Origin of the sequence: Saccharopolyspora halophila, assembly GCF_039531955.1 — a bacterium.
Classification (GTDB): Bacteria; Actinomycetota; Actinomycetes; order Mycobacteriales; family Pseudonocardiaceae; genus Saccharopolyspora; species Saccharopolyspora halophila.
Genome location: NZ_BAAARA010000025.1, coordinates 1 through 57,671, shown reverse-complemented (window position 1 = coordinate 57,671; position 57,671 = coordinate 1). Strand labels below are relative to the sequence as shown.

51 protein-coding genes (1 of these 51 running past the window's edge) are annotated in these 57,671 nt (G+C 70.0%); 32 read left to right on the top strand and 19 right to left on the bottom strand.

Annotated features, from left to right (window positions below; translation table 11 throughout):
• Positions 1-1,088, bottom strand: the 5' portion of a protein-coding gene (locus ABD289_RS24960) for an MFS transporter (RefSeq protein WP_344138015.1). The gene continues 313 nt to the left of window position 1, outside the view; 1,088 of the gene's 1,401 nt are visible here — the first part of the coding sequence; the start codon lies at positions 1,086-1,088; its stop codon lies off the left edge, out of view.
• A gap of 761 nt (positions 1,089-1,849) precedes the next feature.
• Here ABD289_RS24960 and ABD289_RS24955 point away from each other — a divergent pair.
• Both ABD289_RS24955 and ABD289_RS24950 read left to right on the top strand, forming a co-directional pair.
• Entirely contained in the window at positions 1,850-2,746 is an 897-nt protein-coding gene (locus tag ABD289_RS24955; RefSeq protein WP_344138012.1) for an alpha/beta hydrolase, read from the top strand.
• 95 nt (positions 2,747-2,841) lie between these two features.
• Complete coding sequence (locus ABD289_RS24950) at positions 2,842-3,171, top strand: ArsR/SmtB family transcription factor (protein WP_344138009.1); 330 nt, start codon at positions 2,842-2,844, stop codon at positions 3,169-3,171.
• Positions 3,172-3,272: 101 nt separating this feature from the next.
• On the opposite strand, the gene ABD289_RS24945 is transcribed toward ABD289_RS24950, so the two are convergent.
• The 3 genes from ABD289_RS24945 to ABD289_RS24935 all read right to left on the bottom strand — a co-directional run bounded on the left by ABD289_RS24945 (position 3,273) and on the right by ABD289_RS24935 (position 6,119).
• Positions 3,273-4,148 (bottom strand): NAD(P)H-binding protein, encoded by an 876-nt coding sequence (locus ABD289_RS24945; protein WP_344138006.1) that lies wholly within the window; start codon positions 4,146-4,148, stop codon positions 3,273-3,275.
• Positions 4,149-4,463: 315 nt separating this feature from the next.
• Positions 4,464-4,721, bottom strand: a complete 258-nt coding sequence (locus tag ABD289_RS24940) for a hypothetical protein (protein ID WP_344138003.1) — start codon at positions 4,719-4,721, stop codon at positions 4,464-4,466.
• 108 nt (positions 4,722-4,829) lie between these two features.
• Positions 4,830-6,119, bottom strand: a complete 1,290-nt coding sequence (locus tag ABD289_RS24935) for an MFS transporter (RefSeq protein WP_344138000.1) — start codon at positions 6,117-6,119, stop codon at positions 4,830-4,832.
• Between the two features lie 131 nt (positions 6,120-6,250).
• Here ABD289_RS24935 and ABD289_RS24930 point away from each other — a divergent pair, with 131 nt between their 5' ends.
• On the top strand, positions 6,251-6,994 hold the full coding sequence (locus tag ABD289_RS24930; protein WP_344137997.1) for a Crp/Fnr family transcriptional regulator: 744 nt from the start codon (positions 6,251-6,253) through the stop codon (positions 6,992-6,994).
• 4 nt (positions 6,995-6,998) lie between these two features.
• Here the strand turns inward: ABD289_RS24930 and ABD289_RS24925 are convergent, their stop codons facing one another.
• The 5 genes from ABD289_RS24925 to ABD289_RS24905 all read right to left on the bottom strand — a co-directional run bounded on the left by ABD289_RS24925 (position 6,999) and on the right by ABD289_RS24905 (position 9,287).
• Complete coding sequence (locus tag ABD289_RS24925; RefSeq protein ID WP_344137994.1) at positions 6,999-7,247, bottom strand: alkylmercury lyase; 249 nt, start codon at positions 7,245-7,247, stop codon at positions 6,999-7,001.
• Positions 7,247-7,687 (bottom strand): hypothetical protein, encoded by a 441-nt coding sequence (locus ABD289_RS24920; protein ID WP_344137991.1) that lies wholly within the window; start codon positions 7,685-7,687, stop codon positions 7,247-7,249. The genes ABD289_RS24925 and ABD289_RS24920 overlap by 1 nt, the downstream gene beginning before the upstream one ends.
• Before the next feature lie 38 nt (positions 7,688-7,725).
• Complete coding sequence (locus ABD289_RS24915) at positions 7,726-8,085, bottom strand: hypothetical protein (protein ID WP_344137988.1); 360 nt, start codon at positions 8,083-8,085, stop codon at positions 7,726-7,728.
• Positions 8,082-8,429 (bottom strand): DUF427 domain-containing protein, encoded by a 348-nt coding sequence (locus tag ABD289_RS24910; protein WP_344137985.1) that lies wholly within the window; start codon positions 8,427-8,429, stop codon positions 8,082-8,084. Before ABD289_RS24910 ends, ABD289_RS24915 begins: the two co-directional genes overlap by 4 nt.
• A 162-nt stretch (positions 8,430-8,591) precedes the next feature.
• Positions 8,592-9,287, bottom strand: a complete 696-nt coding sequence (locus ABD289_RS24905) for a GntR family transcriptional regulator (RefSeq protein ID WP_344138093.1) — start codon at positions 9,285-9,287, stop codon at positions 8,592-8,594.
• Between the two features lie 145 nt (positions 9,288-9,432).
• On the opposite strand from ABD289_RS24905, the gene ABD289_RS24900 reads away from it, so the two are divergent.
• From ABD289_RS24900 to ABD289_RS24880, 5 genes are read left to right on the top strand one after another with little or no spacing between them, the layout of a single operon-like run.
• Complete coding sequence (locus ABD289_RS24900; protein WP_344137982.1) at positions 9,433-10,653, top strand: NRAMP family divalent metal transporter; 1,221 nt, start codon at positions 9,433-9,435, stop codon at positions 10,651-10,653.
• 5 nt (positions 10,654-10,658) lie between these two features.
• Entirely contained in the window at positions 10,659-11,420 is a 762-nt protein-coding gene (locus ABD289_RS24895) for a LamB/YcsF family protein (RefSeq protein ID WP_344137979.1), read from the top strand.
• Positions 11,420-12,022: a 5-oxoprolinase subunit B family protein gene (locus ABD289_RS24890; protein WP_344137976.1), complete on the top strand. Its 603-nt coding sequence runs from the start codon at positions 11,420-11,422 to the stop codon at positions 12,020-12,022. The genes ABD289_RS24895 and ABD289_RS24890 overlap by 1 nt, the downstream gene beginning before the upstream one ends.
• Complete coding sequence (locus ABD289_RS24885; protein WP_344137973.1) at positions 12,019-12,873, top strand: 5-oxoprolinase subunit C family protein; 855 nt, start codon at positions 12,019-12,021, stop codon at positions 12,871-12,873. Before ABD289_RS24890 ends, ABD289_RS24885 begins: the two co-directional genes overlap by 4 nt.
• 9 nt (positions 12,874-12,882) lie before the next feature.
• Complete coding sequence (locus ABD289_RS24880; protein WP_344137970.1) at positions 12,883-13,650, top strand: putative hydro-lyase; 768 nt, start codon at positions 12,883-12,885, stop codon at positions 13,648-13,650.
• Positions 13,651-13,763: 113 nt separating this feature from the next.
• On the opposite strand, the gene ABD289_RS24875 is transcribed toward ABD289_RS24880, so the two are convergent.
• Complete coding sequence (locus ABD289_RS24875; RefSeq protein WP_344137967.1) at positions 13,764-14,081, bottom strand: branched-chain amino acid transporter permease; 318 nt, start codon at positions 14,079-14,081, stop codon at positions 13,764-13,766.
• A complete protein-coding gene (locus ABD289_RS24870; protein WP_344137964.1) occupies positions 14,074-14,805 on the bottom strand; it encodes an AzlC family ABC transporter permease in 732 nt (243 codons plus the stop codon). The genes ABD289_RS24875 and ABD289_RS24870 overlap by 8 nt, the downstream gene beginning before the upstream one ends.
• 54 nt (positions 14,806-14,859) lie before the next feature.
• Here ABD289_RS24870 and ABD289_RS24865 point away from each other — a divergent pair, with 54 nt between their 5' ends.
• From ABD289_RS24865 to ABD289_RS24765, 21 genes are all read left to right on the top strand, one after another.
• Positions 14,860-15,327: an Lrp/AsnC family transcriptional regulator gene (locus tag ABD289_RS24865; RefSeq protein WP_344137961.1), complete on the top strand. Its 468-nt coding sequence runs from the start codon at positions 14,860-14,862 to the stop codon at positions 15,325-15,327.
• Between the two features lie 126 nt (positions 15,328-15,453).
• Complete coding sequence (locus tag ABD289_RS24860) at positions 15,454-16,608, top strand: DUF1015 family protein (protein WP_344137958.1); 1,155 nt, start codon at positions 15,454-15,456, stop codon at positions 16,606-16,608.
• Between the two features lie 445 nt (positions 16,609-17,053).
• Entirely contained in the window at positions 17,054-18,901 is a 1,848-nt protein-coding gene (locus tag ABD289_RS24855) for a phage tail sheath C-terminal domain-containing protein (RefSeq protein WP_344137955.1), read from the top strand.
• 2 nt (positions 18,902-18,903) lie between these two features.
• Positions 18,904-19,428 (top strand): phage tail protein, encoded by a 525-nt coding sequence (locus ABD289_RS24850; protein WP_344137952.1) that lies wholly within the window; start codon positions 18,904-18,906, stop codon positions 19,426-19,428.
• 24 nt (positions 19,429-19,452) lie between these two features.
• Positions 19,453-20,181 carry a T4 family baseplate hub assembly chaperone gene (locus ABD289_RS24845; protein ID WP_344137949.1) on the top strand — a complete coding sequence of 243 codons (729 nt, stop codon included), beginning with the start codon at positions 19,453-19,455 and terminating at the stop codon, positions 20,179-20,181.
• Positions 20,174-20,827: a hypothetical protein gene (locus ABD289_RS24840; protein ID WP_344137946.1), complete on the top strand. Its 654-nt coding sequence runs from the start codon at positions 20,174-20,176 to the stop codon at positions 20,825-20,827. Before ABD289_RS24845 ends, ABD289_RS24840 begins: the two co-directional genes overlap by 8 nt.
• The gene (locus ABD289_RS24835) at positions 20,824-21,525 is read left to right on the top strand and encodes a Pvc16 family protein (protein ID WP_344137943.1); all 702 of its coding nucleotides are present in this window, start codon (positions 20,824-20,826) and stop codon (positions 21,523-21,525) included. The genes ABD289_RS24840 and ABD289_RS24835 overlap by 4 nt, the downstream gene beginning before the upstream one ends.
• Positions 21,522-23,411, top strand: coding sequence for an ATP-binding protein (locus ABD289_RS24830; protein WP_344137940.1), 1,890 nt, complete (start codon positions 21,522-21,524; stop codon positions 23,409-23,411). The genes ABD289_RS24835 and ABD289_RS24830 overlap by 4 nt, the downstream gene beginning before the upstream one ends.
• Positions 23,402-23,677 carry a hypothetical protein gene (locus ABD289_RS24825; RefSeq protein WP_344137937.1) on the top strand — a complete coding sequence of 92 codons (276 nt, stop codon included), beginning with the start codon at positions 23,402-23,404 and terminating at the stop codon, positions 23,675-23,677. The genes ABD289_RS24830 and ABD289_RS24825 overlap by 10 nt, the downstream gene beginning before the upstream one ends.
• A complete protein-coding gene (locus tag ABD289_RS24820; protein ID WP_344137934.1) occupies positions 23,674-30,513 on the top strand; it encodes an eCIS core domain-containing protein in 6,840 nt (2,279 codons plus the stop codon). Before ABD289_RS24825 ends, ABD289_RS24820 begins: the two co-directional genes overlap by 4 nt.
• Before the next feature lie 20 nt (positions 30,514-30,533).
• A complete protein-coding gene (locus ABD289_RS24815; protein ID WP_344137931.1) occupies positions 30,534-31,214 on the top strand; it encodes a hypothetical protein in 681 nt (226 codons plus the stop codon).
• Positions 31,211-31,894, top strand: a complete 684-nt coding sequence (locus tag ABD289_RS24810) for a hypothetical protein (RefSeq protein ID WP_344137928.1) — start codon at positions 31,211-31,213, stop codon at positions 31,892-31,894. Before ABD289_RS24815 ends, ABD289_RS24810 begins: the two co-directional genes overlap by 4 nt.
• A gap of 4 nt (positions 31,895-31,898) precedes the next feature.
• Positions 31,899-32,237 carry a LysM peptidoglycan-binding domain-containing protein gene (locus ABD289_RS24805; protein ID WP_344137925.1) on the top strand — a complete coding sequence of 113 codons (339 nt, stop codon included), beginning with the start codon at positions 31,899-31,901 and terminating at the stop codon, positions 32,235-32,237.
• On the top strand, positions 32,230-33,369 hold the full coding sequence (locus ABD289_RS24800) for a hypothetical protein (RefSeq protein ID WP_344137922.1): 1,140 nt from the start codon (positions 32,230-32,232) through the stop codon (positions 33,367-33,369). The genes ABD289_RS24805 and ABD289_RS24800 overlap by 8 nt, the downstream gene beginning before the upstream one ends.
• A gap of 11 nt (positions 33,370-33,380) precedes the next feature.
• Positions 33,381-33,899: a phage baseplate assembly protein V gene (locus ABD289_RS24795; protein ID WP_344137919.1), complete on the top strand. Its 519-nt coding sequence runs from the start codon at positions 33,381-33,383 to the stop codon at positions 33,897-33,899.
• Between the two features lie 9 nt (positions 33,900-33,908).
• The gene (locus tag ABD289_RS24790) at positions 33,909-34,244 is read left to right on the top strand and encodes a hypothetical protein (RefSeq protein ID WP_344137916.1); all 336 of its coding nucleotides are present in this window, start codon (positions 33,909-33,911) and stop codon (positions 34,242-34,244) included.
• Complete coding sequence (locus tag ABD289_RS24785; RefSeq protein WP_344137913.1) at positions 34,241-34,606, top strand: GPW/gp25 family protein; 366 nt, start codon at positions 34,241-34,243, stop codon at positions 34,604-34,606. The genes ABD289_RS24790 and ABD289_RS24785 overlap by 4 nt, the downstream gene beginning before the upstream one ends.
• Entirely contained in the window at positions 34,603-37,674 is a 3,072-nt protein-coding gene (locus ABD289_RS24780) for a putative baseplate assembly protein (RefSeq protein WP_344137910.1), read from the top strand. The genes ABD289_RS24785 and ABD289_RS24780 overlap by 4 nt, the downstream gene beginning before the upstream one ends.
• Complete coding sequence (locus ABD289_RS24775) at positions 37,671-41,255, top strand: putative baseplate assembly protein (RefSeq protein WP_344137907.1); 3,585 nt, start codon at positions 37,671-37,673, stop codon at positions 41,253-41,255. The genes ABD289_RS24780 and ABD289_RS24775 overlap by 4 nt, the downstream gene beginning before the upstream one ends.
• Complete coding sequence (locus ABD289_RS24770; protein ID WP_344137904.1) at positions 41,255-43,357, top strand: hypothetical protein; 2,103 nt, start codon at positions 41,255-41,257, stop codon at positions 43,355-43,357. The genes ABD289_RS24775 and ABD289_RS24770 overlap by 1 nt, the downstream gene beginning before the upstream one ends.
• 11 nt (positions 43,358-43,368) lie before the next feature.
• On the top strand, positions 43,369-44,754 hold the full coding sequence (locus ABD289_RS24765) for a DUF6519 domain-containing protein (protein WP_344137901.1): 1,386 nt from the start codon (positions 43,369-43,371) through the stop codon (positions 44,752-44,754).
• A 164-nt stretch (positions 44,755-44,918) separates the two neighbouring features.
• On the opposite strand, the gene ABD289_RS24760 is transcribed toward ABD289_RS24765, so the two are convergent.
• Entirely contained in the window at positions 44,919-45,758 is an 840-nt protein-coding gene (locus ABD289_RS24760) for a helix-turn-helix transcriptional regulator (RefSeq protein ID WP_344137898.1), read from the bottom strand.
• A gap of 78 nt (positions 45,759-45,836) precedes the next feature.
• Between ABD289_RS24760 and ABD289_RS24755 the strand changes: the two genes are divergently transcribed.
• The 3 genes from ABD289_RS24755 to ABD289_RS24745 all read left to right on the top strand — a co-directional run bounded on the left by ABD289_RS24755 (position 45,837) and on the right by ABD289_RS24745 (position 50,495).
• Positions 45,837-47,543 carry an AMP-binding protein gene (locus tag ABD289_RS24755; RefSeq protein WP_344137895.1) on the top strand — a complete coding sequence of 569 codons (1,707 nt, stop codon included), beginning with the start codon at positions 45,837-45,839 and terminating at the stop codon, positions 47,541-47,543.
• Positions 47,544-47,663: 120 nt separating this feature from the next.
• Entirely contained in the window at positions 47,664-50,003 is a 2,340-nt protein-coding gene (locus ABD289_RS24750; RefSeq protein ID WP_344137892.1) for a molybdopterin cofactor-binding domain-containing protein, read from the top strand.
• A gap of 15 nt (positions 50,004-50,018) precedes the next feature.
• Positions 50,019-50,495, top strand: a complete 477-nt coding sequence (locus tag ABD289_RS24745) for a (2Fe-2S)-binding protein (protein WP_344137889.1) — start codon at positions 50,019-50,021, stop codon at positions 50,493-50,495.
• A 100-nt stretch (positions 50,496-50,595) separates the two neighbouring features.
• On the opposite strand, the gene ABD289_RS24740 is transcribed toward ABD289_RS24745, so the two are convergent.
• The 7 genes from ABD289_RS24740 to ABD289_RS24710 form a co-directional block, all read right to left on the bottom strand.
• Positions 50,596-50,877 carry a DUF3040 domain-containing protein gene (locus ABD289_RS24740; RefSeq protein ID WP_344137886.1) on the bottom strand — a complete coding sequence of 94 codons (282 nt, stop codon included), beginning with the start codon at positions 50,875-50,877 and terminating at the stop codon, positions 50,596-50,598.
• 435 nt (positions 50,878-51,312) lie between these two features.
• Complete coding sequence (locus ABD289_RS24735) at positions 51,313-52,920, bottom strand: solute symporter family protein (RefSeq protein ID WP_344137883.1); 1,608 nt, start codon at positions 52,918-52,920, stop codon at positions 51,313-51,315.
• Between the two features lie 31 nt (positions 52,921-52,951).
• Complete coding sequence (locus ABD289_RS24730) at positions 52,952-53,293, bottom strand: DUF485 domain-containing protein (protein ID WP_344137880.1); 342 nt, start codon at positions 53,291-53,293, stop codon at positions 52,952-52,954.
• 190 nt (positions 53,294-53,483) lie between these two features.
• Entirely contained in the window at positions 53,484-55,157 is a 1,674-nt protein-coding gene (locus tag ABD289_RS24725) for a sodium/solute symporter (RefSeq protein WP_344137877.1), read from the bottom strand.
• 3 nt (positions 55,158-55,160) lie between these two features.
• A complete protein-coding gene (locus ABD289_RS24720; RefSeq protein ID WP_344137874.1) occupies positions 55,161-55,511 on the bottom strand; it encodes a hypothetical protein in 351 nt (116 codons plus the stop codon).
• Positions 55,508-56,287, bottom strand: coding sequence for a LytR/AlgR family response regulator transcription factor (locus ABD289_RS24715; RefSeq protein WP_344138090.1), 780 nt, complete (start codon positions 56,285-56,287; stop codon positions 55,508-55,510). Before ABD289_RS24715 ends, ABD289_RS24720 begins: the two co-directional genes overlap by 4 nt.
• Positions 56,287-57,369 (bottom strand): sensor histidine kinase, encoded by a 1,083-nt coding sequence (locus ABD289_RS24710; RefSeq protein ID WP_344137871.1) that lies wholly within the window; start codon positions 57,367-57,369, stop codon positions 56,287-56,289. Before ABD289_RS24710 ends, ABD289_RS24715 begins: the two co-directional genes overlap by 1 nt.
• Positions 57,370-57,671 lie beyond the last annotated feature (302 nt).

Sequence of the window (57,671 nt, the reverse complement as noted above, 5' to 3'; positions counted from 1 at the left end):
AGCCCCATGATCATCAGACCGGCGAACACCGTGGGCAGGGTGTCGTGCTGGATCAGCATGACCGAGGGCACCGAGAGCACCACGAGGGCACCGCAGCCCGCCATGACCACCGGCCTGCGGCCCACCCGGTCGCTGAGCCTGCCGATGAAGGTGATCACCACCAGCATCACCGCCATGACCACGATCTGCAGCACCGACGACTCCGTGTCGCTGATGCCCGGCGGCAGTTCGTCGGACAGGTAGGTGGGCATGTAGGCGGTGAGCATGTAGTTGGTGACGTTGAAGACGAGCACCAGCGCACCGCACACGAGCATCGCGGGCCAGTGCTCGACGAAGATGTCGCGCAGCTCGGTCTTCGTCGAGTTCTCGGCCTCCTTGGCCTCGTGTTCCTCCACCAGCTTCGCGAACGCGGGCGTCTCCTCCAGCTTCAGCCGCAGGTACATGCCCACGATGCCCAGCGGTCCCGCGATCAGGAACGGGATGCGCCAGCCCCAGGCCAGCAGATCCTGCTCGGTCAGCAGCGCCGAGAGCACGGCGACGATCAGCGCACCGAGGATGTAGCCGACCAGCGTGCCGAATTCCAGCCAGCTTCCCAGAAATCCGCGCTTGCGGTCCGGGGCGTACTCGGCGATGAAGGTCATCGCTCCGCCGTACTCGCCACCGGTCGAGAAGCCCTGCAGCAGGCGGGCCAGCAGCAACAGGACCGGAGCGGCCAGGCCGATGGTGGCGTGGCTGGGGATCAGACCGATGCAGAAGGTGCCGGCGGCCATCAGGATCATCGTCGTGGCCAGCACCCTGGTGCGGCCGATGCGGTCACCGAGCGGGCCGAAGAACAACCCGCCGAGCGGACGCACCAGGAACGCGGCCGCGAAGGTGCCGAACGTGGCCAGCAGCTGCGCGGTCGGGCTGGAGGCCGGGTAGAAGACCTTGCCGATCGTGGTCGCCATGTAGGCGAACACGCCGAAGTCGAACCACTCGGTCACGTTGCCCACGGCCGCCGCCGCGACGGCCCGGCGAACCAGGCTCGGCTCGACGACCGCAGCACCGCCGACGGATTGAATCCCGACGTTCGCCCTCTCCGCGGTCATACCGACCACCCACCGAGGCTCCGTGCTTCTTCCCGGGACGTGAACATGCCCGAGAACATTAGTGGATCGCCCCCGAATCAGCTAAACAAGAATCGGATCCGAGCGATTTCCGCCACAGCTGACACGGACAAACTCGAACATAGCGACCAGCAGCGAACAAATTGCTCCACAACTGCTAACGATGGCCATTTGAGCAGCGCACAAGTCAGATAATCACCACTTGCGGATTCCTCGATCGCCGCCCCAAGATCCGGTAAAGAATCTACAAGCGCGGTTTGTCCCCTATTTCCCGACCGGCGCCGAATCCAGCTCGCGAAAGCAGCGCCGCCCCGAATGTCGCGCTGCGCGGAATTCTTCCGATCCAATTTCGCTCGAACGACCCCGCCCAGGCGTTCGGCGCGGGTAGCGGAACGCCGCCCGGACCCGGGATCCGCGACTTGAGCAGCCACCTGCGCGGCGCTGCGGCTGTCCTCGCCCGACGACGTCCGAGAACCCGCCGCGGCGCCGGCTGAGGCCCCACACCGCTGGCGCCGCATGCTCCAACGACCCCGAGTCGCGCTCGCCGGCGTTCGGGCCGGTGATCGCGTCGAGCAGCAGGCCGCGCGATCGAACGCGCGGCGATGACGTAGTCTCTGGCGCTGGTGATTTGCCCGGTCTTCCGGACGACCCAGCATGCTGAGCTGCGTCTCGACGAGACAACGGCGCTGGTCGAGCTGTGGACCGGTTCCCGAGCGAACCAGCCAGAAGGAACTGATTGCCCGATGAGCCCCGATCCCGTCTCGCGGCGCAACCTCCTCGCGTTCGCGGCCGCGACGGTCGCCGCAGCACCGCTGCTGAACGCGTGCGGCACTCAGCCGAGTCCGCCCCGGCCGCCGGTTGCCAAGCCCACACCGGCGCGAGCGCCGCAGCCGGGGCCGACGATCCAGCGCGAGGTGGTGCGTTCGAGGCACCGCGGGACCGACGTGGAGCTGGCGCTGACCTATCCGTCCGGCGTGCGCTCCCTCGAGGGCCTGCCGCTGGTGCTGTACCTGCACGGACGGGACGGCCTGCAACCCAACGCGATGCCCGCGGACACGATGACCGCCTTGGAGGCCGAGCACCGGGCGGGCACCACCCCGGCGTTCGGCCTGGTCTCGGTCGACGGCGGGTACAACTCCTACTGGTTCGACGGGTCCGCCAACGGTGACGTGCTGAGCATGCTGCTCGAGGAACTGCCGAGCTGGCTGCGCGAGCGCGGTTACGGCGCCGGAGACGGTCAGCCCTTCGCGGTCGGCGGGATCTCCTCGGGCGGGTTCGGCGCGCTGCACTACGCGATCGCACGCTCCCGGCTGGGGAGCCCCGTCGAGGGCGTCGGAGTCCTCGCCCCCGCCCTGACGACGAACTGGGCGCACGCCGAGGAACGCGGAGCGTTCGCCGACCAGCAGCAGTGGCACCGCGTCGACCCGCTCGAGCACATCGATGACCTGGGCGGGGTCCCGCTCGGCGTCTGGGTCGGCGATGTCGACCCGTTCTTCGAAGGCGCCGAGCAGCTGGCGCACGACCACCCCAACACCCGGGTGTTCTCGGTGCTGCCCGGTGGCCACGAGGGCAAGGTCTTCGACGCGGTGGGCACGGACATGGTGCGCTACTTCGCCAATCTCGCCCCAGAGCGCATCTGACCCACCAGCGGGCGCGCCGCCCCCGCGACCCGCGCGGCCGGTAGAGTGCGGCCGAGTTCGCGGACCGCGACAGCGCACTCGCCTCAGGGGGTCGGATGACACGCTCGACCGATCGCATTCCGCCCGCACCCGAGACGGCGGAGATCGCGCTGCAGACCGTGCTGGAGGCGCTCGCCGACCCGGTCCGGCGCAGCATCGTCGCGCAGCTCGACGCCGCGTCCGCGGACATCAGCTGCGGCTCGTTCGAGCTCCCCGTCGCCCGGTCGACGGCCACGCACCACTTCAACGTGCTGCGCGACGCCGGGATCATCCAGCAGTACTACGTGCGCACCTCCCGGATGAACCGGTTGCGCCGCACCGATCTCGACGAGACCTTCCCCGGTCTGCTCGACGCCTGCCTGCGCGCCGTCAACAGCGGTCACTGACCTCGCGGCCGGGTGTCCGCGGCGGCGAACTTCGGCAGCGCGGGCGGGTTTTCCGGGAACGCTTCGGCCGGACCCGGAAAACCCGCACCACACCGACGGGTTCACCAGGCGGTCTTGGGACTCGGCCACCAGCCCGCCTCGGAGATCGGCTTCGCCGGGCGCCCGGTGATGCGCTTGACCACGTCGGTGGTGAAGTCCAGACGCCCGCTGGCGACCGTCTGGTACCAGGACAGCCAGCTGTCGATCTGCTCGCCGCTGATGCCGTGCTTCCAGCGCCACGCGAACGCCTCGTCCAGCGTCTGCGGGACGTAGTGGTAGTTCCGGCCGGTCGCGGCGGCGACCTGCTTGGTGGCGGCGTCGATGGTCAACGACTCCGGGCCGGTGATCTGCAGGATCTCCCCGTCGTGCTCGGTGTTGTCCTCGTCAGCGGCGACCGTGGCGATCACCGCTGCGATGTCGTCGTGCGTGACCCAGGCGACCTTGCCGTCCCCGCCAGGGCCGCGCACGGCCAGTTCGGAGTCGGCGAGCGCCGCGATGGTCGAACCGTAGAGACCCGCGCGGAAGATCGTGTGCCGAAGTCCGGAGCCGGCCAGGTACCGCTCGGTCATCCAGTGATCGCGGGCGTTGCGGTAGGGCGCGTCCGGCCCGGTCGAGCCGACCAGCGACACGTAGAGCACTCGCCGCACTCCGGCCTCGATGCCCGCCCGCACCGCGCTGGCGTGCTCCTCGAGCCGCCGCCCGGTGGGGTGCGAGGAGATCAGCACGAGCGTCGAGGCATCCCGGAGAGCCTCGCGCATCGCTTCCGAGTCGTCGTAGGCCGCCGGACCGCGCACCTGCGCACCGGGCAGCTCGGTGATGCGCGCGGGGTCGCGCCCGACGAGCAGCTGCGGAACACCCCGGTCGGACAGCTGCGCGGCGATCCGGCTCCCCAGCGCACCGGTGACCCCGGTGACGGCCACGGTGGACTTTTCCGGCATTTTCGCACCTTTCGTTGCATGCGACTCGGCGACGGTCGTCTATGCCGACGGTAGTCGAAATACGCGACCCGGCAAACGCGCGTCCCACCCCGCCGAAGCGCACCGCAACAGCAGGTCAGCTACCGGAAGGAGGTGGCGATCCGGGCGATTCCGGCGCGCGCGGGGAACCATGCGCCTTTTCACGCGCGCGAGCGGAACAGCCGCGAAACCGCGATCACCGGGTGCGCTCGCAGGTTCGCCGAACGGTCTCCACCGGGCCCACTTGGCACATCGACGGCGCGGGCAGCAGGAGGAACAGCGCGGCCCTGAGCAGGATCAGCCCGCACCCACGCGCCCGCGCTCGCGGACCTCGAACCGGCCGCCGGGCTCGCCCGGATGGTGGCGGAATTCGTGGTTCCGCCGTCGTTGCGCGCTCTGCGACTCGGTGGACCACGGCGCCCGGTACGGGCACTCGCCGCACCGGTAGCGGTATCGGCCGGCCACGAGCTCCTCCTCGCGGCTGGACGAGGTGGGATCCAGCGCGGCGCCTCGGACATCGCGCGCCGAGCCGGCGCGGTCCACAGGTTCCGGCACGCCCTCCTGCAGGAGCACCTCAGCGATCCCGCCCCGGCGCAGCACACCCCATCGGCGTCGCCGGGCGTGCTCGCCGCGGAGAGGACCGGCCAGGGCTGGTCCGGCGCGTCAGTCCACGATCTCACGTCCGGGTGGCACCGGCGGCGGGTGGCGCACGATCAACCCGGCCAGCACCACCAGGGCGGGGAGCAGGCACAGCGCCAGCAGTGCCGGGCGGTAGCCGTCCGCCATCGAGCGGCCCACCGCCAGGGCCAGCGGGCCGAGGGAGGACGCGCCGACGGTCATGGAGTGCACGGTCCCGCGGATCGAGCCGAGGTGCTTGAGCCCGAAGCAGCGCGGGAAGGCGACGGCCTCGAGGGTCCGCACGCCGTTCATGCAGGTGCCGAGCGCGAGCCTGTAAGCGACCGCGGTCCAGCCGGGCTGCACCCAGCCCGCACCGGCGGTGGCGGCGGCCAGCACGAGCATGGTTCCGATGATCAGGGAACGATCGCCGATGTGGTCGGCCGCCCAGCCGAGCGCGAAGCTCGCGACCAGCCCGGCGAGGGTCTGCGGAACGAACGTCGCAGCGGCCTCGGCGGGACTCAGCCCGCGCTCCCCGAGCAGCGAGACCAGGTGAAACGTCAGCGCGGTACCGACCAGGCTGCACGCCCCCACGCCTCCGGCCACGGTCCAGAACATGCCGGTGCGCAGTGCCTCCCGCAACGTCCAGTCCACTTCGGGCAGTCCGGCCGCGTGCTTCGGAGCGACCTCGTCGGCGGGCTCGCGCGGCGGCGCGGGCGGTGTTCTCGGCAGCAGGAACAGCGCGGCGGGAACCACCAGGCACAGCACCACGACGCCCTCGATGACCCAGACGTCGCGCCAACCGAGATCGGCGATGAGCCGTTCCAGCAGCACCGGCGCCAACGAGATGCCGGCCGTGCCGATCGCCGAGCTCAATCCGATGGCGAACCCGCGGCGCCGGTGCACGTAGATCGCCACCGTCGTGGTCGCCACCAGGTTGAGCGCGCCCTGCCCGCCCACGCGCAGCCCGATGAACGCGGCCGTCAGGCCGAAGAGCTCGGTCACCGTGGCGGAAACGACGAGCACCGCGGCGAAGCACGCGCCGACGGCGATCATCACCCGGCGCGGGCCGTACCGGTCGATCAACCGCCCCAGGAAGGGCATCAGCACCGCGCCCGCGAGCGATCCGCACATGTAGGCCGTGGAGACGACCGTCCGGGAGATCCCCAGATCGCGGATCAGCGGGTCGATGAACACCGACATCGCCGCCGTCTGCCCCGGCGCGGTCAGCGCCAAGGCGATCGATGCGGCGATCACCACGCGCGGCAGGTGCGCCCGCGACGGCGCCACCGGAGATGCGCTCGAGAGCGCGGCCGCTCGGTCCGAGGCGCTGTGCAAGCAAACTCCGTTCAGCTCGTTAACACGTCGAACGAACCTTAAGTTCCCGGCGCGATGTTGTCGAACGAATCGTCGACGGCACCGTTCCGTCTGCCCCGCGTCACGTCGCCGATTCCGGCAAAATGGGTGTCATGACGCTCTCCCGGACCTCCGCGGCCGCTCTGGACCAGGCGGTGTCGTTGCTCGGTCCGGGCGAAGCCGCCGAGATGGCCATCCGGCAAGCGGCCTGGGTCGCGCGCTGCGTCGGGCGCGGGAGCTCGGCTCCGCTCGACAGCGATGACCTGACCGCGCTGGCGCACTTCTTGCGCACCCGCGAGTTCAAGCGCGGTGACCTGCTGTTCGCGGGAGGCTCGGTCCCGCACGGGGTGTGGATCGTGCAGCGCGGACGCGTCGAGCTGTCGGCGGGCAGCGGCAGGAAGCGCTCGGTGGTGCACGTGTTGCAGCCCGGTGACGTCGACGGCGATATCCAGCACCTCCTGGAATTGCCGTTGCCCTACACCGCGCACGCCCTCGACGACGCCACCGCGCTGTTCCTCTCCGCCGCGGACTTCGAGAAGCTGCTCGCGCAACGGCAGGCGATCACGCGCCGGTGGTTGTCCAGCGTGGCCGAACGCCTGGTGGCCAGCCAGCACCGGGTGCTCGGCCTGTTGGGACGCACGCTCACCGAGCAGGTCGCACAGCTGCTGCTCGACGAGGCCGTCGACGGCCAGGTGCTACTACCGCAGCGCACACTCGCCGCGATGGTGGGAGTGCAACGGCCGTCGCTGAACAAGACGCTCAAGGAGTTCGAGCGGAAGAACTTGATCTCGGTCCGCTATGCCGCGATCATCATCCACTCCAGCGACGGCCTGGCCGAGCTGCTGGATCCGCGGTGACAGCTCAACCTCGCAGAGCACGCACGATCTGCGCACGAGTCGGCAGGTCGAGCCTGCAACAGGCGCCACCGGCGGTGACCTCGCCGGTGACCGCATCGACCCCGTCCACGAGCACCGTCGGCGACGGGTGGTCCCCGACGGATTCCTCGACTACCACCGGGACGGAAGCCTCCCGGATGGCTTCGCGCAGCGTGGCGCGCACCCGATCCGCCAGTGGGCAGCCGGGTACGCGCAACAGCCGCACTCGACTCATCACGCGTGCGAGCTCCGCCGGATCACGTAGAACGCAGCGGCGGTGACGATGCCGTAGATGAGGTGTCCCAGCAGGCTCTGGATCGAGGCCGCCCCGAATTGCAGGATCGGCATGCCCAGCCCGAGAGGCATCAGCAGCAGCCCTCCGAGCACCCACCAGACGGCACCGTAGGCCAGACCGGCCCCGGCCAGCGGCCAGAACCCGTGGAACGGGGCAACGAGCCCGAAGCCCGCGCCGAGGATCGCCGAGATGGCCAGGTGCACGACGATGCCGATGCCCGCGCCGGAACCGCCGACCAGCATGGCCACCATCGGCAGCATGCCGGTCACCGCCATCAGCACGCCGAAGACGACCCCGCCCGCGAGACCGGCGGCCGCACCGTGCAGCGCGCGGGTGATCGTTGACTGCAACGGGTGTGCAGAGTGAGCAGCAGTGGACATGAGCTTCTCCCTTCCTGTCCCCCGCGGAACCGGCCGGCTCAGGCGAGGGTTCCCAACCGAGTGGTCGCCGCGTAGAGCGCGACGTAGGTCGCCACCGCGACGCCCAGCACGCCGGCGAGCCGCCACTTCCAGCGACGAACCCCGGCGATGCTGCACTCGTCGCGACGCCGCAACGTCAGCCACACCAGCAACGCGAGTGCGGCGAGGCCACCGAGGCGGAACCACCCGGCGTAGCCGTCGTAGAGGTCGGTGGCCCAGACATACGCGGTTCCCGCGCTGATGACTCCCAGCAGGGCGAGCACCGCAGGTCCTGCGCAGCACAGGATGCCGACCAGGCCTCCGGTCAACCCGATCCGCCACACCGGCAATCGGGTCGTGCTCTCGGTCTCGGTGTTCACCGCGCACCACCCACCAGGCTCCGCAAGCGTCCGAACAGGCCGCCACCAGGTCCTCCCGGCTCGCCTTCGAACTCCGCGGCGGGTTCGAAGGGGATGTGGCCGCGGATCCTGCGCGCGAACGGACTGGGGTGCGGGCAGCACCAGGCCGCGTCGAGCAACTCAGCGTCATCGATGACCAGTTGGTAGTAGCGCGCGATGCCCTTCCGCGGACGCAGCGTCCCGGTGACGCTGCGCACGGAGTGGTACTGGTGCACCGAATCCGGCCGGCAGCGATCGTTCTCCTCGACCCGCACCGTTCTCGGTGCCCCGGCGAGCACCGTTCCGTGCTGGACCGCGCGCAACATGACTTCGTGACCTCCTCGGAGCGTGTTCGACTCCCCCAGCTCACTCCCCTGCGGGCCCTCCTGGCGCGCTGATTGTCAGCACGGTGACAACCTCGGGTGGCCCTCTCAGCCGGTCCAGACCCGCGGTGAAGCCCGCTGGAAGGGCGAGTCCTGCGGCCCGGATCACCCCGCGTGGTCGCGGTAGGCCGCGACGAGCTGGGTTTCCGCTCGGTCGAAGTACTCGTCCAGCCGGGAGGCGGCTGCCTCCGGCCGGCCGGCCCTCAGCAGGTCGGCGATCTGGCGGTTGAGGTCGAGGTAGGGCTCGTGGAACTCCCTTGGACGGGACATCACGTGGAACGCAAGGCGCAGTTCGGCGAGCAGCTGGCGCATCGTGTCGTTGACCCGAGGGCTCTCGGCCAGTGCCGCCAGGGCTTCGTGGAAGCGCATGTTGGCGGTTCCCACGTCCCACCACCGCTGCTCGCTCGCCGCGCGCTCGCCGTCGGCGACCGCATCGCCGCTAGCGGCGACCAGCGCCGGATCCGCACCCGCCGCGCGGCGGACCGCGCCGGTCTCCAGCAACCTGCGGATGCGGTAGAGATCGACGACGTCGTCAGCGCGGAGCACGCGGACGAACACGCCGCGGTGGAACTCGTGCACCAGCAACCGCTCGTGCACCAGCAGCCGGAACGCCTCCCGCAGCGTGTTGCGCGAGACCGCCAGCGCGCGGCCCGCGGTCTCCTCGGACAGGCGGGTCCCGGGAGCGAGGGCGCCGTCGATGATCCGCTGCCGGAGCACGTCGGCGACCCGTTCCGCGGTGCTGGTGCGGTCCAGCAGGGCGCGATCCTCCGAGAGCAGGTCCAGCGGGTCCGCGGCGGCCAATCGATCCCCCAACGACGTAGTAGCGGTCGGTGGAGTTTACCGAGAAAGTTCCACCGAGGGTATTGCTGGATTGTTGAACAATTCTCTATGTTGTTCCGAACCGCTGCCAGCGGGCGCGCAAACATCGTTCTTGATCGGAGTAGCGATGGCTGACGAGATCGCCACCGGCCCGAAGGCCCCGACACCGAGACGGGGAACGCTGCTCGGCGCCGTGTTCCTGATGGCCACCAGCGCCGTCGGCCCCGGTTTCATCACCCAGACCACCGAGTTCACCATCCAGCTGGGTGCGGCGTTCGCCTTCGCGATCCTGGTCTCGGTACTGGTGGACATCGCCGTGCAGCTCAACGTCTGGCGGATCATCGGCGTCTCGGGAATGCGCGCGCAGGACCTGGGCAACAAGGTGCTGCCCGGACTCGGCTACGTGATGGCCGCGCTGGTGGTCTTCGGCGGCCTGGTGTTCAACATCGGCAACATCGCGGGCACCTCGCTGGGCCTGGACGCGCTGTTCGGCCTCAACACCACGATCGGCGGCGTGCTCTCGGCGATCATCGCCATCGGCATCTTCCTCAGCCGCCGCGCCGGTGTCGCGATGGACCGGATCGTGGTGGTGCTCGGCGTCGCCATGATCCTGCTGACCACCTTCGTCGCGATCGCCTCCGCACCTCCGGTCGGCCGCGCCATGACCGAGACCGTCCTGCCCAGCCAGGTGGACTTCCTGTCCATCACCACGCTCATCGGTGGCACCGTGGGCGGCTACATCACCTACGCGGGCGCGCACCGCCTGGTCGACGTCGGCGTGACCGGCCCCGATCAGGTAGCCGCGGTCAGCCGCAGCTCCATCGTCTCGCTGCTGGTCACCGGCGTGATGCGCATCGTGCTGTTCCTGGCCATCCTGGGAGTCGTGGCCGGAGGCGTCGCGCTGACCTCGGCGAACCCGACCGCCGAAGCCTTCGAGCACGCGACCGGTCAGCTCGGGATGCGGTTGTTCGGCATGATCCTCTGGGCCGCGGGCATCACCTCGGTCGTGGGCGCGGCCTACACGTCCGTGTCGTTCCTGGTCACCTTCTCCGCGAAGCTGGAGCGAGGCCGCAACTGGCTGGTGGTCGGCTTCGTCGCGGTCTCCGCGGTCGTGTTCGCGCTGCTGAACAAGGCGCCGACGACCCTGCTGGTGCTGGCCGGGGCGCTCAACGGGCTGATCCTGCCGGTCGGCTTCGGCGTGCTGCTGTTCGTCGCTGCCAAGCGCGGCGACCTGCTCGGCGGCTACCGCTATCCGCGGTGGCTGCTGGTGGTCGGTGTGCTCGCGTGGTTGCTGACGTTGTACCTGGGCTACAACTCGCTCAGCGGCATCGCTGAGCTGTGGGGGTGACACGGATGGATCTGAACTCGGATCTGGCCGAGAGCTTCGGGCGCTGGGAACTCGGCGACGACGAGGCGCTGCTGTCCATCGTGACCAGCGCCAACGTGGCCTGCGGCTTCCACGCGGGCGATTCCTCGGTCATCCGGCGGGCGGTCGAGCGCGCCGCCGAGCGCGGCGTGGCCGTCGGCGCGCAGGTGTCCTACCGCGACCTCGCGGGCTTCGGCAGGCGGTTCGTCGACGTGCCGCCCGGCGAACTGACCGACGACGTGATCTACCAGATCGGCGCGCTGGCCGGGTTCGCGAAGGTCGCGGGCACCGAGGTGCGCTACGTCAAGCCGCACGGCGCGCTGTACAACGCGATCGTGACGCACGCCGAGCAGGCCGCCGCGCTGGTGAACGCGGTCCGGGCCTACGACCCGGGGCTGGCCGTGCTGGGACTGCCGGGATCGCAGTGGCTCGAGCAGGCCGAACGGGCCGGGCTGACGGTGCACCGGGAGGCGTTCGCCGACCGGGCCTACACCCCGCAGGGCACCCTGGTCTCCCGCCGCGAGCCGGGTGCGGTGCTGCACGACCCGGCGGAGATCGCCGAGCGCTGCCTGCGGCTGGCGGCCGGGGAACCGATCCGCGCGGTGGACGGCAGCGAGATCCGGGTGGAGGCGGAATCCATCTGCGTGCACGGCGACAGCCCGGCCGCGGTGGCCATCGCCGAGGCGGTGCGGGATCGCCTGGTCGCCGACGGGGTCCGGCTGGCGCCGTTCGCCCCGGGAGCGCGCTGATGCGCTTCCTGCCCTGCGCGGATTCGGGTTTGCTCGTCGAACTCGACGACCTCGCCGCGGTGCTGGCGCTGCACGCCGCGCTGTCCGAGGCCCCTCCCGAGGGCGTTGTCGACCTCGTCCCCGCCGCGCGGACCCTGCTGCTGCAGCTCGATCCGCGGGCCGACGCGCGGGCGGTCGAGGCCGCCGTGCGCGAGACGCGCCCCGCGACGAACGTCCACTCCGATGACGAGCTGCTGCGAGTGCCGGTCGTCTACGACGGAGCGGATCTTCCCGAGGTCTCCCGGCTGACCGGGCTCACCGAGCGCGAGGTGATCGACCGGCACACGAGCGCGGTGTGGACGGTCGCCTTCGGCGGTTTCGCACCGGGTTTCGGCTACCTCACCGGCGGTGACCTGGAAGTGCCGCGCCGCTCCGAGTCGCGCACCAAGGTGCCCGCGGGCGCGGTCGGGCTGGCCGGGGAGTTCAGCGGCATCTACCCGCGGGAGTCCCCGGGCGGCTGGCAGCTCATCGGGCGCACCGACCTGGAGATCTGGCGGGTCGACCGCGATCCCCCGGCGCTGCTGCGGCCGGGCGTGCGAGTGCGGTTCGTGGAGGTGTCATGACTCTGGAAGTCCTGTCCAGCGGACCGATGTCGACGGTGCAGGATCTCGGACGGCCGGGGCTGTCCGGGATCGGCGTCGGTGCCTCCGGCGCCGCCGATCCCGAAGCGTTCCGGCTGGCCAACCGCCTGGTGGGCAACGACGAGGGCGCGGCGGCCGTCGAGGTCACCCTCGGCGGGCTCGCGGTGCGCGCCAATCGCGCGCTGACCGTCGCGCTCACCGGCGCGCCTTGCCCGATCACCATCGATGGCCGCACCGCCGCGGCCTACTCCGTGCTGCGCGTGCCCGCCGGGTCCGACCTGCGGCTGGGCGTCCCGCAACGGGGATTGCGCAGCTACCTCGGCGTGCGGGGCGGGATCGCGGTCGAGCCGGTGCTGGGTTCGCGCAGCACCGACGTGCTCTCCGGGCTCGGGCCGGATGCGCTGGAAACCGGCCGCGAGCTCCCGGTGGGCCCCGCCCCGGAGGCCTTCCCGTGCGTGGACCAGGCACCGGTGGCGCCTTACCCCGCCGGTGAACTCGTCCTGCGCGTCCGGCCGGGACCGCGCGACGACTGGTTCACCCACGAGGCGCTGCGAACGCTGCTCGATTCGAGCTACGAGGTCACCGCGGAGAGCAACCGCATCGGCATGCGGCTCGACGGGCCTGCCCTGGAACGCGCCCGCACCGACGAGCTGCCGAGCGAGGGCATGGTCACCGGTGCGCTGCAGGTGCCCCCGGCCGCCCGGCCGACCCTCTTCCTGGCCGACCACCCGGTCACGGGCGGCTACCCGGTGATCGCGGTCGTGCACCGCTCGGACATCCCCGGGGCCGCCCAGGCCAGGCCCGGCCAACGGATCCGGTTCAGCACGAGGTGAGGAGCCATGATGCAGGAACCGCAACAGGCGCGCGAGGCGTTCCGCGGCGGGCTACGAGTCCCGACCTCGGGATGCTGCCCGGGCTGGACCCAGGCGAACCTGATCTCGCTACCGCGCGAGTTCGCCTACGACTTCCTGCTCTTCGCGCAGCGGAACCCGAAGTCGTGCCCGGTGCTGGACGTGACCGAACCGGGTGAGACCAGCGCGTCGATCTTCGCGGGCGATCTGCGCACCGACCTGCCCGCTTACACCGTCTACGACCACGGCGAGCCCATCGGGCAGCGCACCGATGTCACCGACCTGTGGCGCGACGACCTGGTGAGCTTCCTGATCGGGTGCAGCTTCACCTTCGAGGCCGCGCTGCTGGATGCCGCGGTTCCGGTGCGCCACCTGGAGACCGGCAGCAACGTCCCGATGTTCCGCACCGACCGCGAGTGCCGCCCGGCGGGCGGGCTCGCCGGACCGATGGTGGTCTCCATGCGCCCGATCCCGGCGGAGCGGGTCGCCGACGCCGTGCGCGTGACTTCCCGCTACCCCGCCGTGCACGGAGCTCCGGTGCACATCGGCGCCCCCGAATCGCTGGGGATCACCGACCTGCGGTCCCCCGACTTCGGCGATCCGGTACGCGTCGAACACGGCGAGGTGCCGATCTTCTGGGCCTGCGGTGTGACGCCGCAGGCCGCGGTGATGCGCTCCCGCCCGCCGTTCGCCATCGCCCACTCCCCCGGCCACATGGCCATCACCGACGCCCGCGACAGCGACTTCCTGGTGCCATGACTCGCGGGATGTTGCGGTAGCCGCTGTCTCAGGTGTGGGACTCAGCCTGCGCCGCCGCGGTGCCGCCACGCGAACTGCGGGCTGAGACATCTCCCGAAACAAGCCCGATACGCCTAGAACACCGCCATCGACAGCAGGACGTGGATCGCGGTGCCGCCGAAGATGCTCAGCAACGCGTTCCGCCGCCACAGGTGCAGCCCGACGGTGGCCACCAGCGCGAATCCCATCGCTGGAATCCCGGCGCGGGTGAGGTCGTGCAGGGTGTAGATGACGAGGATGACCATCACCCCCACCGGCATCCGGTCACTCAGGTAGTGCACGGCGGCGCTGCTGCGCAGGGGAGCGAGCGCCGCGAACGGCAGCGCCCGCAACCCCCAGGTGATTCCGGCGGCGAGCAGCACCACGGCGATCAAGTAGGGGGCCTCAGGCACGACCGGTCCTCCGGGCGAAGAAGTGGTGGGCCAGCAGGCATGCGCTGAACAGGCCCAGCGCGACCAGCAGCATCTGTCCCGGCATCAGCACCATGCCCACCAGGGCGCACACCACGGCCAGCACCGGGATCGGGATGTCCCGGCGCACCCGGTAGGCGTCGATGGCCAGCACCACGAACAGCGCGGTCAGCGCGAAGTCCAGGCCCTCCAGGCGCATCGGCAGCAACGCGCCGAACAGCGCACCGGCGGTGGCGGCGGTCACCCAGTAGACGTGCAACAGGCACTGCAGGAACAGGATTCGCGTGCCGGTCCAGTTCGCGCCCGTCTCGCTGGTGCTCAGCGCGTAGGCCTCGTCGGTCATGGCGAAGGTGCTGTAGGCCTTGGCCGCGCGGCCGCGCACGCGGTGCAGCGGGAAGGACAGGGCGTAGAACACGTGCCGGAAGTTGACCAGCAACGTCGTCACCGCGACCTGCGCCAGCGGCGTCATCGCCACGGTCAGGCCGACGAGCAGGAACTCGAGCGACCCGGCGTAGATGAGCGCGCTGAACGCGCTCGCCCACCACCAGTCCAACCCGCTGTGCACGACCAGCAGCCCGAAGGCGATGCCCAACGGGAACATCGCCAAGCCCACCGAGCTCGAATCCTTCAACGCGCCGAGGAATTCCGCGCGCCTGCCCAGTTCGGGCAGCGCCACGGGGGCCGGGAGTTCAGACGAAGCAGTCACGTACGCAATCATAGTTTTCGAGCAGGGTAATATGGTTGCGTTCAACTGCTGATTATGCGGCTATGGAGCAATGGAATGGCGATCGATGCGTTGGATCAGGAAATATTGTTTCAACTGCGCCAGGACGGGCGCTTGAGCAATGTAGAGCTCGCCGCGCGAGTCGGGCTCACCCCTGCCCCGTGCCTGCGGCGGGTGAAGCGGCTCGAAGCCGACGGGGTCATCGCCGGCTACCGGGCGCGCATCGACCCGGCGGCCGCGGGCCGCGCCTTCGAGGTGATGGTCTCGGCCGAGGTCAGCATCAACGACCGCGAGACCGTGGAGGAGTTCGAGGCCGCGCTGACGTCCTACGACGAGGTCCTGGAGTGCCACCGGTTGTTCGGCCGTCCGGATTACCTCATACGAGTCGCAGTGCAGGACCAGACCGCCTTCGAGAACTTCCTCACGGGCAAGCTGATGTCGCTCAACGCCGTGGCCAGGGTGGATTCACACCTGATCATGAAGAAGCTCAAGACGGACGACTAACACCGACGGGTAGCCCGCCCTGCCTGCAGTTACGTTGCGTCGCGCGTAAGAATGGCGGTCAAGCCGCGATCAATCAGGAGGAGGCGAAACGCGATCCCGCCGCAGACGACCGCCACCCGACACGGCGTGCACGTCGCCCCCTTCGCCGGGTGGCGGATCACCACCGGCCGGCTCAACTCGCTGGCCACCCGCTACACGACCCCGTGGGACCCGACCGGAGCCGCACCACCCGCCGAGACGGCCCTGACCCTGCACGCCTGGCAGCAGAACAGCACGATCGTCCAGGACGGCCAACCCGCGCTCTACGGCTACGAGCAGAGCGGCCCGCGCGGAACCGTGCGCGGCATGTTCTGCGCGGTGCACCTGGACAGCAAGCTGCTGCCGCACCAGGACCTCATCCCGGACCGCATCACCGAGATCTGCGATCTGGTGCACGAAACGGGCTTCAACCTCGACCCGCTGATGCTGAGCTATTCCGGGATCGGGCGCGCGACCGCGTGGCTCAACCACTACCGGCGCAGCGCGCCGGCCACCGAGGTGCTCGGCGACGACGGCCAGTTGCACCGCCTGTGGCCGATCACCGATCCCGCGGCGGTCAACGAGATCGGGGCCGAACTGGCCGGTCGTTCGGCGTTGATCGCAGACGGGCATCACCGGCACGTCGCCGCCAGGCAACTGCGCCGCGACTACTACGCGACCGGCAGCGGGCCCGGCGACTGGGACTACGTCCCCGCCCTGGTGGTCGACATCCGCGACACACCGCTCCGGCTCGGTCCGGTGCACCGGGTGCTGCCCTACACCGACCCGGACCTCGCGCTCAGCGCGGCCGCGCAGCGCTTCCACGTCCAGCCGATCGCGGGCGAGCTCCGGCAATGGGTGCAGCAGCTGCGCGAACACACCAGCGCCGGACCGGCTTTCGTCGCCGTGACCCAGCGCGGTGCCTACCTGCTCAGCAACCCCGATCGGGGATTCATCAACGCCTGCCTGACCAAGTGCCCGATGCCGCTGCGCGGGCTGTCCCTGTCGGTGCTGCGCCACGTCCTCGTCGACACCGTGTGGCGCGTCCCGGACCTCCCCGAGTACGTCTCCCCCGAAAGCAGCGCCGCCGTGGCGCTGTCCCGGGTTCGGCGCAACGGCGGGATCGCGGTTCTCGTCCCACCACCGCACAACCAGGACCTGCGCGCCGCGACCGCCGCAGGGCTGCGCCTACCTGCGAAGTCCACCTCGTTCCTGCCCAAACCCCATCCGGGGCTGCTCTTCCGATCCATCGGCGGTTTCTGAACCGACTGCGCGGCGCGGACTCGAAAGCCAGACGAGCCCCCGCACGATCGATCCCATCCCGATTGCGCACCCGTTGTATCAGCGCGCGTCGCGACCGTCGACCGCGCATCCGAATGCGCGCGGAATTGCATCGCGTCGTTGCGGGTCGCAGTTTCACGAAATTGCCAGTCTCCTAGGCCATTCGTGGGATTTGCTTGACGGGCGCGTCCGGGCTCACAACACTGAGCGGCGCGTGCCGGGCTCAGTGCGGACGCTGCCGGGAAGGGGACCCGGGCCGGCCCGACACGCGAAAAGGCAGACCACTAGCGGATCTGCACGAGCTGGGGGAATGGAAACAACCTGGTAGGCCGCGCGCTCGGGTCACAGATTCCTGCCCGGGACGGGAACTTCCGCCCTTCCCCCTCGATGCCGCATGCGTTTTGGCGTCCTAAGGGATTGGAGGGGCATGCCGACGATCACGAGCTATCCGGGTGTCTACGTCGAGGAAATCCCCAGCAGCGCGCGCACCATCAACACCGTCACCACTTCGGTGACCGCGTTCGTTGGGCACACCAAACGAGGACCGCTCAACACACCCGTACGCATCACCAGTTTCGCCGACTTCGAGCGGAAATTCGGCGGACTGGCCACCCGCAGCGCGGTGGGATACGCCGTGCACCAGTTCTTCGCGAACGGAGGCCGGGTCGCGGTCATCGTCAGAGCCGCCAAGAAGGGCTCCGGCGAATCGGCCCGCGTCGTGCTCGACGCCGACGACGATCGCGAGGACTGCCCCGTTCTGGCCGTGCACGCCAAGGAACCCGGCGCGTGGGGCAACGGGCTGCACGTCGCGATCGACCACGACACCTCCTGCCCCGAGGAGACCTTCAACCTGCGGGTCTCGGACAGCAAGGGCGGCGCGCACGAGACCTTCACCGGCTTGTCCCTGGAGCCGGACCACGGCCGCAACGCCGAAACCGTGATCAACGGGGCCGCCTCGTTGATCCGCGTCGAGATCCTGGACGAGGGGCGTCCGGCCGCCTCCGGCACCGTCTCCAGGCGCTTTGACGGCGAACTCCCCGACCTGGCCGTCGAGCTGACCGCCGAGATCGGTGATGTGCAGCGCGAATTCACGCTCTACGAGGAGAGTTCCGACGGTGCGCCACCGTGCACCGTGACCGAGCTCGCGCTGCTGCTGGAGCGCAAGCTGCGGGCGTTGCCCGACGCTCCCGGCAAGCGCAGCTTCGCGGGTGTCGAGGTCATCCCGTTCGGCGATCGCCTGCAGATCATCGCCGGTTCCACCGACCCGGCCGAGAAGGTGTGCTTCAGCGGCGAGTGCGCCGGCGACCTGGGGCTCGACGAGACCGTCAACGCACCGGTGTTCCCCCTTCACGGCGGTGCCGACGGAAAGCCGCCGGGCCCGCGCGACCTCATCGGCGACCCGGCGAACAAGACCGGCCTCCAGGCGTTGCGCGACGTGCACGACGTCAACCTGCTCGCGCTGCCCGAACTGGCCGACTACGAGTCCGCCGAGGACGTCGTCTCGGTGGTCTCGGCCGCCGATCGGTTGTGCCGCGAGCAGCGCATCTTCCAGCTCGTGGACTCCCCGTCGTCCTGGGGCGGTGTCGACGCGGTGCGGTCCGGGATCGCCGCCTTCGAGCCGGTGCGCAGCGACCACGCGGGCATGTTCTTCCCGCACCTGCAACTGCCCGATCCGCTGACCGGACGCCTCCGCCCGTTCCCGCCGTGCGGAGCGGTCGCCGGCGTCATCGCGCGCACCGATGGTGAGCGGGGCGTGTGGAAGGCACCGGCGGGCACCGAGGCCAAGGTGCTCGGCGTGCGCTCGCTCTCGGTAGAGCTCACCGACCGGGACAACGGCCTGCTCAACCCGCTCGGGGTGAACTGCCTGCGCACCTTCCCGATGGTGGGACCGCTGGTGTGGGGCTCGCGCACCCTGGCCGGATCGGATTCGGCGGACAGCGAGTGGAAGTACCTGCCGGTGCGGAGGCTCGCGCTGCACGTCGAGGAGAGCCTGCGGCGCGGGCTGCAGTGGGTGGTCTTCGAGCCGAACAACGACCAGCTGTGGCAGCAAATCCGGCTCAACGTCTCCGGTTACCTGGATCCGCTGTTCCGCAAGGGCGCGTTCCAGGGGAGCACGCCGCGCGAGGCCTACTTCGTCAAGTGCGACGGCGAGACCACCGGTCCCGAGGACGTCGCCCGCGGCGTGGTCAACGTGGTGGTCGGCATCGCGCCGGTCAAACCCGCCGAGTTCGTGCTCGTGACGATCCAGCAGATGACCGGACAGCCGGAGGTGTGAGCATGAGCGAGTTTCAGATCAACGCGCACCGATTCGACCCGTACAAGAACTTCAAGTTCCTGGTCCTCTGGGACGGCAAGACGGTGGCCGGGGTCAGCAAGATCAGCCCGCTGAAGCGCACCACCGAGGTCGTCAAGCACCGCGACGGCGGCGATCCGAGCTCTCCGCGCAAAGCTCCGGGCCGCTCGGAGTTCGAGGGCATCACGCTGGAGCGCGGGGTGACCCACGATCCGGAGTTCGACCGCTGGGCCAACAAGGTGTGGCAGGTCGGGGCCGGTCTGGGTGCCGAGGTCTCGCTGGCCGACTTCCGCAAGGACATCGTCATCCAGGTCCTCAACGAGGCAGGTCAGGTCGCCGTCTCGCACAAGCTCTACCGGACCTGGCCCAGCGAGTACCAGGTGCTCGGCGAGATGGACGCCAACGCCAACGCGGTGGCCATCCAGAGCCTCAAGCTCGAATGCGAGGGCTGGGAACGCGATTACGAGGTCGCCGAACCGGCCGAGCCCGCGTTCACCAACCCCGCCTGATCCCGGTTAGGGGTGTCCTGGCCGATGGTGACCACGGAACCCGCCGAGCTGCTGGCGGTCTGGGAATCGGGACTCGCGCTGCCCTCCGGCGGACGCGCGCTGATGCTGCATCGCGCGGCGCGGCCGGGCGTCTCCGACGACGAGTTGCGCTCGCTCCCGGCGGGCGGGCGCGCGGCGGATCTGCTCGGGCTGCGCCGCGAGCTCTTCGGCGAGCGGCTGCAGGTGGTCGTCGAGTGCTCGGCGTGTTCGGAGGCGATGGAGTTCGACCTCGACGTGTCCGGGCTCGCCCGGTGGCCCGCGGAGCGGGAGCTGCAGGTCTGCGAGGACGGATACCTGGTGGAGTTCCGGCTGCCCACGATCGCGGATCTGGAAGCGGCCGCCACCGGTGTCACCGCCGCCGAGCGCAGGCTGCGGTTGCTCGACCGCTGCACCGTCTCCGCGGTGCGCGCGGGCGAGCCGGTCGGGTGCGATTCCTTGCCGCAGCAGGTGCAGCGGCGGATGGCCGAGCTCGCCGAGCGGGCCGATCCGGCGGCCGACCTGACGCTGAACGTGGCGTGCCCGGAATGCGGCGCGAGCACGCCGAGCGCCCTGGACATCGCCTCCTACCTGTGGTCCGAGCTGGACTCCTGGGCTCGAGACGTGCTGCTGGACGTGCACCTGCTCGCTTCCGCGTACGGCTGGAGCGAGTCGCAGGTGCTGGCGCTGAGTCCGCTTCGCCGACGCTATTACCTGGAGCTGTGCGCTGATGGCTGACTTCTTCGATCGGCTGGTCGGTCCCGCGAGCCGGGCCGTGCTGCGGCCTCGTCTGCCGGGTCCGTTCGAGCGGATCGAGGCGTTGCGCGCGGAGCCGCGCGAGGAGCCCGGGTTCATCGCGCCGCGAACCCCGGAGCCGGCGCCCGCTCCCGCCGAGGTGCTGCGGGAGGTGCGTCACGAGGTGCACACCACCGACCGGGTCACCTTCGTGCGCACCGAGCACGCGGCGCCCGAACCACCGCGCCCGGCTCGGCCGGTGCCGCGCGTGGAGACGCCGGAGCCCGCCTCCCCACCGGCTCCCACGGAGCGGGCTCCGGCGCTCGAACCCGCCAAACCGCAAGAGCCACAACGAATCGATCCACCACCGACGCCGGAGTCGCCGAGCCCGGGCGTGCTGCGGGCCGAGGTCGCTCCGGCGGCGTCCGAGCGACCGCGCACGCGGGTCGCGGCGGCCGCCGCCCGGGCGAGCGCGCCGAAGCGCCGCGATCGCGAGCCCGACCGGGCCGAACCCGCGGTGCAGGTGGAGATCGGGCGGCTGGAGGTCAACGCTTCCCGGCCGCAGCAGCGGACGCGACCGGAGCCCGCGCAGCGCCGGGAGCCGGCGGTCGACCTGGCCGACTACCTCAGTGAGCGAGCGAACAGATGAGCAACGCACTCGCCATCGCCACGGTCACGCAGGCCCTCGCGCTGCTGATCGAGAACAACCTGCGCCCCGAGATCGACATGGCGGTCTCGGTGGAGACCCGCAAGCCACCGGCGGAGCCGCCGACCGACCCGACCATCACGGTGTTCCTCTACCAGGTCGCGCCGAACCCGTCGATGCGCAACACCGACCTGCCCACGCGGGGACCCAACGGACGGCTGTGGTCCCGCCCGACCGCCGCGCTCGACCTCAACTACCTGATCAGCGCCTACGGGGAGGAGACCGAGCTGGTCGGGCAGCGGCTGATCGGCTGCGTGGTGCGGACCCTGCAGGAGATCCCGGTGCTGCCCATCGAGCTCATCGAGCAGGCGGCCGAGCGACCGCACCTGTCCGGCAGCGATCTGGCCGAGTCGGCGCAGCGGGTGCGGTTCACGCCGATCCAGATGGACGTGGACGAGACCTCCAAGCTCTGGGGAATGCTGCACCAGACGCCGTACTCGGTGTCGGTGACCTACCAGGGCTCGCTGGTGTTCGTCGACGGCCGCGAGGAACCCGAGCCCGCGAAGCCGGTCCGGGAGATCCACCCCACCGCCGGGCCTATGCCGAGCGGAACGCCGAAAACCGCTGCGCGGGACGAGAAGGAGCCAACGGGCAACGCGAGCGCGTCCACGCGCGACGACGGGCGAGGAGGCTCCGCATGACCGAGGAGGACGCCGCGACGCTGCCGGGCGCCGTCCGAGCACTGCTCGATCGCCTGGACCAGCACGTGGACGGCGTCGAGCCCGAGACCGCGCTCCCCCGTCCGGACGCGCTCGACGCGCTGGCCTCGGTCTTCGGGCTGAGCGCGTTCGAGTGCGAGGTGCTGCTGCTGTGCGCGGCCGCGGAGCTCGACGCAGCCACGGCGGGCCGCTGCGCGGCGGCCAGCGGTTCCTCCCGCACCTACCCGACGTTCTCGCTCGCGCTGGCGACGCTGACCGACCCGCACTGGAGCGCGCTCACGCCCGTCTCACCGCTGCGCCGCTGGCGACTGGTCGAGCTCGACGAGGAAGCCGGCCTGACCACCGGGCGGCTGCGCATCGACGAGCGCATCCTGCACTTCCTGCTCGGAGCGCCCTACCTCGACGTCCGCCTGCACGGGCTGCTGCGCCGAGCCCCGGTGCCGAAGGCACTGCCGCCGTCCTACGAGGAGGCCGCGGACCGGATCGCGACCGGCTGGGCCGAGGGCGACCCCGACGCCCCGCTGCGCGCCGAGCTGGTCGGCTCCGACGCGCGCACCCGGTCCGATATCGCCGCCGCGGCGGCCGCCGCGTGCGATCTGAACCTGTACGCGATGGACGCGGGGGACGTGCCGACCGATCCCGCCGAGCGCGACCTGCTCGCCCGGCTCTGGCAGCGGGAGGCGGTGCTGCTGCCGGCCGCGCTGCTGCTCGAGATCGACGAGCCCGGCCGGGAGCAGGCCGCGGCGGCCGAGGCGTTCCTGGAGTCCACCGCGGTACCGCTGGTGCTCTCCAGCCAGGAGCCGCGCCCGAGTTCCCGCAGCCGGGGCGAGCGGGTCACGGTTCCCTCGCTGAACAACGACGAGCAGCTCCAGCTGTGGCAACGGGCTTTCGCCGATGTGCCGGACGTCTCCGATGCCGACATCGGCAATCTGGTCGCGCAGTTCTCCCTTCCACCGCACGTGGTCTCGGCCGCCGCGGCCGCCGCTCAGCGGGACGCCTCCGGTGCGAACGCGGCCGGTGTGGCGTGGCGGGCCGGGCTCGACGAGGCCCGGATGGGCCTGGACGAGCTGGGCAGGCGCATCGAGCCCGCGGCGGGCTGGGGCGATCTGGTGCTGCCCGATCGGCAGCTGCGCGTGCTGCGGGAGATCGTCGCGCACGTGCGCCAGCGCGCCACCGTCCATCACGAGTGGGGCTTCTCCAGCACGTTGCGCAACGGTCTCGGCGTCACCGCGCTGTTCGCGGGCGGTTCCGGTACCGGCAAGACCCTCGCGGCCGAGGTGATGGCGCGCGAGCTCGGGCTGGACCTGTTCATCATCGATCTGTCCCAGGTGGTTTCGAAGTACATCGGCGAGACCGAGAAGAACCTCCGCAAGGTCTTCGACGCCGCCGAGCGCGGCGGGGCGCTGCTGCTGTTCGACGAGGCCGACGCGCTGTTCGGCAAGCGCAGCGAGGTCAAGGACAGCCACGACCGCTACGCCAATCTCGAGGTCAGCTACCTGCTGATGCGCATGGAGGCCTACCGGGGGCTGGCGATCCTGACGACCAACATGAAGAAGGCGCTGGACACGGCTTTCATGCGGCGGATCCGGTTCGTGGTGGACTTCCCGTTCCCCGCCGAGTCGGAGCGCGCCGACATCTGGCGCAAGGTGGTCCCCGAGCAGGCGCCGGTCAAGGACCTCGAGCCCGAGCTGCTGGCGCAGCTGACCGTGGCGGGCGGCTCGATCCGCAATATCGCGCTCTCCGGCGCGTTCCTGGCCGCGGAGGAGGGCGAGCACCTGCAGATGCGGCACATGCTCGCCGCCGCGCACACCGAATACCTCAAGTTGGAGCGGTCGCTGACCCCCTCGGAGGTGCAGAAATGGGTGTAGACCGGGACGTGCGGGTGCGGGTCGGCGAGCTGGTGCTCGACGGCTTCGACCGGGTGGATCCGGACCGGGTCGCGGCGGCCTTCCAGGCGGAGCTGACCCGCCTGATCGGCGAGCGCGGCGTTCCGGTGGCCGCCGACGGCGGCGCGCGGTTCGACGCCCTCGCGGACCTGCCCGAGTTGCCGCGGACGTCCTCGCCCGCGCGTATGGGCGAGGAGCTGGCGCGCGCCGTGCACGCGGGGCTGTCCGGGCGGGGGCGTTCGGGATGAGCGGGCCGGTACCCGAGCACCAGCAGCGCTCGTCGCAGGACAACCAGCGGCGCAAGCGCAAGAACCGCGCGCCGAAGAACCGCACCCCGGAACCGAAGGAGATCGTCAGCGGCGCGGGCCAGCCGCTCGACCTCAGCACTCGACGCGAGCTGGAGGAGCGCCTGGGCCACGACTTTAGCCGGGTCCGGGTGCACACCGATCGGGATGCCGGACAGCTGACCGACGCGCTCGGCGCGGACGCCGTTGCCGTCGGCCAGGACATCCTGTTCGGCCCCGGCAAGTTCCGCCCCGGCACCACCGAGGGCAATCACCTGCTGGCCCACGAGCTGCTGCACACCGTGCAGAACCCGACCGGGCTCGGCGCGTTGCGCGCCGGTCGCGACCTCGGTGAGGTGAGCCTGCCGCAGCAGGCCATCGAGCAGGAGGCCGAGTCCGGTAGCCACGACGAGACCGCGGAGGTGCAGCCGGGCCGGTCCAGCCCCGGCTGGCTGCGCTACGCCACCGTCGACGCCGACCGCACGCGCGCGGAGTCGCTGGACCCGGCGACGCTGGTGGACCGGATGGCCAACGGCATCATCCGCTCGCTGCGCGGCGACCCCGAGGACCGTTCCAAGCGCACCCGCAGGCAGCTCGCGCACATGTCCGAGGAGATGCGCGAAGCCGTGCTGGACCGACTGGACAGCAGGCTGCTGAGCTCGGAGCAGGAGCGGGTGCTGGACCTCACCGAGGAGGTCGAGCACGGCGACGACCTGGACAACGGTGCGTTGTCGGCCCCGGAGGTCGAACCCGACGCCGAGGCGGACATGCAGCTGGAGCGCGAGACCGAGCACCGGGAGGCCGCCGACCGCAACCAACGCGAGAACGAGCCCGAGCAGGCGTCCGCGCCGGAGAAGGAGCAGACCGCCGACACCGGAGCCGCGGGCAGCACGCCGGAGAACGTGGAACCTTCGGAGCGGGCCGCGTCGAACGAACCCGCCGCCGACGAGGAGCGCTCCACCGCAACGGTTTCCGCCGGTCAGGAGGCGCCCTCCGCGGGTCCGCAGCCCGCGGAGACCGAGCAGTCCGGCGAATCGGCGGCCGAGGACAAGTCCGCCCAGCGCGCCGATTCCGAGGAATCCGGTGCCAGCCCGAATTCGGGATCCGGCGAGGAGTCCGAAGAACAGAGCTCCGGCGGCGGGGACGAGAAGCAGGGCGGCGCGCAGCACGAGAAGTCCGGGGCGGGCGCCGAGGAATCCGGCGGTGAGACCGACGGGGGCAAGCGCAGCTCGAAGGGCGAGCAGCAGCGCGAAGGCGACGAGCAGGAGTCCGAGTCGCAGAACCGCCGAGGTGCCGCGGCCCCGCCCGACCGAGAACGGACGAAGCAGGACGAGCAGCGAGACGACCGAACCGGTTCACCGAACGAAGCGGGCGAGCACACCCCGCAGGCCGACCCGATCAGCGCGCTCGACGGCACCCGCAACCAGGATGCCGAGGGCCCACAGGAAAAGCCCGCGTCTCCGCCCGCCGGAGGCGATTCCGAGGTCGAGGTCGGCGGCGGCGAGGAGAGCGCTTGGGACATCAAGCTCAAGCCCGAGGACTTCCTGCCGAAGCAGGATCTGGACGTCTCCGGCGTGCCGACGGCGGACGAGCTCGAGGCGGGTACCCCGGCGCCCTCGATGCCGTCGTTCCCCGCTCCCCCGCCGACCAAGGCCGACCAGGTGCACGCCGAGCGCGAGGCCGAGGACGCCGAGGACGCGGCCGAAGCGCAGGAGGCCGACAAGCAGGACGATTCCGGTCCACCGCTCGAATCCACCCCGTCCATCGAAACCGAGACCTCCCCGCGGCCGGGCGATCTCAGCGATCTGGCGACCGAGAAGGCCGCCGATCCCGGCACCACCCGCTCCGGCGATCCCGGAGGCCCGAAGACCGCGGACGATCCCGAGCAGGGACCGGTCGAGGCCCAGCGGGCGGCCCAGGAGGCTCCGGGCAAGCCCGAGGGCGGCAAGGACGAGAAGGGCGGCGCGGCCAAGGAATCGGCCGCCAAGCAGGAGGCGCAGCAACCGGGCGCGAACGAGGATTCTCGCGACTCGGGTTCCACCGGAGGCGAGCGATCCGAGTCCGGATCCGGTGGTGACAGCGGGTCTGCGGCTTCCGGGGAGAAGCAGCAGACCAGCGGCGGTGATGCCGCGCGGCGGCCCACCGGTTCGGAGGGCTCCGCGGACGCCGAATCGCCGCCGGACTCGAAGATATCGCCGGTCACCGGCAAGAGCGAGCAGTCGGGCGATCAGGCCGACGAGTTGAGTTCACCGGGCTCGAGCTCGCAGTCCGACAGCCCTCAGAGCGGCGCGGATTCCGCCGCGCGCGAAACCGGCACGGAGTCCCGGAAGGACACCGCCCCGCAGTCGAAGGCCACCGAGCAGCCCGCTCGAACCGCCGAGGCCTCGCCCAAGGCCCCCGCCCCCAAGTCCGAGGAGACGCGTTCGGCCTCGCCGAAGCCCGATGTTCCGGAGAAGGCGGCGGAGCCGAAGAAGCCCGAGGGAGCGGCGAAGCAGGAGGAGAGCACCGGTCCCGAACCCGCCAAGTCCGGCCCTGCCCCGCAGCCCCCGCGAAGCGGCGGCCGAGGTGCCGCAGGCGGTGCCGGTGCCAAACCCGCGGGAAAGGGCGACGAGGGCAAGAAGGGCCAACCCCCGCCGAACCTGGCCGGCGTCGCACCGGAAGCCGGCCTGCGCCAGGCATCCCGGCTCAAACCGCACCAGGCCCTGCACGCGATGAACGGCGTCGACAGCGCGGTGGACCGCGACGTCGGCGACGAGCACCAGAAGTTGTCCTCCGACCCGCCGGCCATGCAACGACCGTCCGGTGCTCCGCGCACCCTGGAGGGCAAGCCGAAGGCCGACGCGCCCGCCCAGTACTCGGACACCCCCGCCAAGAAGGCCGACGAACCCGAGAAGAAGAACGCCGAGGTCAAGGACCAGAAGAAGCCCGAGGGCGAGCTCGAGGCCGAGAACGTCGAGGAGCCCAGCGGCTGGGACACCTTGCTGATGGGACTCGGCTACCTGGTCGGCGAGATCGGCAGCTGGTTCGACTCCGACGTCAAACCCGAGGACCTCGCCGCCACCTTCGCCGGGATGCCCACCGAGGACGACGCCATGAAGGAGGCCAAGGCGGGCAGCGCACCGGGCGTGCAGATGCAGGGCAAGGCCGACCAGAAGAGCCGGGACCAGGACGAGAACGTCGACGAGAAGGGCAACGAGGCGCAGCGCACCGCTCGCGACGACTCCCAGCGCCGCATGGGCGAGGACCAGGTCTACCCCAACGCTCCCGACGAGAAGCTCAACGGCAAGGTCCCCGGACCACAGCAGGCCAAGGGCGGCGGTCCGGCCGGCAGCGCGGGAACGGGAGCGGTCCCCGAGGACGCGGCCTCGGAGGTCGCCGAGCACGAGCGCGGCAAGGAGTTCAGATCCTCCTTCGGCAAGGGCGAGCAGGGCTTGGCCGACGCGAAGAAGCAGAAGGACAAGGACACCCGCGATTCCAAGGACGAGCACCGGCGCTCGGTCGACCGCGAGGTTCGGAAGAACTCCGAGCAGCAGGGCTCGAAGCGGCAGCAGACCGTCGGCGACGTCTCCGGTGAGCGGCAGCGCTGGCGTTCCGAGCAGGACGCCGAGCTGAACAAGCTGGGCAGCAAGAAGTCGGACAAGCGCAGGAAGGCCGAGCAGGACGTCGACAAGCACGAGCGGGACACCGACGACAAGGCCGAGAAGCGCAAGAAGGACGACAACGACAAGATTCGGCAGAAGGGCGAGGACGCCCAGTCCGAGGCCAAGTCGAAGCGCGACGACACCAAGAAACAGGCGGGCAACTGGGTCGAGAAGGCCTTCGAGTGGATCAAGCAGAAGTTCATCGAACTGCGCGACAAGATCATTTCGATCTTGCAGGCGGCCCGCGACGCGGTAGTCGAGTTCATCGACAACTTCAAGCTGGACATCGAAGAGCTGATCAACAGCATCCGCGAGACGATCGTCAACCTGATCAAGACGCTGATCGACGATCTGATCGAGCTGGCCAAGGCGATGCTCCGGGCGATCGTCGAGCTGGCCAACGAGATCCGCCGATTCATCACCGAGCTGATCGAGCAGGCGATCGCCCTGGTCACCAAGCTCGCCGAACAGCTCAAGCAGCTCGTCAACGACCTGCTCGACGCGATCGCGAAGCTGCTCAGCGACATCCTCAACGCCCTGAAGAAGGCGATGGACGCGGCCATCAAGGCGGTCAAGGACGCGGTCAAGGCAGTCCTGGACTTCGCGTCCAAGCTGCTCAGCGGGCTGGGCGAGTTCATGATGGTCGCGGTCGACTTCCTGCGCGACCCGGGAGGCTGGCTCGCGGGCGCCAAGGGCTCCGCTGAGAACGGCGCCAAGCACCACTTCTTCCGCGAGGTCAAGAGCGCGGTCAAAACTTGGTTCCAGCAGAAGATCGAAGAGATCGTCGGCGTACCGAAGGCGGTCATCAACAAGCTCATCGAGGGCGGCCTGACCCTCGGCTGGATCGTCCAGCAGGTCTGGAACGCGGTGGTCCCGCAGCTACCGCTCATCCTCGGCGAGCTCATCATCACCAAGGTCGTCGCCAAGCTCATCCCGGGCGCGGGCTGGGTCATGGCCGTCATCGACGCGATCAAGACCGCCATCGGAGCCCTCGGCGAAATCCTGCGCGCCTTCGGCGCGGTGCTGGAGTGGCTGAAGAACGTCCGCAAGGGCGGCGCGGGCGTGCTGTTCGCCAAGGCGGTAGCCGCCGGCGTCGTGGCGCTGCTGGAACTGGCCTACGAGTTCCTGCTCTCCGGCATCGGCAAGTACGTCGGCAAGGTCGGCGACCGGTTGAAGGGCATCGCCAAGAACATCGGCAAGAAGGGCCGCCGCAAGCAGAAGGACGGCCAAGGCGGCGATGACGAGAATTCGCGTAACCGGCCGGGTCGGCGCACCGATCAGACCAGGCCGCGCAACACCCGCACCGGAGAAGGCACGTCCGGCGACGAACGCGCCCACGCAGACCTCCGGAACCCGCGGCGAGGGACCGACGACCGCCGCAACGACAGTCGCGAGAACCGCAACGAAGCCGACAGGCAGCGCGAGGACGACCGCGTCTCCCCCAACTCAGCCGCCCGTCAAGCAGCCAACAAACCGGGCAAACCCGGCCCGGACCGGGACGCCCCGAAGCCCGACCGCAACCAGCGCGGCAGAACGGAATCGGACCAGGACCGCCGACGCCGCGAGGACAACGACCGAGACCGCCCGGACAAGGACCCCAAGGACCGAGACCAACGCCAGGACAAGGACAACCCGGACTCCCGAGACCGCAAACCCACCGACCGAGACGACTCCCCGTCGGCCAATGACAAGGACGGCAACCCCAAGGGCAAGAAGGACGAGGACAAGCCCGACACCAAACCCACCCCCTCCGCCAAGCCCAAGGCAGACCCACCCCGAAAACCCCGCGAAGACACGGACACGAAGAAGGACCAGAAGAAGGACGACGACAAGCAGAAGCCCAAGGACGACGATACCGGAACGAAGAAGCACGACGACAAGGACACCAACCGCGAGGACGACAACTCCGACTCCAACCGCCGCCGCGACGACGGCTCCCAGCGCAAGGACGACGACCCGAACCGAAAGAAGGACGAGGACGGACCGGATAAGCGCAAGGACTCCGACAGCAACGACAAGAAATCGAAGAGCAGGACCAACAAGGACGACGGAAATCCCGGGCGACCGAAGAGCAAACCAGCAAAGGACAAGACAAGGAAGGACGAGAAGAAGAAAAAGGACGACAGTCTTCAAGCGAAACTGCGCAGGATCCATCGCCACCTCGAGCCGAAACTGGATCGCGGAATCCCTGAGCCCACCCACCTCGAATTACTAGAAGAATTCCGACGCTTCTATCGACTTACCAGACTTTGGAAGAAGGGTGGGGATTCATTCAGAATCTGGGGAAAGGGCAGTCCTGAGAAACCCGGACCAACCCGCGGTGTCCACACGGACGAGAACGAGGACAAAACCAAGAAAGATAAACTTCCAGCCACCATCTACCCAAATTCATCCGACGGTCGGCGCGCCCCCAGTAAGAGCAAGGTGCAGTACCTGCACTCTCCCATTAGGCCGGGACAAGATGCCAACGACGCAGAACCCGGCAACCCCCTTGGCTGGAGGAGGGAGATGCACGACTGGCCAGACGTGATCGTACGCATGCATCTCATTACAGAGACCATGGGCGGAACTGCACATGGATCCAACCTGGTGCCCGCACCCAGCCGAACCAATAGCCGTTTCGACGCCAAGGTCGAGAGAAAGGCAGTGGCCGCCGCCAAGAAGTCAGACGAATCCATGACTTGGTACAAAGTTCAGGTGCAGTTCCATTCCGCACCCTGGCAGAATTTTCCGTCGCGCATCACCGGAACATGGGGAAGGTACAAAAAATCCGGAGACAGCTGGACGGAGAAGGCAGCCAAAGGTGGAGCCACCTACTCTGAGCCCGTCTACACGCCCCGGGTGCCCGATGAAGACTGGCAGGTGCGGGCGAATGACCCATTCGAGTCCAAAACTCGATTCAAGAGAGCATTCGGACTCAAGCGCCCCATGGGCGAACATAAATCAAGAACCCTGGATAGGGTCGTGAAAAACATCATCAAGACCGCCAAGAAGGGGGATGCTCAAACCGCGGAAAAACTGATCGAAAAACTTGAAGAAATGGAGAAGCGCTCCAGGAGCAAGTACAAAGATGCGGATCTCTTCCGGGAAATAAAGGAGGGAATACGCCAGGCGGACCTGAAGGACCTGATCGACTTCAACCCGCAGATCAAGCAGTAACCACGCACAGCGAGGAACCAGTGGAAAACCTGACCGATTGCGAAGCGAAGCTCCTCCACGCGTTGCGCGAACTGGAAGAGAGCACGAGCGTACGGATATTTTTCAAGGACGTACAGGATGGGGGAGCAACGTTCGGCAACCCCGAACTCGTTTTCAGAGAAGCATCCAACGCATTCAACTTCTCCCTCCCCGACTCGATGAAGCAATCCGTAACACGCTTCTCGCCTTTCGCCTGCCACTGGCGAATCGAACGCGACAATTTCAAGATCACAGGGGAGTTCAACCTCCACCACTTGATCAAGGCACTCGAAAAGGAGCCCCCCTCGCTGGATTGGGACAACACCCAAGAAGAGCAAGATCTCTACTGGCAATTCCGGGTGATCGACGACTTTCCGGGAGGAGGAACAGACTCGTACGCCGCCCTTCGCATCGATCCTGACCTTCATACACCACAGGTTTGGTATCACGATATGCGCCGTGGAGCGGTCCAACTAGACATCGACTACTCCACATACCTGCACATGGTGACCATAACAAAAGGGACCATCGGCTGGCAGTACCTTTTCTCGCAGGTTGACCTAGGAAGATCAGAATTTCAGAACTTTACAACACGCCTCGAACATATGCTCGGCGTGTTCCCTGACATATTCCCCGAACACGATTACTTGAATTTGCATGAACGCCTGGAGGCCCGGCTATGACCCGATACGCGAACATCCCCAAGCCCATCCGTTCCGGTCTCGTCGTGGTGGATCCCGAGCGTGGAACACCGCAGCGGGTGATCGTGCTGCAGTTCAACCCCGACTCGCTGGAGCGGTCCGTGTCTCCGCAGTCTGCTGGAGGTGAAGGGGATTCCGGGGGTGGTGGGAGTGGAACCGGGGACAAGAACGAAGCTTTACGGCTGAACGGGCCTGCTCAGGAGTCGTGGAAGTTCACCGCTGAGCTGGACGCCACCGACCAGCTGGACGTGCCCGCTCCCAACGGGATTCATCCGCAACTGGCCACGCTGGAGATGCTGGTGCAGCCGTCGACGGCCAAGTTGCGGGAGAACACCCGCCGGGCCAAGAACGGGGCGATCGAGATCTCGCCGATCGAGATGCCCCTGACGTTGTTCACCTGGGGCAGCAAGCGCGTAGTGCCGGTGCGGCTCAGCGAGTTCTCCATCAACGAGTCGGCGTTCGACGTCAACCTCAACCCGATCCGGGCGAGCCTGAGTCTCGGCGTGAAGCTGCTGACCGTCAGCGACCTGCCCGCCGGGCATCGGGGTGCGGAGCTGTACATGGCGCACCTGGCGCAGAAGGAGCGCATGGCCGGGGCGGCCGCGCCCGGTTCGCTGAGCGCGATGGGGCTCGACGCCGGGGACATCGGAGCGGGGAGGTGACGTGGTGATCGAGCCGTTCGAGAGCGCGTTGGATTCGGTGCCCGGTTCGCACCCGTATCCGCGGACCAGCCGGTACCACGACGCCGAGATCGCGGTGCACGTGCGCGAGGACGGGACCGAGGTGCGCTACGCCAAGCGCCGGCTGGTCCCGAAGCCCGAGGGCGAGACCAGCGCGCACGTCGTCAGCGCCGGTGAGCGGCCCGATCATCTGGGGCAGCGCTACTTCGGCGATCCCGGGCAGTGGTGGCGCATCGCCGATGCCAACCCGGTGCTGGATCCCCGCGAGCTCACCGAGGAGCCGGGGCGCGAGATCGACGTACCGGATGGGTTGGGGCATGTCTGAGATTCCGATCGGCAAGGGCCCGGTGCACCTGAGGCTGCTCATGGGTCCCAAGCTCGCTCGTCCCGTGCCGCAGGCGGTTGCCGAGGCGTTGTTGTCCGCGCAGATCACCAGCACCGCCGGGGAGCGCAGCGGGTTTCAGCTGGCGTTCGACCTGACCAAGGGCGGCCGGATCATCGATCGGTTGCTCCCCGAAGGCTTCTTCGACCCGAAAACACGGGTGATCGTCGCGGTTTCGATCCGGTCCACGCCGGTGGTGCTGCTGGACGGGCTGATCGTGCGCAACGAGGTCGGCTCCAGCAACCACCCGGGCCAATCCACGCTGACCATCACCGGCGAGGACCTCACGCTGCTGCTCGACCTGGAGGAGCGCGCCGACCGCTACCCGAACCTCGCGCCGTCGCAGCGGGTCGAGCGCATCCTGCGCCGGTACACCGACTACGGCCTCGAGCCGCGCATCGTGCGCGAGCAGATCCACCAGCCGCCGCGCGAACAGCTCCGGGTCGACTACCAGTCCAGCACCGACCTGCAGTACGTGAACGATCTCGCGAAGGCCAACGGCTACACCTTCTACCTCGAACCCGGACCGCGAGCCGGGCGCTCGACCGCCTACTGGGGGCCGGAGAAGCGGCTCGGGCAGCGCCAGCACGCGCTGAGCGTGAACATGGGCGTCAACTCCACCGTCGACCAGCTGACCTTCGCCTACGACGGCACCGCGCGCGAGCAGCCGGAGGCGCGCGTGCAGGACCCGACGACCCGCGACGTGACGCTGCTTCCCGACCCCGACATCGGACCGCTGCGGCCGCCGCTGGCCGAGCGCCCCTCCCCCGCGCTGAAGCGAAAGGCGCTGTCCGGAACCGCGAAGATGGATCCGGAACGCGCCCGCGCTCGGGCGCTCGCGCAGGCTGCGATCTCGGCCGATGCCATCAACGGTTCCGGACAGCTCGACGTCAACCGGCACGGCTACCTGCTGCGTCCCCGCGAACTCGTCGGGGTGCGCGGTGCCGGGGTGACCTACGACGGCGACTACTACGTCAAATCCGTCACGCACAACATCCGGATCGGCTCCTACCAGCAGAACTTCACGCTCTCCCGCGAGGGACTCGTCGCCGACGGCGACCGGGTTCGCCCCTAGGAGGACACCACATGGCCGACGCCCCCAACGCCCGCTTCCTCGGCAAGTTCCGAGGACGCGTGATGGACAACGACGATCCGCTGGGCATCGGGCGGATCACCGCGCAGGTGCCCGACGTGCTCGGCGATCTGGCGTCCACCTGGGCGATGCCGTGCCTGCCGTTCACCGGGCAGGAGGCCGGGCAGTTCGTCGTGCCCGAGGTCGGCGCCGGGGTGTGGGTGGAGTTCGAGCAGGGCGATCCGAGCTTTCCCATCTGGACCGGCTGCTGGTACGGCGGGCGCTCCGAACTGCCGCCCGATGCCCAGAAGCAGGACAAGCCCGTGGTGATCCAGACACCCGGCGATCACAAGCTGCTCATGTCCGATGTCCCCGGGGGCGAGGGGATTCTGCTGCGCGCTCCCGGAGGCGCTTTCGTGCAGCTCGACGAGAAGGGCGCGACCATCGGCACCGGCCGGGGCGCGCTGATCGAACTCGTAGGCGACGAAGTGAACATCAACCAGGGCCGGCTCGTCGTGCCCAGAGGGCAGTAGGGGGAAGCAGTGAGCGGACACGGGAACGTCATCAACGCCACCAGCGCGCTGCACTGCCCGCACGGCGGCCGGATCGTCATCGCGGCCGCGTCCTCTGCCGTGCGGGTCGACGGCCAGGCGGTGCGCACCGAGCGCGACTCGTTCGCGGTGCAGGGCTGCCCGCACTGCATCGATGCCGCACCCGATCCCTGCCTAACGGTGCAGTGGAGCCCGCCGCACGGCTCCGTCCGGGTCGACGGGGAGCCGGTGCTGCTGGACACCACCGGCGGGCAGTGCTTCGGTGCCGATCTGCTGCCGCGCGGCAACCCGGTCGTGCGGACCGCCGAGGGGGTGCGTTGCCGGTGAGCGAAATCGCCTTTCCGTACCGGATCGACCAGCGCGGACGGACCGCGCAAGCCGGCCACGACGAGCACGTGCGCGACCTCATCGAGCAGCTGCTGTTCACCAATCCCGGCGAGCGCGTGATGCGGCCCGATTTCGGTTGCGGCCTGCTGGACGCGGTGTTCGCACCGAACAGGCCGGAACTGGCCACCACGTTGGAGCTCTCGGTGCACGCCTCGATCGAGCGGTGGCTGGGCGACCTGGTCGGGGTCGAGTCGCTGGAGATCGTCTCGGATGACGAGGTCGTCCGGGTGCGGCTGCGCTATCTCGTCCGGGCCACCGGCAGCCACCGGGACGACGTGTTCGAAGGGAGTGGGGCGGCGTGACCGATGAACTCGCGTGCCGCATCGACGGGCGCCGCGACCAGGTTCGCGCGGCTCAGCTCGGCGGTGTCGACGCCGTGGAAGCCACCGACGACGAGCTCACCCTGGTGGTGACCTTCATCGGCGAGGCTCCGCACGGCGTGCGGCCGGAGAACGTGCGCATCGACGGCGGGCGACGGATCACCGGGATCAAGGCGGTGCGCGTCGCCGTCGACCGGGAGGAAGATCCCGAGCTCGACGATCTGATGCGCGTCACCCTCGACCGCGCGGGGGACACCTCCCGCTACCGGTTGTCCGTCGTGGACACCGACCCGTACGGACGGCCGGGTACGGACCCCTACCCCGGTTTCGACCAGCGCTACTTCAGCGCCGAGTTCCGCTTCCGGCCCGGCGAACCCACCCCGTTCGACTGCGACGACCAACCCGGCCGCGACGACCGCAGCACCCCGTCTGCGCCCCTGATCGACTACACCGCGCGGGATTTCGACAGCCTGCGCAGGCTCCTGCTCGACCGGCTGGCCCTGACCACCCCGGACTGGACCGAACGCCTCGCCCCCGACCTCGGCACGACCCTGGTCGAGCTGCTCGCCTACGCCGGTGACCAGCTCAGCTACCAGCAGGACGCGGTCGCCACCGAGGCCTACCTGGACACCGCGCGGCGCCGGATCTCGGTGCGCAGGCACGTGCGTCTCATCGACTACCGCATGCACGACGGTTGCAGCGCACGGGCTTTCGTCGCGCTGGAGACCGCCGGGGACGTCGTGCTGGAGGCCGGTTCGCACCGCTTCGCCGCCGTCGATTCCCGGCCGCGCGGTCCGCACGACCCGCCCGAACCGGGCCCGGTCATCGATGAGCGACAGCTCGACGCGCTCGACGAACGCGATCCGGTGGAGGTCTTCGAACCCGTCACCGGCGACCCCCTTCCGCTGCGACGGGCGCACAACGAGATCCGCTTCTGGACCTGGGGTGACGAACTGTGCGAGCTTCCGCGCGGGGCGACCTCGGCGACGTTGCGCGACGAGTGGGCCGGCGAGGAGAGGACGCTCGAGCTGCGGCCCGGAGACCTGCTCCTCCTGGAGGAGGTCCGCGGAGCCCGGACCGGAACGCCCGGAGATGCCGACCCCGCGCATCGTCAGGTCGTGCGGTTGACCTCGGTGGCCGCGGTCGTGGACGAACTCGTGGAACAGCCGGTGCTGGAGGTGACCTGGGCGCGGGAGGACGCGCTGACCTTCGACCTGCGCCTGTCCACCAGGGGTGGTCACGACTGCGCGCCGGTTCCGGACGTGAGCGTGGCGCGCGGCAACGTGGTCCTGGTCGATCACGGTCGCTCGCAGACCTGGTGCTGCGAAACCCCGGAAGTCGCCGCGGTCCCGCCCGAACCCGCGGTTCTCGGGTCTTGCGAGCCGGGGTTCGGCTGCCGGGACCGCGCGGCCGGAAACGAGCCCGCCGAACTCATCGGTGCGCTGGTCGACAAGACAGGCCGCCGAACGCTCGCGGGAAAGGACGTGAGGGAACTGCACGCTGTGTTCGGCGAACCCGCCACCACCCGCGCCGGCATCCGGCTGGAGAACGCCGGACGGCGCCAGCGCGTCGTTCCGAGCACCGCCCACGAGCAGGCCGATGCGTTGCGGCGGTTGCTGGCGCAGTCGGTGTATCCGGGAATCGCGCCGCGCTTCCGCCCGGTGTTGCGGCGCTCCCCCGTCGCGCAGATCGCGCCGTTCCCCTCCCCCGAGCACATCGCCGCCGGACAGGCGGCCCGGTTGGCCGCCGTGCCCGGACGGGTGCGCGAACGGCTGGTCGAGCTGTGGCGCACCGCCCGCGATGCCGAACTCACCGAGGACGAGATCGACGAGCTCGCAGTGCTCTTCGGGCCCCGATACGCCGAAGTGCTGCAGCTGCGGCCGGTTCGGGTGCTGCGCGACCTGTTGCACCGCAGCGACGAGCTCCTCGCCAGCAAGCGACGGCGCCTGGACGCGCTGACCGCCAGGGCGCGCGCGGGCACGGTGCTCGGGCCGGACATCGCCTGGGAGATCGCCCGCAGCTGGGGACTTTCCTACGCCGAAGGGCTCGAACCGGCCGAACCCGTGCTGCACGGCCCGGCATCGGCCGTGCGGCCCGATCCGCGCGCAGCGCTACCGGCCGTGCGCGTCACCGACGGCGTGCGCACCTGGTATCCGCGCCGGGACCTGCTGGACAGCGGGCCGCGGGATGCGCACGTCGTCGGCGAGCTAGGCGACGACGGACGTCTGGCGCTGCGGTTCGGCGACGGCCGCTACGGGGCGCCGCCCGAACCGGGTGCTCGACTGGCGCTGCACTACCGCCTCGGCGGCGGCAAGGGGGGCAACGTCGGCGCCGAAGCGATCAACCACCTGGTGCTGCGCGAATCCGGGAGCGCGCTGCCCGGCGTGCGGGTGCGCAACCCGCTGCCCGCCGTCGGCGGTGCCGAGCCCGAGCCGATCGAGCAGGTCCGCCAGCTCGCGCCCCTGGACCTGCGACGCACCAAGCTGCGAGCGGTCACCGAGGACGACTACGCCGCGCTGGCGGGCGAGCTTCCCGGGGTGCAGGACGCGGCCGCGGAACTGCGCTGGACCGGCAGCGCTCAGCAGGTGCACGTCGCCGTCGACGCCGAGCGCACCGGGACGCCGTCCGAGGAACTGCTCGCCGAGGTCAGCGATCACCTGCAGCGCTACCGGCGCATCGGCCACGAGCTGGTGGCGCGTCCCGCGCGGCGCGTGCCGGTGGAGCTGGCCCTGCGGGTGTGCGCCGCGCCCGGTCATCAGCGCGGGCAGATCGTGGCCGAGCTGCGCCGGGCGCTGCGCCGCTTCTTCCACCCGGACGAACTCGGCTTCGGCGAGCCGGTCCGGCTCAGCCGCATCGTCGCGGTCGCCACCGCGGTCGCCGGCGTGACCGATGCGCGGGTCACCCGGCTGCGCAGGTTGTCCCACGACGACGAAGGAGAGCTCGGCGAGGGCCTGCTGCGGGTGGGCCCGCTGGAGATCGCCTGCTGCGACAACGATCCCGAACGCCCGGAGAACGGCGTGTTCACACTGGATTTCGGAGGTGAGCGGTGAGCTGCACCTGCGGTTGCGGCGGCCACGACGAGCGGTACGCCCCGTCCCCGCCGCACAACCCACCCGGCCGCACGTCCCTGGAGTACCGGGTCGGCGATCACGGCTCCTTCCTGGCCGCGATGCTCGATCGGCTCGCCTCGCCCGCACATCCGGCGCTGCGGCGGTTGACCGTGCGCACGCCCGACGACCCCTCGATCGGGATGCTCGACGCGTCCGCGGTGCTCGGGGATCTGCTGACCTTCCACTCCGAGCGGATCGCCGACGAGGGCTACCTGGGCACCGCCGACGACGAGCGGTCGCTGGCCATGCTGGGCCGCCTGGTCGGTCACCGGCCGAGGCCGGGCGTGGCAGCCGACACCTACCTGGCGTACACGGTCGAGCGCGATCCGCGCGGGGAGGACCCACCGGTGCCCATCCCGCGCGGTGCGCGCAGCAACAGCGTGCCGACCGCGACCGAGGAGGACTCGCAGACGTTCGAGACCAGCGAGGACCTCACCGCGCGCTGGTCCTGGAACAAGCTGGGCCTGCGGCGCCGCAGGCCCGCGCTGCTCACCCCGCAAGACCTCGAACAGCGCTCGGAACTGCTGGTCGCCGGTACCGCCAACTCGCTGCGAGCCGGCGCGAAGCTGCTGTTCGACTTCGGACGCGAGCAGCTGCTGCTCCCGATCGGCGAGGTGCGCGTCGACCGCGCCGAGGACGTCACGGCGATCACCCTGCCGCGCTCACCGGAGCCCACGCTGGACGAGCTGCGCTCCGAGCTCGATCAGTGGCTGACCCCGTCCTCGGGCCCGCCCGGCCCGCAACATCCGAACCCGCGACCGATCAGCGCGCTGATCGACGCCTTCGACGTGCAGGTGCTGCGACCGCTGCGCGAGGAACTGCCGCGGATCATCTCGCCCGCGCAACTGGCGCAGCGGCTGGCGGACCCGCTGGAGCGGTTGACCGAGGCCGAGGTGCTGGCCGAGCCCCGCCCGCAGGTCGCCGACTGGTTCGGCCGGTTGCGCGCGATGATCGCCGAACTGCGCGATCGGGCGCGCGAGCTCGCGCCGGTCGCACCACCAGTTCCCGAGCCCGAGCGACCGAATTCGATGCCGCAGCGCCTGTTGCGGTCGCTTCCCACCCGCACCCCGCGGGTGGCGGGTCGGCCGGACCGGCCGGAACCCGAGCGCGGTACCAGGCGCGAGGCCCCTCCCGGGGTGCTGGGCGAGCTGCTGGCCATGCGGGTCACCGCGACGCCCTTCGGCGCCACCGCACCGCTGCAACCGGTGCGGGACGACGCGGGCCGGGTGGTGCGCCAGACCGATTGGCCGCTGCCTGGCGGAACCCGCACCAGCGTGCGCATCGGCATGGACGCAGCCGGAAAGCAACTGGTGCGCGCGGAATTCCAGCACACCGCTGCGGCCGGAGGCTTCCAGCACGTGGAACAGCTGCCCGCCGACGAGGTCTCGTTCGACTTGGGGCCGGGCCGAGTGGAGCTGTCCAGCCGCGAGGAGACGATCCTGGGCAAGCTGGGGCTGCGCGGCGGCGAGCAGAACCAGCCCGGCGTGATGGTCCGGCTGCTGCCGGAACTGCCCGCCTGCAGCGTGTTCGTCTCCCGGCCGGACGACGGCGGCAACGTGCACGTCACCGTGCAGAACGGGGCTCCGCTGGAACTGGACCTGGCGCCGCAGCAGGAGAAGACCTCGCCGTTCGGGCCGTATCAGCTGCACGTGCGCTACGGCGCGGGGAGCGAGCCCGCCAACGTCGAGATCTCGTTGTCCACCCACCCCGACACCGACGGCCGCGCCGTGCTGCCGCTGGACGGGACGCACGACGAGATCACCACGGGCAGCCGCGTGGTGGTCGAACGTCCCGCGAAGGGCGCGCCGGGCGGGGTTCCCGGAGATCCCGCGCTGGCGTTCGTGGTCACCCGGGTGACCGCCGTGCGCACGATGTCCTACACCCGGTTCGGCATCACCGGCCGCGGCACCGTGCTGACCCTGGCCGATCCGTGGCTCGACGCCGAGGACACCCAGCTCTCGCACATCCGCGACACGACCGTGCACGCGGGCGGTGAACCGCTGCGCCCCGCCGACGAACCCGTCGAGGAGGACCTGCACGGCAACGCCCTCGATCTCGCCGAGCGGCACGAGGGGTTGCGGCCCGGGCGCTACGTGATCGTGACCGGGACGCGCACCGACGTCGCCGAGCGCGGTACCGAGGTCGCGGTCATCAGCGCGGTCGAGCAGACCGAACCCCGCGTTCCCGGCGATCGCGAGCACACCACGCTGATCCTCGAGCAGGACCTCACCCACCGCTACCGGCGGGAAACCGTCGTGGTGCACGGCAACGTCGTGCCCGCCACGCACGGCGAGTCCCGCGACGAGCCCATCGGCAGCGGCGATGCCGCGAAGGTGCACCAGACGTTCACCCTCTGGCAGGCACCGCTGACCTGGCTGCCTGCGGACAACCCGCTCGGCGCGACGCCCAGCCTGGAGGTTCGGGTCGATGGCCTGCGCTGGCACGAGGTGGACAGCCTCGCAGGCCGGGGTCCGGACGAGCGGATCTACGTCACCGGCAGCACGGCCGACGGGCGCACCACGGTCACCTTCGGCGACGGGACGCACGGTGCTCGGCTGCCCACCGGTCACGAGAACGTGCGCGCCCGCTACCGATTCGGCACCGGACGCGCGGCCAACGTCGGCCCGGAACGGATCACGCAACCGGTCACCCGGCCGCTGGGCGTCACCGCGGTCACCAACCCGCTACCGGCCACCGGTGGTGCCGACGCCGACGGACCTGACCTCACCCGCCGGACCGCCCCGCTCGCCGTCTCGGCGCTGGACCGGCTGGTCTCGCTGCGCGACTACGAGGACTTCGCGCGCTCCAGGGCCGGAGTGGGCCGGGCGTCGGCGCGCCGGGTCTTCGACGGCAAGCGCGAGGTCGTGCACGTGACCGTCGCCGGGGTCGACGACATCCCGATCGCCGCCGACTCGGAACTGCTGCGGACGTTGCGCGCCGCTCTGCTGGAGTACGGCGACGAGCGCCTTCCGGTGGTGGTCCAGCCTCGTGAGCTCGTGCTGCTGGTCGTGTCGGCGCGGGTGAAGCTGCTGCCGGATCACTCGTGGGGGTGGGTGGAACCGCGCGTCCGCCGGGCGCTGCTGACCGAACTCGGCTATCCCGGAAGGGAATTGGGCGAACCCGCGCACCTCTCCGAGGTGCTGGCCACCGCGCAGCGGGTACGCGGGGTGTCCTACGTGGACGTGGATGTCTTCGGTGGGGTCCCGGCTTCCGCGACCCCCGGTGAACTCGCCGGTGTCTCCGATCGGCTCGCCGCGCCCGCGGGCGCGGTGCCCGCGCGACTCGCCGAGTTCTCCGAGGAGCGCTACGAGGTCACCGACCCCGCGGGCGAAACCCTGACCGAAGTGGCCGCGCGCAACGGCATCTCGCTGGCGGAGCTGCTGCGGTTCAACCCCGACATCACCGACACCCGACGACTCCCGCCGGGGCGGACGGTGTTCGCGCACCGCGGTCTCCGGCCCGCGCAGCTGGCGTTGCTGTCCCCGGAGCTCCCCGACACGTTGATCCTCACGGAGGGCTGATGAGCAGGAATCCGGACGCTCTCGCGCGACTGCTGCCGGAATGGCACCGGATGCGCGATGCCGAGCAGGGCGAGCCGTTGCGCGAGCTGCTCGACGTCGTCGGCGAGCAGCTCGACCTGGTGCGCGAGGCGATCGAGCAGCAGTACGACGACTGGTTCGTGGAGACGGCGGCCGAATGGGTGCTGCCCTACCTGGGCGAACTCGTCGGCTATCAGCGCTTGCCCGGCTACGAGCGGGTCTCCACGGCGGGCTTGCGCGACGGCAGCGGCCCCGCCGAGGCTCGGCGACGCCTCGCCGAGGCGCTGGCTCCGCGCCGAGACGTGGCCGCCACCGTCGGCAACCGGCGCCGCAAGGGCACCCTGCCGCTGCTGGAAGAACTGGCGGCCGACACCGCGAACTGGCCGGCGCGCGCCGTGGAGCTCTCCCGGCTCGTCGCCCACCTGCAACCGGTTCGGCTGCTCGGACCGCGCGTTCCAGCGCGCGGCGGGCAGGTGGACCTGCGCGATGGCGCTGCGCTGGACGGCGCGGGCGGCCCGTTCAGCACGCTGGCGCGCAGCGCCGACGTCCGGCGCGCCGGATCGCGGCACCGGCCAGGTGGTCACACTCCGAACGGGGTCGGGCTGTTCGTGTGGCGGCTCAAGTCGCGCTCGGTGACCAGGGCGCCCGCCCACTGCATCGACCGCACGCACAGCCACTACACGTTCTCGGTGCTGGGCAACGACATGCCGCTGGTGACCAACCCGGTCCCGGAACCCGCGACCAGCCACATCGCCGCCGTGGACAACGTGCCCGCGGTGTTGCGGCGCGAGCAGGTGGCCGACCGCCTCGCCGACTACTACGGCCCGGGCAAGAGCTTCGCCCTGCACCTCGACGGGCAGGACGAGCCGGTGCCGCCGTCGGCCATCGTGATCGCCGATCTGTCCGGTTGGCGCTACCGCCCCCGCTACGGGCAGGTGGCCGTGGACCCGGAACTCGGCCGGATCGCGTTCAGCTCCCGCAACGCACCGCATCACGGCGTATCGGTGACCTACCACCACGCCGTCTCCGATGACCTCGGCGGTGGGGAGTACCCGCGCGACCCGGAAACCCCGCCCGCCGCGAAGGTCTACCGCGTCGGCCCCGGCGAGCTGATCATGGACGCCTACCGCGCCTGGCGTGCCGAGCCGCGTCCGGTCGAGGGCGTCATCGAGATCGCGCACAACGAGGCCCATCTCGAGGAGCTGACCTTCCAGCTGGGAGCGGGAGAACGACTGCAGGTGCGCGCCGCCGACGGCTACCGCCCGGTGCTGCGGCTGCCCGACACCTACAGCAACCGCCCCGACGCGCTCACCGTCGAGGTGTCCGATGAGGTCGGGGAGCAGCGCCCCCGGCTGCTGCTGGACGGGTTGCTGATCACCGGGCGCGGCATCCGCGTCACCGGCCCGCTGGAGGCTCTGGTGCTGCGGCACTGCACGCTGGTGCCCGGCTGGTCGCTGCGGGGAGACTGCGCACCGCAATGGCCCGCCGAGCCGAGCCTGATGCTCGAACGCACCACCGCCTGCGTGCAGATCGATCGCTGCGTGCTCGGCACGATCACCGTGCTCGGCGACGAGGTCAGCACCGATCCGTTGCCGATCCACCTGCGCGACAGCGTCATCGACGCCACCGACCACGATCTGCCCGCGCTGTCCGCCCCGGACTGCAGGCACGCGCACGCCACCCTGCACGCCCACCGGACCACCGTCCTCGGAGAGGTCCACACCCACGCGGTGCGCATCGCCGAGAACGGCATCTTCGCGGGCGCGCTCCGGGTGGCCCGGCGCGGCATCGGGTGCCTGCGCCACACCTACGTCCCACCCGGTTCCCGCACCCCGCAGCGATACCGCTGCCCCGGCGACCTGGCTCCGGTCCGGCCGGTCTTCGCCAGCAGGCGCTACGGCACACCGCACTACGCGAGGCTGGCCGACGAGTGCCCGGAGGAGATCCGCCGCGGTGCCGAGGACGGTTCCGAACCCGGTGTCTTCCACGACCTCTACGAGCCGCAGCGGACCGACAACCTGCGGGCGCGCCTCGCCGAGTTCAGCCCTGCCCGCTGCGACGCGGGCCTGATCTTCGTCTCCTGAAAGGACTTCCCATGCACGCCGATCTGTCCCGCATCAGCTTCCGCCCGGAGCGCGGCTACTCCGCGGTGGTCGCCCAGCAGGGCCGCGTCCAGCTCGACGCCGACACCAACGAGCAGATCCTCACCCAGCTGCACCAGCAGCGCATCACGCTCACCGACCTGATCGGCCAGCACGGCGGCCCGGACGGGGCCGCCGGGTTCAAGATCGGCAGGATGACCGGCAGGCACGGGCTCGACGACCTGTCCATCGGCGGTGGCCGCTACTACGTCAACGGAATCCTCTGCGACGCGCACCGTCCCGCGCCCGGCGTCGGCGTGCCCGACGAGAACGAACCGCCGCTGCCCGAGCCGGAACCGCCGGAGAGCTGGACCTACTGGGACCAGCCCGACGGCTTCCGCAATCCCGAGAAGCCCGGCGACCGACTCCCCTCCGAGCTGCCGTACCTGGTCTACCTGAAGGTCTGGGAGCGCGTGGTCACCGCAGCCGAGGACCCGGAACTGCGGGAAGTGGCGCTGGGCGCGGAGACCTCGGCGCGGCTCAAGGTGGTCTGGCAGGTGCTGGCGCTGCCCGCCTCCGAGCTGCGGGTCACCAATGCGGACGCTCCGGTGGAGGCCATCCAGGGGGCCTTCGACGAGTGGGCGGGCAAGCAGGCCTACAAGCCCGCGCGCCTGGCCGCACGGGCGCAGCGTCCCGACGACACCGACGACCCGTGCGCGCTGCGCCCCGACGCCCGCTACCGGGGTCCCGAGAACCAGCTCTACCGCGTGGAGATCCACGACGGCGGGAGCGCGGCTGAGGCGACCTTCAAGTGGTCGCGCGAGAACGGCTCGGTGGTCTTCGGCGTCGACGATCTGGACGGAACCTGGGCGAGCTTGGCGTCGCTGGGCGGCGACACCAAGCTCGATCTGGACGTCGGCGACCACGTGGAGTTCGTCGACACCGCCTACACCAGCCGCCGCGAACCGCAGCCGCTGCTGCGCGTGGAGGAGCTGGACCTGCCGGAGCGGCGAGTGCGGCTGTCGGCCGAGCCCGCCATCGGCTTCCGGCCCGAGTTTCACCCGTTCCTGCGCCGCTGGGACCAGCGGGAGAACGGCCACCTCGGACGGCCGATGCGCGGCGGCGCCATCCCCGTCGACGAGGGTCGTTGGATCCACCTGGAGGACGGTGTGGAGGTCTTCTTCAACCCCACGGACCCGCAGGGCCCCGGTTACCGCAGCGGGGATCACTGGATCGTCGCCGCCCGCGCCGCCACCGGTGACGTGCAGTGGCCCACCGACCGCGCAGGCCGGCCGCTGCTCGAACCTGCGATAGGCGTCGCCGAGCACTACGCCCCGCTGGCGTGGGTCGCGAGCGACCAGAAGATCGTCGACCTGCGGATGACCTTCGGCCTGACCTGAACACGTTCCGCGAACAGTCGATCCCGTCCGGGGGACGTGACAGTTTTGCCTATAACTGTCCGGACAAAACGGGCGCCAGCGTCTCACAGTTTTAGGCAAAACTGTCACGGCCGCTGCGTTCCCCGTCGTCGAGGCGCGTGGGGACCGGGATCCGATGGCTCGTGCTACGGCAGCAGGCCCTGCCTGCGGGCGTTGACCACCGCCTGGTGGCGGGTCCTGGCGTTGAGCTTCTGCATGGCGTTGCGCAGGTAGCTCTTGACCGTCTCGGGCTTGAGCCCCAGGCGATCGGCCGTGTCGGTGTTGCTGCAGCCCAGCGCGATCTGGGCGAGCACGTCGGTCTCGCGCTCGGACAGCGCGATCCCGGACCCGCCGGAGCGGTCGTGCAGCCGATCGCACAGCGAGCGCAGCCGTGCGCGCATCGCCGGATCGTCCGTGGTGGCCGCGAGGTCGCGCAGTTCGCCGTAGGTGACGCGGAGTTCCTCCACCGCTGCCGGGTCCCCGGCGGGCTGTTCCTGGTCAGCGCCGAGCAGGCGCATCCGGCGGTCGACCTCGTCCTGGACCCGGAACTCCTCGGCCAGCCGCTTGGCCGCGGCGGTCATCACCTCGATCGCCCGCGCGCCCAGCGGCGCGTCCCCGCGCACCGCCGAGTACAGCACCGCGCGCGGAACGCCCGACATCACCACCGGCACCGCCACGACCGAGCGAATGCCCTCGGTGAGCACCTCCCGGTCGAACTGGTGGGTGATCGTTCGCGCGGTGGCGTAATCGCTGATCAACCTCGGCCAGAGCTCGTCGAGCACCTTGCCGCCGAGCCCGGAACCGGCAGGTACGTCCAGTCCGCGCAATCCACCCGTGCGAGCACCTTGCAGCTCCGAGATTCGCAGCGTGCCATCGGTGACCCGACCTCCGAAGGTCAGTCCCACGTCGAGCTTGCCGCGCACCGCGCGCAGCTCGGCTCCCACGGCATCCTCATCGCGCGGGCGCAATAGCGCTGGCGTCGTCATCGGCGCCACCCTTCCGTTCCCCGCCCACACCCCTATCCGGGGGTGGCTCGGTCTCCCCGTTGAGAGCAGGATGATGACATGAGTGATGTGACAATGGCCACCCACAACTTCCGGGCCGCCCGGGACACCTTGCTCGACCTGCGAGAGTCCCATCGCGACGCGACGCGCGCCTTCCACTGGCCCGAATTGGGGGCGCGGTTCAACTGGGCGGTGGACTGGTTCGACGTGATCGCCGAGAACAACGATCGACCGGCCCTGATCATCGTCGAGCAGGACGGCACGCGCACCTCGCGCACCTTCGCCGAGATGTCGGAGCGCTCCGACCAGGTCGCCCACTGGATGGCGGCCCAGGGCATCGGCCGCGGTGACGGCGTGCTGCTGATGCTCGGCAACCAGCTGGAGCTGTGGGAGTCGATGCTGGCGGTGATGAAGCTCGGCGCGGTGATCATGCCGACCACCCCCGCGCTCGGGCCCGCCGACCTCACCGACCGGGTCGAGCGCGGTGGCGCGCAGCACGTCGTCGTCGCAGCTCACGACGCGAACAAGTTCGACGACGTGCCCGGCGACTACACCCGGATCGCCGTTGGCGAACCGGTGGCGGGCTGGCTGGACTTCGCCGATTCACACAACGCCCTCCCGGGCGCGCGCGAGCATCCCGGCACCGCGCCGGACGACCGCTTGCTGCTGTACTTCACCTCGGGGACCACCAGCAAGCCCAAGCTCGTCGAGCACACCCAGGCCTCCTACCCGGTCGGCCACCTGTCCACCATGTACTGGCTGGGGCTGCGGCCCGGCGACGTGCACCTCAACATCTCCTCCCCGGGCTGGGCCAAGCACGCGTGGAGCTGCTTCTTCGCGCCGTGGATCGCCGAGGCGACCATCTTCGTGCACAACTACGGGCGCTTCGACCCGGAGGCGCTGCTGACCCAGATCCGCTCCAACGAGGTCTCCACGTTCTGCGCACCACCGACCGTGTGGCGAATGCTGATCAAGGCCGACCTCTCCGGCGGTCCCGGTGGACTGCGCGAGGTCATCGCGGCGGGCGAGCCGCTCAACCCGGAGGTCGTCGAACAGGTCCGATCGGTGTGGGGCCTGACGCTGCGCGACGGATTCGGCCAGACCGAGACCACCGCGCAAATCGGCAACACTCCCGGCTCGAAGGTCAAGCCCGGTTCGATGGGCAGGCCGCTTCCCGGTGTTCCGGTGGTGCTGGTCGACCCGGTCTCGGGCGAGCCGGGCGACGAGGGCGAGATCTGCCTGGACCTGTCCTCGCGGCCGCTGCCGCTGATGACCGGCTACCAGGGCGACCCCGAGCGCGACGCGGAGGCGACGGCCGGCGGCTACTACCACACCGGTGACCTGGCCTCGCGCGACGAGGACGGCTACATCACCTACGTGGGCCGCGCCGACGACGTGTTCAAGGCCTCGGACTACAAGGTGAGCCCGTTCGAGCTCGAAAGCGTGCTCGTCGAGCACCCGGCGGTGCTGGAGGCCGCGGTCGTGCCCGCCCCCGACGAACTGCGGATGGCCGTGCCCAAGGCCTACGTCTCGCTGGCGCCCGGTTACGAAGCCACTGCGGACACCGCGCGGGAGATCCTGCGCCACGCGCGCGAGCACCTCGCACCGTTCCTGCGCGTGCGGCGGCTCGAGTTCGCGGAACTGCCGAAGACCATCTCGGGCAAGATCCGCCGCGTCGAGCTCCGCGAGCGCGAGCGCGAACAGGGCACGCGAACCGACCAGCAGACCGAGTGGCGGGACGAGCAGTTCCCGGAAATCCGCACTTGATCGAGTAACCGGCCCGGACGGGGGGCGCGCACCCCCGTCCGGGGGTGGTGGGCGAGATCGTTTGCTGGTGAACATGTTCCACGCAGTTTCCGAACATGTTCCCCTCGAGAGGACTCGCCCATGACGTCTTCCGATGCTGACCACGTCGGGCACTTCTCCCTCGGCAGACGCCGGTTCCTCGGTTTCGTGCTGGCCGCACCGACCCTGGTAGCGGCCGCGCGGGTCGGTGCCGGCGAGGCCGAAGCCGAAGTACCGAGCAATCCGCAGGTCGCCGATGCCTACGACCTCAACGACGCGCTCACCGATGCCGCGCGACCCACCGCCAACCTCATCACGGTGCAGGTGAACCCGGACGGTTCGGCATCGTTCGCGTTGCCCCGCACCGAGGTCGGGCAGGGCATCACCACCGCGGCCGCGATGCTCATCGCCGAGGAGATGGACCTCCCGGTGGAGAAGGTCCACGTCAGCCTCGCCGACGCGCGACCCGAGCTGGTGTTCAACCAGCTCACCGGCGGTTCCAACACGCTCAACGCGATGTACACCCCGATCCGGGTCGCCGCCTCGATCGCCAAGGGCCGATTACTGCAAGCCGCGGCCGCCGAGCTCGACGACGTCAGCGGCACCCTCACCGCGCGGGAAGGCCTGATCACCTCCACCACCGGAGCCGTGCTGCCCTACGGCGATCTCGCGCAAAAGGCCGCCGCGCGAGAGGATTCGACGGTCGAGGCGCAGCTCAAGCCGGAGTCGGAGTTCCGCGTGGTCGGCAAGCCGCAACCGCGCATCGACGCGCTCGCCAGCGTCACCGGGAAGAAGAAGTTCACCACCGATCTCAACGTCCCGGGCGCGAAGCCCGCGATGGTGTGCCGACCGCCCACCATCAACGGCAGCCCGCAGGCGGTGCACAACACCGCCGAAGTGCTGGAGATGCCCGGCGTCACCGACGTCGTGCCGATCAGCACCGGGGTCGCGGTGCGCGCCGAGACCTTCGGGCAGTGCATCGACGCGGTCAACGCCCTCGACGTCGACTGGGGGCCTGGCCCCGTCGAAGGGCAGTCCGACGACACCGTTCTCGAAGAGCTCAAGGCCGCCACGCCACCGATGGCCGTGCCGTCGGTCCCGGGCGCCAAGACCCTCGACGCCGAGTTCTCCTTCGCCTTCGTCAACGGCAGCGCACTCGACACCAATGCCGCGATCGCCGATGTGCGCGCCGACGGCGCCGAGATCTGGTCGAGCGTGAAGGTCCCGATCGCGGCCCAGGCCGAGATCGCGAAATCCCTGGGTCTGCCGCAGAACGCGGTGAAGGTGCACGTCGTCGACGGCGGCGGTTCCTTCGGCCGCAAGCTCTTCCACGACGCCGCGGCCGAGGCCGCCGAAACATCGAAGAAGATGGGCAAACCGGTCAAGATCATGTGGCATCGCGTGGACGACTGCCGCCAGGGCCGCGTGCATCCGATGTCGTTCTCCCGCATCCGGGCCAACTACGGCGCCGACGGCGTGATCAGCTTCGAACAGCACCACGCCAGCGTGCGCACGGACTTCAGCCACGGGTTCGGCGAGGCCATCACCAACGCGGTCTCGCGCGCACCGGCGTCCGGTCCGGTGCTGTCCGAGACCATCTTCGAGCTCACCCAGAACTCGCCGTACAACTTCGGCCCGTCCAAGCAGCTGCTGACCGAGACCCACCAGTCCGCGGCCGAGAACCAGCCGCGCGGCACGTTCAACACCAGCAGCGTGCGCAACGTCTACTCGCCGAACGTGCGCTGCGCGCAGGAGCTCGTCGTCGACCAGCTCGCCGAGCAACTGGGCAAGGACCCCTACGAGTTCCGCCGCGAGCACGTCAAGAACGACAAGTTCCGGACCGTGCTGGACAAGGCCGCCGAGGTCGGCGAGTGGGGAAAGTCGCTACCGGACGGCATGGCCCAGGGCATCGCGGTGCACACCGAGTACAAGCACGTCACGGCCTGCCTGGTCGAAATCGACTGCCGCCCGGCGACGGTCAACCGCCCGATCCGCAACGGTGTCACCGGCCCGCGGGTCACCCGCGGAGTCTTCGTCACCATCCCCGGACAGGTGGTGGTCAACCCGCTGGGCATGAAGGCGCAGATCGAGGGCGGGTTCCTCGACGGCATGGCGCAAGCGCTCACCGCCAGCGTGCACCTGGTCAACGGGAGCATCCTGGAGGGCAGCTGGGACAACTTCTTCTACGCCCGGCAGTGGAACGTGCCGTTCGACTTCGAGGCGGTCATCCTGCCGCCCGATCCCAACGACCAGGTCTCCGGCGGAGGCGAGGTCGGCGTCGCCCCGTCGTTCGCGGCGGTCGCCTGCGCCTACGCCCGCGCCACCGGGTCGGTGCCAACCACGTTCCCGATCAACCACAACGATCCGCTGGCCTTCGACCCGAAGCCGTTCGTCCCGCCGCTGCCGCCGTCGCCGACCAACGGCCTGCGCTACACCTACTGATCCGAGGAGCACGAGATGCCCGAACACACCTTCAAGCTCAACGGCGAACAGGTCACGGTGGACGTCCAGGACGACGAGCGGGTGCTGTGGGTGCTGCGCGACGTCCTCGGGGTCACCGGCCCCAAGTACGGCTGCGGCATCAACGTCTGCAAGGCCTGCACGTCGCACATCAACGGCAAGGCGTTCAACCCCTGCTCGGTGCGGGTCGCCGATGTCTCGGAAGAGGACGAGATCACCACCATCGAGGGCCTTCCCGACACCGCGGGCGCCGAGCTGCACCCGATGCAGGAGGCCTGGCTGGAATACGACGTCGCCCAGTGCGGCTACTGCCAGCCCGGTCAGATCATGGCCGCCGTGGCCAAGGTCCGGCAGGCGCGCGCCGAAGGGCACTCGATCCGCGAGGAAGATCTCGACGAGATCCGCAACATCTGCCGCTGCGGCACGTACTTCCGCATCCGGGAGGCCATCCGCGCGGGTGAGCAGAACATGTGAGCGAGCCGCCGATCTCGCCGCGCGGGCGCGAACTCCCCGCCTGCGCGCTACGAGATTCGGCCCTGCGGCTCGTCGCTCCGGGTGGCCGGGACAGTCCCGGTCACCCGGAGTTCTGTCGCCGCTTCCAGCGCAGCCAGGATCCGGACGCCAAAGCGCCGATCGCGCAACAGATCCCGATGAACACCATCAGCGGCAACCCGGCCAGCGAGCCGAGCACCACGACCACCAGGCCGATGCCCACCAGGGTGTTCAGCGTCCGCACGAGGTTCCCGCCCGGGTGCGCGTTCACGCCGGTGCGGACGTACTCGGCGAACCGGGGATCGTCCTGGACGAACCATGCTTCGATCTCGCGCAGTCGGCGCTTCTCGTATCGACTCAGCATGGCGTCCTCCCGAATCGCCCGGGAGGTTCCGCGCACCGAGGTCGACACCGACCAACCGTTCGACCGATGCGCCGAACCGCTGCCTTTCCGGTAGGGGTCCTTTCAGCACGGCGCGGTAGCCGCGTGCGGTGCGGGACTCAGCCAGCACCGCCGCGGGTTCTCGGACGTCGCCGGGCGACGACGGCCGCAACGCCGCGCAGGTCGCTGCTCAAGTCGCGGCTCCCGCAGCCCGACGGCGTCCGAGAACCCGATGCCCGCACCGCCACGCCAGCCGCGACCTCAAACAGCTCCGTGGACAAAAGCGTGGCACGTTCCGGAACCGGACACAACGGGCGGGTTCGGACGCTGATCGTCCGAGCCCGGACGAGAACGAGCCGGGCGCCCGAGGGGGGGCGGGCGCCCGGCTCACCGAAGACCGTCGAACACCGCTGGGGATCAGTGCGAGACGGCCTTCTCCGCGCCCGCGCCAGTCAGGGAACGGACCTCCATCTCGGCGTACTTGTCCTCGTTGTGGTCCTTGGACAGCATCGTGCCCATCCACCCGAGGAAGAACGCCAGCGGAATGGAGACCAGTCCCGGGTTCTGCAGCGGGAACCAGTGGAAGTCCACGCCCGGCAACATCGAGTTCTCGGTGCCCGATACGGCCGGCGAGAACACGATCAGCACCACCGTGCTGGCCACGCCGCCGTAGATGCTCCACAGCGCGCCGGAGGTGTTGAACCGCTTCCAGAACAGCGAGTACAGGATCGTCGGCAGGTTCGCCGAGGCCGCGACCGCGAAGGCCAGGGCCACCAGGAACGCGACGTTCTGGTTGCGAGCCAGGATGCCGCCGAGGATGGCCACCGCACCGATCACGACGGCCGTGATGCGGGCGACGCGGACCTCGGCGTTCTTGTCCTCGACCTTGCCCCGCTTGATCACGTTCGCGTAGATGTCGTGGGCGAACGAAGCCGAGGCGGTGATCGTCAGACCGGCCACCACGGCCAGGATCGTGGCGAAGGCGACCGCGGCGATGAAGCCGAGCAGCACCGGTCCGCCCAGCGCCTGCGCCAGCAGCGGTGCCGCGGCGTTCGACGAACCGGGCGCGTTCTCGATCGTCTCCGGTCCCACGATGGCGGCGGCGCCGTAGCCCAGCACCAGCGAGAACAGGTAGAACAGGCCGATCAGCCAGATCGCCCACACGACCGAACGCCGGGCCTCCTTGGAGGTCGGCACGGTGTAGAAGCGCATCAGCACGTGCGGCAGACCCGCCGTGCCCAGCACCAGCGCGAGACCCAGCGACAGGAAGTCCAGCCTGCTGATGGAGCTCTCGCCGTACTTCGCGCCCGGGTTCAGCAGCGCCTCACCCGAGGGCGCCTTGTCCACCGCGCCCTGCAGCAGCGCGGTGAAGTCGAAGCCGTAGATGCCCAGCGTCCAGGCGGTCATCACGAAGGCACCGGCGATGAGCAGGCACGCCTTGATGATCTGCACCCAGGTGGTGCCCTTCATGCCGCCGACCAGCACGTAGACGATCATGATGACGCCGACGATGGCGATCACCAGCGCCTGCCCCGTTCCGCTGCTGACGCCGAGCAGCAGCGAGACGAGCACGCCGGCACCGGCCATCTGCGCGAGCAGGTAGAAGAAGCTCACCATGAGCGTCGAGGTGGCCGCGGCAGCGCGCACCGGCCGCTGCTTCATGCGGAACGACAGGACGTCGCCCATGGTGTACTTGCCGGTGTTGCGCAGCAGCTCCGCGACCAGCAGCAGGGCCACCAGCCAGGCGACCAGGAAGCCGATCGAGTACAGGAAGCCGTCGTAGCCGTAGAGCGCGATCGCGCCGACGATGCCCAGGAACGACGCCGCCGACAGGTAGTCGCCCGCGATCGCGATTCCGTTCTGCGGCCCGCTGAACGCGCGCCCACCCGCGTAGTAGTCGGCCGCGCTCTTGGTGTTCTTGCTGGCGCGCAACACCACGACGAGCGTCACCACGACGAACGCCGCGAAAATACTGATGTTCAGCAGTGGGCTGCTGCCCTGCAGCCCCTGCGCGAGATTGCTCATCCCTGCTCCTTATCGGTGCGGCGAAGTCTGTTCACTGGCCGTCTTCGACCTTGCTGCGGACGCGCTCGGCCAACGGGTCCAAACGTCGGTTGGCGTAGCGCACGTACAGCGCGGTGATGGCGAAGGTGGAAACGAACTGCAACAGGCCAAGCACCAGGCCGATGTTGATGTTGCCGACGAGCTTGATGGACATGAAGCCGTGCGCGTAGTCGGCCAGCAGCACGTAGACCAGGTACCAGACCAGGAACAGTGCGGACACCGGAAAGACGAACGAGCGGAGACGGCGACGCAGCAGAACGAAGTCTTCGCTGCGGTGCGCCTCGTGCCACACATCGTCGGTGGGTGGCGGGGTCGCCGGATCGGTGGTGCTCACGGATGCCTCCCTAACGTGTGAGGTCCGCCACGCTAAGGAGCATCGAGTTGGGAGTGACACCCGTCTCCGTTCGATGGTCGACGGGTGCGACGAGCGGTTGACGAGCGGTCGGCGACCTCGGACGAACGGTCGGGAGGTATGCCGCGCCGTTACATCGAGGTTTCCAGCCCGTGCACGATCGCGCCACCGCCTAGGAGCGGGATGGTTCGTCGAGATGCAGCCGCAGCATCGCCGTCTCCGCCCACGGCGGTGGCTTCCCGCGCAACGAGATGGCGATCATGGTGGCAAAGGCCAGCGGGACGGCCCACGGAGCGGGCTGGGCCACCAGGATCGCCGGCCAGCCCTCGAGCTGCGGGCCGAACAGGGTCGCTGCGATCGCACCGGAGGTTGCGGTCAGGCCGACCAGCACGCCCCAGAGCGCACCCGTGCGGGTCAGTCGCGGCCACCAGATGCCGAGCACGAGCAGCGGGCAGAAGGTAGCGGCAGCGACGGTGAAACCCCAGGTCACGAGGATCCCCGCGGACAACCGGGTGGCCGGCAGCGCCAGCAGCACCACCACCGCGGCGGCGGCCAGCACGGTCCAGCGCAACTGTCCGAGCCCGCCCGGGGTGAGATCGTGCGAGATCGCACCGGAGACGACCAGCAGCAGGCCCAGCGAGGTGGCCAGGAACGCCGCGAAGGCGCCACCGGTGAGCAGCGAGGTGAACAGCGTCCCCACCCATCCCGTGTCGACCTGTGCGGGCAGCCCGACCACCACCGAGTCGGTGACCCCGGACAGGTACAGCTGGGGTTTCAGCACCCGGCCGAGCGCGCCGTAGATGCCGGGGAACAGGTAGAAGCTGCCCAGCAGCAGCACCGTGATGGCCGCGGTGCGGCGAGCTGCGCGACCGTCCGGGCTCGCGTGGAAGCGCACGATGACGTGCGGCAGGCCCATGGTGCCGAGCATGGTCGCCACCAGCACGGCCCAGGTGCCCAGCAGCGGGTGATCGGCGCCCTCCAGATCCAGCAGCGGACGCCGCCAGTCCGGACCGCCGGGAGCATCGATGCCATCGATCTGGGGCACCGCGGCACCCGACGGGAAGGTCAGCGTCCGGCCCGCCTCGATCTCGTGGGCGCCCGCGGGCAGGTGCACGAGCTGGCCGTCCGGGGCGCGCGCGGTGGTGGGCTGGGTGACCTCGAGATCGACCGATACCCGGAAGGTCACCGCGGTGTCGGTGGCGAAGTGGGTGTACTCCACCGGGTGCAGCGCGTCGTGCCGCACGTCCGGCCCCACCTGCAACAGCAGCCACACCGCGGGCACCACGAAAAGCACGAGCTTGAGGCAGAACTGGAAGGCCTGCACGTAGGTCGCCGCGCGCATCCCGCCGAGCGCGAGGGTCACCGAGACCGCGGCACCGGCGATGACCACGCCCACCCAGTACGGCGTCCCGCTGACCACGCTGAGCACCAGCCCGGCGGTGCGGAACTGCGGCACCAGGTACAACCCGCCGATGATCAGCACCACGACCGCGGCCAGCCGCCGCAGCTCCGGGGAGGCGAAGCGCGCCTCGGCGAAATCGGGCACCGTCAGCGCCCCGGAGCGCCGCATCGGCGCCGCGACGAGCACCAGCATCGCCACGTACCCCGCCGTGAACCCGACCGGATACCAGAGCGCACCGACTCCGTTCGAGACCATCAGCCCGGCTACGCCCAGGAACGACGCCGCCGAGAGGTACTCGCCGGAGACCGCCGCCGCGTTCAGCAGCGGCGAGACCTGCCGCGAAGCGACCAGGAAGTCCGAGGTGGTGCGCATCGCCGCCACGCCGCGCAATCCGATCAGCAGCGTCAGCAGCACGATCAGCGCCACCGCCACCAGGGCGAACACGGCTCAGCCCCCCTCGGTGCGTTCGGCACCGCGCAGCTGCCAGCGCGCCAGCGCGGCCATCGCCGGATACGGCAGCAGCACCAGCAGCAGCCACGAGACCGGAACGTCGAGCACGCGCAACCCGTCGAGCCCGGGAGCGGCGGCCAGCACCAGCGGAAGCCCGAAGATCAGCGCGAACAGCAGCAGCAGCGTGACGGCTCCGCGTCGCCGCTGCAGGTGGTAGAGCCGTTTCGCGCGCGCCGCCTCCCCCGGTTCGAGCCGAGGGGCGCGCCAGCGGCGGCGCGGCATCCGGCGAGCGTGCGCGGCCCGGGTTTGCGGACTTGTCACCGCGACCCGCTTGGGACCGCCGCTCATCCACTCCCCCGCTGATTGGCCAGTTCCGCGTTGCGCGCGCTTTCCAGGAGCCGTTCGCGCAGGTGCCGGGCGTGCCTGCGGCTGACCGGGACATCACCGGCCTCGGTGTGCGCGTTGAGCGCCCCGGCGGAGTCGCTGCGCAGTTCCCGCACGGCCGCCAGCGAGAGCAGGAAGCTGCGGTGCACGCGAACGAAACCGGCTGCCTCCCAGTACTCCTCGAGCCGCGAGATGGGCATGCGCACCACGTGCACCCCGCCGCGGGTGTGCAGCCGCACGTAGTCGCCGTGAGCCTCGGCGAACAGCACCTCGCTGCGCCGCACGTAGCGGGTGCGACCGGCGGTCTCCACCGGCAGCGCGACCATCGCGTCCGGCTGCGAGGGCGCGGGCTCGGGAACGTCCTCGGCCGCGAGCAGCCGGTTGACCCGGTCCAACGCGGCGGAAAGGCGCTCGGCGCGAACGGGTTTGAGCAAGTAGTCGACCGCGCCGATGTCGTAGGCGCGCACTGCGTGCTGTTCGTAGGCGGTGACGAACACGACCACCGGCGGTGCGCTCATCTTCGCCAGCAGCGTCGCCAGCTCCATGCCGTCGAGACCGGGCATCGAGATGTCCAGGAAGGCCACGTCGAACTGGTCGCTCTGCAGGGTCTTCAACGCGCTGAGCGAGTCGGAGGCCGCGGTCACCTCCGCGATCTCCGCGGATTCGCGCAGCAACCGGCACAGCTCGTCGAGAGCGGGCGGCACATCATCGACCGCCAGCACGCGCAGTCCAGGCGACATCACGGCATCACTCCCGGATGGAATCGTGGCACGCGGACGACCACTCGGGTCCCCGCTCCCTCTGCGGTTTCCACGACCAGCCCGTACCAGGCCCCGTAGACGCTGCGCAGCCTGCGATCGACGTTGGCCAGCCCGACCGACTCCGGCGGACCCTTGCCCGCGAGGATCGCTTCGGCCTTGGCGGGATCCATGCCGACCCCGTCGTCCTCGACGCTGATCACCAGGTCGGTGTCCTCGGCCTCGCCGCGCACCTGAACGGTTCCGGAACTGTCCGAGCCAGGAGTGAAACGCGGCTCCATGCCGTGCCGCACGGCGTTCTCCACCAGCGGCTGCAGCACCAGGTACGGGATCGCCACGGCCAGCACCTCGGGGGCCACCCGGATCTGCACCCGCAACCGCTCGCCCAGCACCGCCCGCTGCAGGGCCAGGTAGGTCTCGATGGCGTGGAACTCGTCGGAAACGGTGGTGTAGTCCCGGTGCCGGGCCAGGCCGTAGCGGATGAACTCGGCGAAGTCGAGCATCAGCTCGTGCGAGCGCTCCGGATCGGAGCGCACCAGCGAGGCGATCACCGTCATCGCGTTGTACATGAAGTGCGGGGAGATCTCGGCGCGCAGCGCTTGCAGCTCGGCCTGCGCGGCCAGCTCGGCCGAGTGCTCCAGGCGGCCGTGATCGAGCGCGTCCTCCACCCAGGCGGTGGCTTCGCGCACCGCCGACATGCGGACCTCGCCGTCGACGACCAGCACGCCGGCGAGCTCCTCCTGCACCAGCAACGGCATCGCGACCAACGGCGGACGGCCGCTGCGGGTCTCGGTGTGCACCACGTCGGCGACCGCCCCCATCGCGTCGGCCTCGGCGTGCGGCCCACCGGACCACTGCACGGCACCGGACAGGTCGGCGATCCCGACCGCGTCGACGTCGAGGAGCTTGCGCAGGTCGCGCAACGCGCTGGGCACTCCGGGTCCGGTGGGGCCCGCGCGCAGGTTCTCGGCCATCCGGCGCGCGACGCGCAACACCGATTCGGAGTCCGAACGCCGCAGCCACCACGCACCGCGTTGCGGCTTGCGGTCGGTTGGCACCGGCATCAACACCCCAAATCACCATCGACGAGTTCCTGGGATGTTAATCCGCTTGAGCGAACCGTGCGAGACCGTTCGTCAACCGCTCGTCGCGGTCGAGCCGCTTTCGAACGCGTCAGGTACACGCCTGGTCGAACGGGTAGTGCCGCACATCACGGTCCTGACCTACGGTGCGTCCCGAACACCCGCCGCCAGCGATCAACAGGGAGTGTCCGTGAGCATCGACGCCCAGGACCGAGTCGTACGCCCGTCCGAGGAGTTCGCGGCGCAGGCCAACGCCACGTCGGCGCTGTACGCCGCAGCGGACG

What these genes read in the sequence shown, in the direction of transcription:
- ABD289_RS24955 (WP_344138012.1), top strand. Translation starts at nt 1,850, where the DNA reads ATGAGCCCCGATCCCGTCTCGCGGCGCAACCTCCTCGCGTTCGCGGCC.
- ABD289_RS24950 (WP_344138009.1), top strand. Translation starts at nt 2,842, where the DNA reads ATGACACGCTCGACCGATCGCATTCCGCCCGCACCCGAGACGGCGGAG.
- ABD289_RS24945 (WP_344138006.1), bottom strand. Translation starts at nt 4,148, where the DNA reads ATGCCGGAAAAGTCCACCGTGGCCGTCACCGGGGTCACCGGTGCGCTG.
- ABD289_RS24930 (WP_344137997.1), top strand. Translation starts at nt 6,251, where the DNA reads ATGACGCTCTCCCGGACCTCCGCGGCCGCTCTGGACCAGGCGGTGTCG.
- ABD289_RS24925 (WP_344137994.1), bottom strand. Translation starts at nt 7,247, where the DNA reads ATGAGTCGAGTGCGGCTGTTGCGCGTACCCGGCTGCCCACTGGCGGAT.
- ABD289_RS24920 (WP_344137991.1), bottom strand. Translation starts at nt 7,687, where the DNA reads ATGTCCACTGCTGCTCACTCTGCACACCCGTTGCAGTCAACGATCACC.
- ABD289_RS24910 (WP_344137985.1), bottom strand. Translation starts at nt 8,429, where the DNA reads ATGTTGCGCGCGGTCCAGCACGGAACGGTGCTCGCCGGGGCACCGAGA.
- ABD289_RS24900 (WP_344137982.1), top strand. Translation starts at nt 9,433, where the DNA reads ATGGCTGACGAGATCGCCACCGGCCCGAAGGCCCCGACACCGAGACGG.
- ABD289_RS24895 (WP_344137979.1), top strand. Translation starts at nt 10,659, where the DNA reads ATGGATCTGAACTCGGATCTGGCCGAGAGCTTCGGGCGCTGGGAACTC.
- ABD289_RS24890 (WP_344137976.1), top strand. Translation starts at nt 11,420, where the DNA reads ATGCGCTTCCTGCCCTGCGCGGATTCGGGTTTGCTCGTCGAACTCGAC.
- ABD289_RS24885 (WP_344137973.1), top strand. Translation starts at nt 12,019, where the DNA reads ATGACTCTGGAAGTCCTGTCCAGCGGACCGATGTCGACGGTGCAGGAT.
- ABD289_RS24880 (WP_344137970.1), top strand. Translation starts at nt 12,883, where the DNA reads ATGCAGGAACCGCAACAGGCGCGCGAGGCGTTCCGCGGCGGGCTACGA.
- ABD289_RS24865 (WP_344137961.1), top strand. Translation starts at nt 14,860, where the DNA reads ATGCGGCTATGGAGCAATGGAATGGCGATCGATGCGTTGGATCAGGAA.
- ABD289_RS24855 (WP_344137955.1), top strand. Translation starts at nt 17,054, where the DNA reads ATGCCGACGATCACGAGCTATCCGGGTGTCTACGTCGAGGAAATCCCC.
- ABD289_RS24850 (WP_344137952.1), top strand. Translation starts at nt 18,904, where the DNA reads ATGAGCGAGTTTCAGATCAACGCGCACCGATTCGACCCGTACAAGAAC.
- ABD289_RS24845 (WP_344137949.1), top strand. Translation starts at nt 19,453, where the DNA reads ATGGTGACCACGGAACCCGCCGAGCTGCTGGCGGTCTGGGAATCGGGA.
- ABD289_RS24840 (WP_344137946.1), top strand. Translation starts at nt 20,174, where the DNA reads ATGGCTGACTTCTTCGATCGGCTGGTCGGTCCCGCGAGCCGGGCCGTG.
- ABD289_RS24835 (WP_344137943.1), top strand. Translation starts at nt 20,824, where the DNA reads ATGAGCAACGCACTCGCCATCGCCACGGTCACGCAGGCCCTCGCGCTG.
- ABD289_RS24830 (WP_344137940.1), top strand. Translation starts at nt 21,522, where the DNA reads ATGACCGAGGAGGACGCCGCGACGCTGCCGGGCGCCGTCCGAGCACTG.
- ABD289_RS24825 (WP_344137937.1), top strand. Translation starts at nt 23,402, where the DNA reads ATGGGTGTAGACCGGGACGTGCGGGTGCGGGTCGGCGAGCTGGTGCTC.
- ABD289_RS24820 (WP_344137934.1), top strand. Translation starts at nt 23,674, where the DNA reads ATGAGCGGGCCGGTACCCGAGCACCAGCAGCGCTCGTCGCAGGACAAC.
- ABD289_RS24810 (WP_344137928.1), top strand. Translation starts at nt 31,211, where the DNA reads ATGACCCGATACGCGAACATCCCCAAGCCCATCCGTTCCGGTCTCGTC.
- ABD289_RS24800 (WP_344137922.1), top strand. Translation starts at nt 32,230, where the DNA reads ATGTCTGAGATTCCGATCGGCAAGGGCCCGGTGCACCTGAGGCTGCTC.
- ABD289_RS24795 (WP_344137919.1), top strand. Translation starts at nt 33,381, where the DNA reads ATGGCCGACGCCCCCAACGCCCGCTTCCTCGGCAAGTTCCGAGGACGC.
- ABD289_RS24770 (WP_344137904.1), top strand. Translation starts at nt 41,255, where the DNA reads ATGAGCAGGAATCCGGACGCTCTCGCGCGACTGCTGCCGGAATGGCAC.
- ABD289_RS24765 (WP_344137901.1), top strand. Translation starts at nt 43,369, where the DNA reads ATGCACGCCGATCTGTCCCGCATCAGCTTCCGCCCGGAGCGCGGCTAC.
- ABD289_RS24760 (WP_344137898.1), bottom strand. Translation starts at nt 45,758, where the DNA reads ATGACGACGCCAGCGCTATTGCGCCCGCGCGATGAGGATGCCGTGGGA.
- ABD289_RS24755 (WP_344137895.1), top strand. Translation starts at nt 45,837, where the DNA reads ATGAGTGATGTGACAATGGCCACCCACAACTTCCGGGCCGCCCGGGAC.
- ABD289_RS24750 (WP_344137892.1), top strand. Translation starts at nt 47,664, where the DNA reads ATGACGTCTTCCGATGCTGACCACGTCGGGCACTTCTCCCTCGGCAGA.
- ABD289_RS24745 (WP_344137889.1), top strand. Translation starts at nt 50,019, where the DNA reads ATGCCCGAACACACCTTCAAGCTCAACGGCGAACAGGTCACGGTGGAC.
- ABD289_RS24740 (WP_344137886.1), bottom strand. Translation starts at nt 50,877, where the DNA reads ATGCTGAGTCGATACGAGAAGCGCCGACTGCGCGAGATCGAAGCATGG.
- ABD289_RS24735 (WP_344137883.1), bottom strand. Translation starts at nt 52,920, where the DNA reads ATGAGCAATCTCGCGCAGGGGCTGCAGGGCAGCAGCCCACTGCTGAAC.
- ABD289_RS24720 (WP_344137874.1), bottom strand. Translation starts at nt 55,511, where the DNA reads ATGAGCGGCGGTCCCAAGCGGGTCGCGGTGACAAGTCCGCAAACCCGG.
- ABD289_RS24715 (WP_344138090.1), bottom strand. Translation starts at nt 56,287, where the DNA reads ATGTCGCCTGGACTGCGCGTGCTGGCGGTCGATGATGTGCCGCCCGCT.
- ABD289_RS24710 (WP_344137871.1), bottom strand. Translation starts at nt 57,369, where the DNA reads ATGCCGGTGCCAACCGACCGCAAGCCGCAACGCGGTGCGTGGTGGCTG.